The sequence below is a fragment of the Photorhabdus khanii NC19 genome (assembly GCF_000517265.1).
Classification (GTDB): Bacteria; Pseudomonadota; Gammaproteobacteria; order Enterobacterales; family Enterobacteriaceae; genus Photorhabdus; species Photorhabdus khanii.
The window spans coordinates 309,642-366,519 of the sequence record NZ_AYSJ01000002.1; the positions used below are offsets into that span (position 1 = coordinate 309,642).

The window sequence follows — 56,878 nt, forward strand, 5'->3', positions numbered from 1 at the left end:
AAAGGGATAAAACAGTTAGCTTGGCAGGATTTAATCCCTGAAAAATGAGGGATGATTAACGTTGATTAAAGGTAAAACGCGATATCCGATGATGATTAAACTTAATAAAAATCAGGCGGTAAAATCAATGAAAACAACGATGAAATTTTATACCGATTAAAACCATAAGTTAAGACAGTGAATTTTAATAACAGTTTAAAATGCCAAGGTAGAATCCCACTTTGTTTACCCTGCTATATTTAATTCATTTATCGGCGACTTTATACTCCGCTTATTTTACGTTTACCTAAATTGCCATCATCATTTAAAAGCGTAAATACAGCAGCATTAAAACTCTTATATCAAGGAGGGACTAACTCACAGAATGAACTTTTAAAAAAGAGAGTTAATGACCTTTAATAGAAAAACATAACCAAAAATAACAATTAAAAAACACAATAAAATAATATTATCCGAACATTAACAACGAAACAATGAAAAACGGATCCAAATACGATTAAGGTTAAAAAAATTAATTGGACTTGGAANAATAAACTNNCACCTGAGTTTCGTTATGATAAACAATAGCGGAAAATAATAAAAAACCATCACTAAAATGAAAGGGNAATGAAGGATACAACTTCGTTATCTGCCATCTATTGATGAAATAAGCGAAAGTGAAAACGAATTAGAATCGGCATTTAAGAGTTTTTCTTCAATATTAAGCGGAGATATTCGCCGTGAATTGGTAAAATTTGTTGAAGCGCCAATTGACTCGGAAGATGATCTTCCTGTTACAGAATATATTCAACTTCGCCATGTAGAAGTACCGGCAGAAAATTATAAACAATACCGTCAATGGCGTGAAGAGACAATCTTTAATGTAGTGCGGGAAAATAAAGAAAAAATTACCAGTTTTGAAGCCTACCTCTCTCTGATTAGTGGTCAACCTGGTGTTATGTTTATTTCGGCATTTAATGTAGATAAAGAAAGCTATTTAGAAGTGTTTACCAATGAACGTTATCTGAACATTATCCAGCAAGCTGGGGATAACTACATTACAGGTGGAAATGGTGGTCTTTATACACGTATTTATCGTTCTATTTCTTGATGTTTTAAAATCTGGTAGCGAAAATGAAAAATACAGCAGAGTGTAAAAAAATAGTCGTTGTAGGGGACAAATTTAATGCATTTGCCAATGGTAAAGATGTCGTTACCATTAGCCAATTGGATCTTATTACACAAATCCCTGCTCATATTATTGATATAAATAAGCAGTTTATTGTTGGTCAGGGAATAAGATATGATTTTGCAGAAAAAATATGAGATAATCAGAAGAGAAACCAGTGCCATAATAACGAAATAGACCTAACTACTTTGCAACAGTTAACCGTTTCGAGGAAAAATGAATACTCCCATAAAAAAATAACACATAATACGGTGATAGGTGTTGCAGAGAAAGTGAATAAAAATTTATTTTCTTTACCACTATTAATTGATGAACGTTGTGAGTTAATGGCTGACCACCAAACTGGACAACATATTCAAGGGATGATTTTAATTGAGGCTTGCCGTCAGACTTTTATAGCTGTGACAGAAGAATTTTATATGTCAGATAAAGTAGGACAGTCTTATTATGTCATCATGGCTAACGAAATCACTAAGGCTATTTTGCAGACTCAATACATAAGCACACAAGCTGTTGAGGAAAATGTGTATGCCTGAAAAATACGGCCAAACTGAGATCGGAAGTGGCAGAAGTCATAGGTTGTTTAACCAAAGATTGATATCGACGGTTGAGCTGGGCGTTGAGCCCGGCGATGGAAAAGTTGAATGCATACTGAATATCAGTACCATTTTTGGCGAAATTTGTGTAGATACCTATGCTTTAGGAAAGGGAGGATATCAAGCAAGGCTAGAATCTCAGGGATAGTTTTTATTGATTCAACTAAATCTCGGTTTGGCATAACTTGAGTATTCTCTGTCATTGTCAGGTAATCAGGGAGATAACGATTCATCAAACCGTGTTTGAAAAGCAACGGTAACTAATTAAATTTCAGCGAATTACCATTTTAATTACAGCAGTTACCCATCAGGTTTTGAGAAAACGGGGGGCAGTATATCTCCATTTTCCCAAGCCCCCTAGAAAACAAACAACTAATTATTGTAGATTATTATTTTGCCGGCAATCCTTTAGATATAAACCACGAAGTAACCACCCCCTGTCCTAAAAGCTCCCCTGCAATGGTGATAATTATTCCAATAACTTGCGCTAAACTTGGAATATCCCCCATCGTTACTTGTATACCAAGAGCAAAAATTGGAACGAAATTGGAAAATATCGCTGTTTTTCCTGGTCCTCTAGTAGCAATACCTATATTCCAAAAAAGATAGGCAAAAACGGAACCGGCGATCCCCATGTAGACACTCGCCAGATGACTCTCAAGTTTTCCTGAGAATAATGAAGGAACCGGTGATTCCACAAAAATGGCAATAATAACCAATATCATTGTCTGACTTATCTAACTTGCGATAGCACAGGCCTTTGCGCATTGATACACACATTGACTGTGGCATCAGTGCCATTCCTTTCCCTCTGGCTATATTAGCCAACATGATCAATGAGTCATCAGGTTTTGGTATTCGCTTCAAGGGAAATGGTAACTTTTGAAAATAGGCTTCGCATTTACCGTAGAAGCCAGGATTCGCTTTACGTGAAAACCAATATAAAGGTAAATCAGCTACATCCTTTAGTGAGACTCTATCGTTAAGGCTTGCAGGATGGAAGGAGGGAAGAGCTAGCATTAACGGTTCACGATAAAGCCAGTAAAAACTAAATTCTTGTAAATGGCTAAGAGGTTTTTCACCTACTAAGGCAATATCCAGCTTCCCACTTCCTAGCATTTGCAGTAATTGTTTTGAGATCAATTGATGAGAGGATATTACATTTGTATCGTCTAGTAATTTAAAGGCAGGATAAATGGAAGGAATGAGGCTGGAATCTAGCGTACGTGTGATTCCAATTTTTACTGTACAACTTTCTCTATTTATTTCTCTGACCAAATGACCCAATTGGTTTATAAGTTCTCTAGCTTGTTTTTCAAATTGAACGCCCACCTCAGTCAAATAAACTTGATGAGTATTTCGGGTAAATAAAGAACAATCGAGCATTTCTTCTAAGCACTGGATTTGCCGAGTCAATGGGGGTTGAGTCATGAGCATCCGTTCAGCAGCCCGACGAAAGTTTAATTCATGAGCAACAGCGAGGAAGCATTGTAATTGTTTAATTGTAGGAAGTTTTCTATTTAAATAATTCATTTTTATATTTCAGCACCGTTTCCAAGATATAATAAGATCGAAGCGATTATAGTGATTGGTATCAGCTTAATCTTATCTATGTATTATATTAAGAGAAGTAATTACTCTTTGTTATTAATTGGAATTAATTAACTATTAAATTAATTCAATGGGCGAATTTACTTAACATGGCAGTAGTAGTGGAACAATTAAGTTTAGTCACTTAAAGACGCTGTAACATTGTCGCTATGATGGGATATATTGATATTAATCTTTTTATCTAATAATTTTGTATAATTAAATTTTTTATGCTGCATTTTTACATTTAATTTTTTATTTGGAATTTTTCATCATTAAAGCGATATGACTATCATCTTTCATAAAAAAGTGATTTTGGTGATGACTATTTTTAACTATATCAGTAAAATACCTAATATTAGTTATATGTGGATTGAAGGTAAGATGTTTCTGCAATATTCCATCATTCGATTCGCCATTTCATATTTTGTGCATAGTATCAATACATAGATTAGAGTTTTTCTACTCTAGTTTCGATGGTACAGCTTTAGATATGGTTAATAATTTATAAAGATTATTCAGGGAGATATTGCTTTTCTGCCGTAATTTTTTGACTTTTATATTAATGTTGATACAAGATTTTTTCAGTCTTGTTTGTTATTGGATTGAAACCATTGGGATGTATCTGAATATACATTGAGATTATTAGCATTTGAACAAAGGATGAAGTTAATAGCTGCCAAGGTAAAATAAAGCACCTAATGACTATATTTTTATATGGCTAATTTTATAAAAAAGAATTATATGGTATAACTCTTACTAAGGTGTTTATATATAATTTGAATTGTGTGTTATTGTCTAATGATATTATTAGGCGTTTTTGTGATTATATAATAACTGACCTTGTGGCGATTATGGGATTGGTTGTTTCAGGGTTGAGAAATATCTTTTTGGTATTAATTAATAGCTGGAAAGAGAAAGTAATAGCATTTAATGACCATGATTTTATATTGTTAATTTGAAAAAAAAGAAGTATATAATAGAACTTATACCAAGGATTTCCTATATACACTTTAAATGATAAATTATTATCTAAGGATACTATGAGTAGTTATTATGATTATGTGAAAATTGCCGGCATGTTGACTATGGTCTTAATGATGCCTGGACCGACAAATACCCTTTTAGTATTATCTGGATATTCACATGGTTTTATTAGCACTCTCAGGCTGGTATTGGCTGAGATGTTGGGTTATCTAATAGCAATTAGTTTATGGGGATTATTGTTATCCATAATTCCTCAGACTTTCATATGGTTGATATTAGTTTTAAAGCTTTGTGCTTCAACATACATTGCTTATCTGGCTTTTAAAGTTTGGCATTTTTCATTAAGCAAAAATGGGGTGAAAGTCTGTTTCAACGTTGTGTTATTTACCACTTTACTTAATCCCAAAGCTTTTGTATTTGCTACATATGTATTACCTTTTACTGCGTTCACTCAGTGGGTAGATTATATCTTTTCCATGACGACTTTTGTTTGTGCGTTGTTACCCGTTTCCCTGATTTGGACGGGGGTGGGAAAAATACTATATCGGGAAGGACAGGAAGCGGGTCGTTTAAAACCTAATCTGTTTTATCGTTTTGCTTCTTTAGTACTATCCGTTTTCTCATTCTCCATGTTTTATTCCTCAATCAAGGGTATTTTATATCTCTGATATAATATTGAGATTTGATATTGTTTTCCTATTTTTTTTAAAAAAAAGAAGAGTTATCCAAAAAGATACTGGAGACTGTCGAATTCGTGTTTGATTTTCTCTGTTCTAAAATTGAGTAAAATGGGTCATGGGATATCTCATATGATAAAAGTCATGACCCAGCTCGGTTATGGATAGGAAATTATTCCATTATCAGCGGCATTTCCTCAAAGCGATGGCGAAGAGGGCGATACAGAGGGAGGTTCAACTGGATAACCTTGTTCACCATTTACCAGCACATTTGCCATTGTTTTGGCAATTTCGTGTTCGCCAATAATGACATGGCTAGCTCCACGCTCCGTAATATAGGTAACTTCGTCATCATAGTCAGCACGGACAATAATATTAATATCCGGGCGGATTTCTCTTGCGCTGGCGACAATCTCACCTGCTTCATAACCATTAGGGATTGTTAGTAATAGGGAACAAGCACAGTCCAGGCGTGCCAGCGACATTATATCTTTGCTGGCGGCGTTACCCATGACTGCACTGATACCTTGTTCTCCCAGTTCCTCAAATTTGGCTCTGGTATTTTCAATCACAACCAGAGGGAACCCGTTTTCCTGCAAGCGTTGGCATAGTAAGCTACCCGTGCGTCCGTAGCCGACAACAATAGTGTGATCACAGATATTGACAGGAATTTGCGTCTCTTCTTCCAGAGTTTCTTCCAGTAGTTGTTCTTCAATTGTTTCTGTTTTTTCCAGATAACGATCCAGCAGGCTAAACAGAACTGGGTTTAGCATGATAGAAACAATCGCACCAGCCAGAACAAGGTTACGGGCATTTCCGTCAAGCAAGCCAAGTGCAACGCCAAGACCCGCCAGAATAAAGGCAAATTCACCGATTTGTGCCAGACTGACCGAAATCGTCAGCGCAGTACGGCGTGAATGACCGAACATCTTTACCAGCAACATTGCAGCGGCAGATTTACCGATAATAATAATTGCCAGCGTTGCCAGTATCTCGAGAGGTTGCTGAATCAGTACCATCGGATCAAACAGCATACCAACGGATACGAAGAACAGAACAGCGAAAGCATCTCGGAGTGGCAATGTATCTTGAGCAGCCCGGTGGCTGAGTTCTGATTCGTTCAGTACCATACCGGCGAAGAATGCACCTAGAGCGAATGAGGCATCAAATAGCGTAACGGCACCGTAAGCGATACCCAGCGCGATAACCAGTACGGCAAGGGTAAATAGTTCTCTGGAGCCGGTACTGGCGGTTTTTGCCAGTACCCACGGAATTAGACGGCGGCCAACAACAATCATCAGCAGAATAAACGCGATAACTTTTCCGACGGTAATGGCGAGTTCCATAAATAACTGCCCAGCATTGGCTTCGTGATTACCCAGAATACCGGCAGCCGCAGGCAGTAATACCAGTGTCAGGACCATCGCCAGATCTTCAACAATCAGCCAGCCGATAGCTATTTGACCTCGTTGGCTATCGATCAGTTGACGCTCTTCCAGCGCTCGTAACAGAACGACAGTACTGGCAGTTGACAGGCAGAGACCAAAGACGATACCGCTAAATAATTCCCAACCCAGTATTGCTGATAGCCCTACACCAAGTAGTGTTGCTACCAATATTTGCGCAATAGCACCGGGGATAGCGATGGATTTTACTGCCAGCAGATCTTTGAGTGAAAAATGCAGCCCGACACCAAACATTAATAAGATAACACCAATTTCTGCCAGTTCCGGTGCCAGTGATGCGTCAGCGACAAAACCGGGGGTGAAAGGACCAGCGAGTACACCGGCGGTAAGATAACCAACCAGTGGTGAGATTTTCAGACGTTGTGCCAGCATACCAAGCAGATAAGCGAGGACGAACCCGCCAACGAGAGTGGTGATAAGTGGTGTCGAATGCTCCATTAAGACTCCTTCTTGCTGAGGCTATTAAATAGAATAGTGAAGAGGTAGGTGTAACCGTATCTTATAGGTAATTCGAGGTAAATTCGCTAAAAAAATGAATAAAACATCAAAAAATATGGATTGAAAGGATTAAACTACCCGTAACATCGATTTGTATTGATCTGTTTGAACATTTATGAGGTATATAAAGGTTACTCCCACATAAAAAATAACTTTTATGTGGGGCTGTTTGGCGATTTTTTTAGTTCTTATCTTCTATATTAGGTAATAGTGCGGTAAATATTCCAAGTAACGGCAGAAAAGCACAAATCTGATAAACTAGTTCAATACTTGTTCTGTCCGCAATGTAACCTAGTACCGCGGCGCCGATACCTCCCATACCAAAAGCTAGTCCGAAAAACAGGCTGGATACCATCCCGGTTTTACCCGGAATAAGCTCCTGAGCATATACCAGGATTGCAGAAAACGCAGATGCCAGAATCACACCAATAATCACTGACAGTATGCTTGTCCAGTACAGAGAAGCATAAGGCAGAATCAATGTAAAAGGTGCAACGCCAAGGATTGATATCCAGATAACGTACTTTCTGCCAATTTTATCACCAATAGGTCCGCCAATGATGGTCCCTGCCGCGACTGCGAATAAAAAGATGAACAGATGAAGCTGGGCATTTTGTACAGAAATGCTAAATTTGTGCATTAAGTAAAAAGTGTAATAGCTGCTGATACTGGTGAGATAAAAATATTTGGAAAATACTAAGATCAACAGAATAGACAGAGAACTGATCACTGTTTTTCTTGATAAAACTTTAACAACAGGGGCAGTTTTGGCTTGATTTTTTTTGGTATGATTTTGGGTCTTATACCATTTACTGACCTGCAACAGCACGACAATTCCCAGTAATGCAGCCAGAGAGAACCAGCCGACATTGCCTTTACCATAAGGCGCGATAAACGCAGCCGCTAGCAAAGGCCCGAGGGAAGTGCCAAAATTACCGCCGACTTGAAAAAGAGATTGAGCCAGCCCGTGGCGCCCACCGGATGCCATGCGTGCTACGCGTGACGATTCAGGGTGAAATACCGAAGAGCCGGTGCCAACTAATGCAGACGCTAATAAGATTATCGGGAAACTTTCAGCATAGGCCAGCAGTAACAGACCTGATAAGGTAAAGCTCATCCCAATGGGCAGTGAATAGGGTTGTGGATGTTTATCGGTATAAAGACCTATCAGTGGTTGTAATAAAGATGCAGTAATCTGGTAGGTTAGTGTGATCATACCAATTTGCACAAAACTCAGGTTGAATTCTGATTGCAGTAAAGGATAAATCGCCAGAATCAACGATTGGATCATATCGTTCAACAAGTGTGAAATACTGATCGCACCAAGAATAGTAAAAACGGTATTCCTGGTTTTTCTTGCATGAGGTGGAACTATGGTGGTGTTGCTCTGTTCGCTCATATTAACTGCCAACCTATCTTATTTGGAAGTGAGTTCATTGGTTATTTGTTGCACTTAAATATATATTAGGCTGATAGTTGATTTTTTACTATCTCAGAGAATAGTTTGATAAGATGTTCGAAAAGATGAAACTAAGCATGTTCTAATAGTCGCATAAGTGACCTATCCCATAGAATTATCAATAAATCCCGCCTTGTTAGCTTCTTAAGCTGTTTTTGCATGGCAATTCACTAAAAAAACATGGAGATATACCATGAGATTTTCGTTTAAGACCTCAGCTTGCGCTTTGGTTGTTTCTATGACACTACTTCCAGCAATCGCAAATGCATGGGAAAAAGACAAAACCTATGACATTACTATCTTGCACACGAATGACCATCATGGTCATTTTTGGCATAACGACTACGGCGAATATGGTTTAGCCGCTCAGAAAACGGTCGTTGATGAAATCCGTCAGGAAATCGCCAAAAAAGGCGGTAGTGTGTTACTGCTCTCCGGCGGAGATATTAATACCGGTGTACCAGAGTCCGATTTGCAAGATGCAGAGCCTGATTTTAAAGGTATGAACCTGGTGGGCTATGATGCGATGGCATTGGGCAACCATGAGTTTGATAATCCTTTGCAAGTGTTGCTTCAACAGGAAAAATGGGCAAATTTTCCCTTCCTTGCGGCTAATATTTACAAGACAAGCACTGGTAAGCGTTTGTTCAAGCCTTATACCATTTTTGATAAGCAGGGTGTAAAGATTGCGGTTATCGGACTGACCACCGATGATACGGCTAAAATCGGCAACCCTACTAATTTCCCAGATGTTGAATTTCGTGTTCCCGCGACAGAAGCCAAAATAGTGGTTGAGGAACTGAAGAAAAATGAAAAACCAGATGTCATTATTGCGGCAACGCATATGGGACACTATGACAATGGTAATTATGGCTCCAATGCACCGGGTGATGTTGAAATGGCGCGTAGTTTGCCTGCCGGTTATCTGGATATGATTGTCGGTGGTCACTCACAAGATCCGGTCTGTATGTCTGCGGAAAATAAAAACTACAAACAGATCGATTATGTACCAGGAACGCCATGTTCGCCTGATCGTCAGAATGGTACTTGGATTGTTCAGGCGCACGAATGGGGCAAATATGTTGGTCGTGCTGACTTCCAGTTCCGTAATGGTGAATTAAAGCTGACTCACTATCAGTTAATCCCCATTAATCTCAAGAAGAAAGTAAAAAAGGAAGATGGTTCTTCTGAACGTGTTTATTACACTCATGAAATTGCGCAAAACCCGGAAATGATGAAGTTGTTGATGCCTTACCAGGATAAAGGTGATAAACAACTTGGCTTAAAAGTGGGTTCTGTTGAGGGTAAATTAGAAGGTGATCGCAGCAAAGTTCGTTTTGTTCAGACTAATATGGCCCATGTCGTACTTTCTGCTATGATGGAACGCGCTGATGCTGATTTTGCGATTATGAGTGGTGGTGGTATTCGTGATTCAATTGAATCAGGCGACATCACTTATAAAGATGTGTTGAAAGTGCATCCATTTGCTAACACATTGGTTTACGTTGAGATGAAAGGCAGCGAAGTTGAACAGTATCTGGCGACGATTGCGAATATGAAAGTTGATTCTGGCGCTTATGCTCAGTTCGTGAATGTCAGTCTGGTTGCTGATGGTAAACATGTTAAAGAGGTAATAATTGGTGGTAAGCCATTGGAGCCAAATAAAATTTACCGCATAGCAATGCTTGATTTTAACGCTATCGGTGGTGATGGTTACCCACGTATTGATAATTACCCAACTTATGTCAACACCGGTTTTGTTGATGCAGAAGTTCTGAAAGGCTATATCGAAAAGCACTCACCACTGAACGCGGCTGATTATGAGCCAAAAGGTGAAATTGTTTATCAATAATCCCTGACAAGGTGATGAATTGAAAGGGCTGCCAATCTGGCAGCCCTTTTTTGCAGAGATTAACCTTTTGCTATATCGGCAAAAGTACCATTCAGCAAACGACACAGATCAGCAGGTGCCAGCTCAATATCTAATCCTCGTTTACCGCCAGTGATAAACATAGCCGAGAACTGTTGCGCCTGGTTATCAATAACCGTTGGCAAGTGTTTTTTCTGTCCTAACGGGCTGATCCCACCGAGCAGATAACCCGTGATTTTTTGAGCTATGTATGGATCAGCCATATCTGCCTTTTTGGCTTTAAAGACTTTGGCGACCTTCTTTAAATCCAGTTGACCTGAAACGGGGGTGACGGCGACGACCAAATTTTTAGCATCACCATTAAGTGCGACCAGCAACGTTTTAAACACTTGTCTGGCATTCAATCCTAACTTCTTAGCTGCTTCATCACCAAAGTTATGCTCATTGGTATCATGTTCATAGGGATGAAGAGTAAAGTTAACTTTTTGTTTTTCTAATAAAATGATCGCTGGTGTCATAATTTCATTACAGAAGATAATTTTGTAATCTAGGGTAACGGATGAAATAGAATTGTGAAATTGATATTCTGACTTTCGGCTCTGTTGCCTGTATACAAATGGGTAATACTCCGAATAATAAGAATAATGAAAATAACAGGTTATTCCTCTTTTGACTGGCCAATAGAAATATTGGCCTTTTTTTAGCTCTGTCCTTCCATTAACATCTGAGGCAAATTACCCTCACCATATAAGTGCAAAGCTCCGACAGCGATCAAATACCGTCCGGCAGGTAATTCCCGTAAGCGCTGATTCCATTGCTTATTACGTTCAGTCATCAGCAGTTGATATATTTCTTCACTGAAAGTTGTTGGTAAAGCATGTTTTTGTTGCTCAGGCGGATAATCCATCCACCAACTTATCATCGTTTGTAAAGCGCAGGCATTGGTGTACCAATGGGCTAATGTATCTTCCAATAGTGGCAGGCCGTTATTCGGTATTTGATTGAGCAAACTAATCTGTGAATCAGCACCTTCCAGTTCAATAATGGCTTTCCCTTGTGCTTTAGCTGCATTCAGCAACTGATAATCGATACCATAGTGAGGGGATAATCCAAGATTTTGCGCTTGTTCAGCCTGTAAAATTAAAGCAATTTGCCATGAGGGTAATAAATTAAGCCATTCTTCCTGTTGCCGGATTTCATGGCAGCAGCGCTGAAAATCTTGATACATTTCAGAAGATAGACGTTGTTCAATACGGGAATACGATTGAAACTCGTCATCATGAAATGGGAAACTTGCCTGAGTAATATCTGCTTCTACAATTAATGTATCGGATTGATTAAGCCGCTCCATTAATATTTCTGGAAGCGGAAACATATTTTCCGTGCCCATATGAATACTGCCTACCAGATGCAGATATCGGCCTCCAGTCAGTGTAATATCACAAGCTGGATAAGGATAACGGCGTGATGAGTTCAGCCCCAGCATATTGGTAAGGTATTTAATCAGTCGTCCCATTTGAACTCCAGTTCAGCATTTATTTTTTAGGCTAACTCTATTTCAGGCTAATACTATAGCTGTACTTCTGCTGTATCTTCATTGAATATTCCTTTACTGTTATCAACATACAAGGAAATTTTCTCTCCCTCCTTCATTTACCTTGCCAGCCGCAGGGGCTGAGCACGAAGACCCTGTTATTGGGGCATTCCTTGACTAACATCATCAAAGCAGACTCATTTCTCTGGTGATTCAGAATTTAGGCTTAAACCTCAGTAATCGGTTAGCGTTACTTACCACCGTAATTGAAGAAAGCGCCATCGCTGCACCTGCTACCACCGGATCTAACAATGTTCCGGTAAAGGGATAGAGCACACCGGCGGCAATTGGAATCCCTAATGTGTTGTAAATAAATGCGCCCAACAGGTTCTGTTTCATATTACGCAGCGTTCCTTTAGACAGTTCAACCGCATCAGCCACACCATGCAGACTGTGACGCATCAGTGTTATTGCTGCGGTTTCAATAGCGATATCACTACCACCGCCCATCGCTATCCCAACATCAGCTTGTGCCAGTGCGGGCGCATCGTTAATACCATCTCCCACCATAGCAACCTTGTGGCCTGCCGCCTGAAGCTTCTGAATAGCTTCGGCCTTGCCATCTGGTAGTACACCTGCGATCACCTGATCAATACCCGCTTCTTTGGCAATTGCATTGGCAGTAACTGGGTTATCTCCGGTCAGCATCACTAAACGGTAGCCTTGATGATGTAATCGTTTCAGTGCGCTAAAGGTGTCTTCACGCAATGGATCACGAATTGATAGCACTGCCGCCGCTTTGCCTCCTGCCGCCAGAATAACCGGCGTGATACCTTTCTCAGCCTGTTGAGCAATCAGCGGTTTTAATTCCTGTGTATCAATCTGATTTTGTTCCAGCAATGCCTGATTACCCAGCAACAGTGCTGTATCATTCACTTCACCACTGACACCCAATCCCGCCAGAGTACGGAATTGTTCAACTTGTGGTAATTCCAGTCCTTCGGCTTTGGCAAGAATGGCTTTGGCTAATGGATGGTTAGAACCACTTTCCAGTGCGCCTGCCCAAATTAATACATTTTGTTCACTGTATCCGTTAAAAGTATGGATATCAATAATTTGTGGCACACCTTCAGTCAATGTACCGGTCTTATCGAAAACAAGGGTGTCCAGTGTGCTGGCTTGTTGCAGGGCATCAGCATCCCGTACCAGAACACCAAATTCCGCTGCCCGGCCAACTCCGGAGATAATTGACATCGGTGTAGCCAGCCCAAGAGCACAGGGACAGGCAATGATCAGCACCGTGGTAATAATGACCAATGAATACATAATTTGTGGTGCCGGACCAACAAAATACCAAATGGCACCTGCCATCACGGCAATTGCCACGACAACGGGAACAAATACTGAGGAAATTTTATCTGCTAACTGACCCATCTCGGGTTTACTGCTTTGTGCCTGACGTACCAATTTGATAATCCGCGCTAATGTCGTCTGGCTGCCGACAGCGGCGGCAGTAAACAGTACAGAGCCATCCTGCACAGTTGTACCTGCGTGAACGTTATCGCTTTTAGATTTTTGCTGTGGGATTGACTCACCGGTCAGCATTGCCTCATTTATCCAGACTTCACCTTGAATGATTTCACCATCAACCGGAACACGATCACCCGTCGTCAAACGCAATGTCATTCCCAGTTTAACATCAGCCAAAGGTATCTCTTTTTCACCATTTTCTGTCACCACACGGGCGGTGGGTGGTGTCAGATCCAGCAGGCGTTCCAGTGCTTTTGAGGAGCGCTGGCGGGCACGCTGTTCCAGAGCATGTCCCAGGTTTATCAAACCGATAATCATGGCACTGGCTTCGTAATAAAGGTGACGGGCTTGTGGGGGAAAAACATCCGGCCATAGATTGACACTGATAGAGTAAAACCAAGCGGCACCTGTTCCTAATGCCACTAGGGTGTCCATTGTGGCACTACCGTTTTTCAGGCTTTGCCACGCGTTGCGATAGAAATGACCACCAGCAAAAATCATTACGGCAAGCGTGATAATCCCGATAGTTAGCCAGATGTTATGGTTTGCCGGGGTGAGCATCATATTGTCGCCCATCATGCCCCATACCATGGCTGGAATACCGACAACCAAGGCTAATGCCGATTGCCAGCGGAAACGGCGCATATTGGCTTCAGAAGCTTGTTGCTGGCGCTCACGACGTTCAGTTTCGTCCTGGATCAGCTCTGCACCATATCCGGCTTTTTCCACGGCTTGAATCAGTGTGTCGGGTAATGCGCTGCCAGTAATCAAAGCACTGCGTTCAGCAAGGTTCACTCTGGCATTTTCCACGCCATCGACACTTTGCAATGCTTTTTGAACTTTGTTCACACAGCTGGCACAGGTCATACCATCCAGCAGTAACTGGATACTGTCATCTCTGTCACTGACCAGAAATACATCAGTTTTTTCGACCGGAATAGAAGAGGTTGCCGCTGCCAAAGGTTCCGGTCTGTTTGAAGCAGGTATTGTCAGCGGCTTAGATTTTGGGAGGTTTTGACCGGCAGCCAGTTTTGCGTGATAACCCGCCTGCTCAATGGCGGCAATCAACGTATCGGTATCGGTTTTACCATAAACTTTAGCGGTTTCAGTATTCACATTTGCGGCGATAACGCCATCTACGGCTTCCAGTGCTTTACGTGCAGTACCTGCACAATGCATACAACTCAGGCCAGAAAGTTCCAGTTCGACATCAGGCTGGCTGGCAATGGCGGCTTGGTAACCCGCTTCTTTAATCGTTTCTATTAAAGATTCAGGAGAGGTTTCGCCGGTTACTTTGGCATAATCAATAGTAATATCGGCTTGCTCTACATCGGCACGATTTTCCAGTGCTTTTTTCACACGGTTAACACAGTGCATACAGGAGAGTCCCTGTAATGTTAAAATAGTGGTATGTGACATAAAAAAATCTCCTAACACATAGTGATATAATTATTCTTCACATCGGTATGATAATTGATGATGATATCTACACAGTTCAAGTGAATTTCTGACTTGTTGCGAAGGTTAAACCTTCCCTCAAGGGTAAGGTCAAGGGGAAAAAATGAACATCAGTGAAATTGCCCAAAGAACCGGCCTGACCAGTAAAGCTATTCGGTTTTATGAAGAAAAGGATCTGATCACACCGCCGGAAAGAGGTGATAATGGCTACCGTTATTATCAGCAGAAACATATTGATGAGTTAACGCTGTTGCGTCAGGCGAAGCAGGTCGGTTTTACGCTTGAGGAGTGTCGTGAGTTTTTAGTGTTATTTCGAAATCCCAACCGTCACAGTGCCGATGTAAAAGCGGCAACGTTGCATAAAGTGGCTCAGATAGAAAAGACGATTAAAGAGTTACAGGAAATCAGAAGTAAGTTGTTAGCTTTGGCGGAAGAGTGCCCAGGAGATGATGGGGCGGCGTGCCCCATCATAGATCATTTGTCTGGTTGCTGTTCTCATTGAGAATCGACGGGTTTTACTTTCAGTGTAATGCCATCAACAGCGATGACTTCTACTTCGGTATTGGCGGGTAGTTCACTGTTACAATGAACTCGCCAGCTTCCATCAGCAAGCCTGATCCGGCTGTAACCATTTTCGGTATTCGCAATCAGTTTAGCCCGGGTACCGATGAGCTGGTGGTCTTTCTGGTTCAGCGTATCGCTGCCTTTTGACGGGCGGCTACGTAACCAGTAGCGCCATAGCACCGCAGAGAGCAGCGTCAGAGTTGCAAACAGAATACCTTGTAATTCCCAGTCTATTCCAGGTAGTAACCAGGTGATAAACGCAACAACGATAGCGGCTATACCGGTCCATAACAGATAGCCGCCGGTTCCCAGAAGCTCTGCGATTAACAGTAAACCGCCGAAAGAGAACCAAAGCCAGGTTGTTTGAGCCGCAATCTGTGCAATCATGGTTATTTACCTTTTTTGCTCTCGCCAATCAGTTCAGCAATACCACCAATAGCCCCCATAAGATTGCTGGCTTCCAGCGGCATCATAATCACCTTGCTGTTACCGGAGGCGCCAATACTGGTCAGTGCATCGGTATATTTCTGGGCAACAAAGTAGTTAATGGCTTGCATATTACCGTCAGAGATCGCGTCAGAAACCATTTTGGTTGCGCGAGCTTCTGCTTCAGCGGCACGCTCACGCGCTTCTGCCTGAAGGAACGCGGACTGACGTTCCCCTTCGGCTTTCAGAATCTGAGACTGTTTTTCACCTTCGGCTTTCAAAATCGCCGCCTGACGGATACCTTCCGCTTCCAGAATATCAGCACGTTTGGTACGTTCTGCTTTCATCTGGGCGTTCATAGCGGAAATTAATTCCTTCGGTGGGCGCACATCACGGATTTCAATACGGGTAATTTTCACGCCCCACGGGTTAGTGGCTTCATCAACAATATGCAATAGACGGCTGTTGATGGAATCACGCTGCGACAGCATTTCGTCCAGTTCCATTGAACCCAAAACGGTACGGAAGTTCGTCATAGTCAGGTTAATGATGGAGAGCTCAAGATTGCTGACTTCATAGGCGGCCCGAACAGGATCGACAACTTGAATAAAGCAGACTGCATCAATAGTCACATTGGCGTTATCGCGGGAAATAACTTCCTGTGAAGGAATATCCAGCACTTGTTCCATCATGTTAATCTTACGGCCAATGCGATCGATAAAAGGGATAATAATATGCAGGCCCGGTAATAAAGTCCGGGTATAACGGCCGAAGCGTTCTACCGTCCATTGATAACCCTGTGGCACTGTTTTTACGCAAGTAAATACAACCACCACTGCAATGAATATCAGAATAGGGACGGCACCAAAAGCAAATAAGTCCATAGCAATTCCTTAATCAAATAAATTAGTAAAGCAGCGAATAAACTTGGCGACGGTATTTCGACGCCAGAGCGTTACCGGTTCCCATTGCAGACATAATATCCATCATTGTTTTCCGTACTGCACCATTAGCGGCAGAAAGATCCTTTTTCAGGAAGCCCAATAATAGTTCCAGAGCTTCTTCATTACGGCTTACTTCATGCAATTTCAGAGCCAGCTTAACAGCCAGATCTGCATTTTCCGGTTGAGTGGAGAATTCCTGTTGCAATTGCTGGATCTCTGGTGTATCTGCTGCTTGCTTTTGTAACTCAATTTGAGCCAGTAAACTATGATAATGCGTGTCTTGATCCTGTAATGGGATAAGATTCAGAATTTCCTGAGCTTCTTCTATATTATTGAGCATAATTTGCACTTTGGTCAACATTAATGCGATTTCACTGTTTTTAGGGGCTAATTGCCAGGCTTCTTTTAACAGTGGCAGTGCTTCTTGGAGTTTTTCTTCTGCGATAAGTTCTTCGGCTTGGGCGGCTTTCAACTCTTCCGGCTTGGGCAATACGCGGGAAAGCATCTCTCTGATCGCATTTTCAGGTTGTGGCCCCTGAAAACCATCTACTGGTCGGCCTTGTTGCAGCATATAGACAGTAGGAATGGCCCGTAAGCCAAACTGTGAAGCGACCATTTGTTCTTTATCGCAATCTACTTTTGCCAATATAAATTGATCTGCATATTCTGCTGCCAGTTTATCCAGAATTACGCCCAATTCTTGACAGTGGGGGCTATGTTCAGACCAAAAATAAAATAAAACAGGTACAGTCATAGACTGTTCAACAGTTTGTTGCAGATTACTTTCGTTAACGTTAATTCCAGTTGTGGTTGATAGCATATAATTAGTCTCTTAAATTCGGTTGTCGTAGGGTCTTATTAAACAGATGAGGTTATTTTCCTGACTTTCAAGTTGTACCACTCTGTTTACTCAGTATTTTATCCATTAATCTTCCCGGCAAAATTCGGCGCATAATGGTTACAGCATGGGTTATCCAAGTAACCGGATAACGTAATCTAGGATTCGGACTTTCTAAAGCATGAATCAGTTTGCGCACAACGGCTTCGGGAGTCAGGGTGAAATGGCGGGCAATTCTAGAATTTACCACGGGTTTATCGCGTTGAGTCTGATTCACATTTTCTGCAAAACGTGTTTTTATCGGGCCAGGTACAATCAAGCAGGATTTAATTCCTGTTCCCGCCAATTCCATTCTTAATGCGTCTGACCATGCTTCTAAAGCATATTTACTGGCAGAATAAGCACCGCGGCCTGGGGTTGAAATCAGCCCCATGACTGAACTGGTTTGGATAATACGGCCTTCACCATGCAGTTGCATTGCTGGAAGTAATAAACAGGTAAGTTGATGTGTACCAAACAAATTGGTAGAGAATTGGCGTTCCAGTTGTTCACGGCTGATAGTATTTAGCGGACCATAAATACCAAAGCCGCCATTATTAAACAGTCCGTAAAGGCGACCATTGGTTAATCGGATCACTTCGGCAGCGGCACGTTCGACACTGATTTTATCATCAAGATCCAATGCGATAGGTTCCAGCCCTAATTCGCGCATATGTTGTAAATCCTCGGGTTTCCGGCAGGCGGCTAATACTCGATAGCCCCGTTGATGGAGTGTCTTGGCCGCCTCCAGACCAATTCCACTGGAACAGCCGGTGATAAGAACTGACTTTTGCATAACTTTACCTGCTTATATACATCAATTTGTAAAAACTGATGGTTTACTACTTAAGAATGATTAAGGTGTACTAATAATATGTCAGATATCCAGTCGGCGATAAACGGTTGAGCAGCCAGATTGGGATGTAATCCATCCTGTTGTACCCATTCTGGTTTAATAGCGACTTGTTCCATGTAAAACGGGAGCAGGGGAATTTGATTGTGTTCTGCCAGTTTGGGGTAAATCCCGGCAAAAGATTCGGTATAACGTCGCCCATAGTTTGGTGGCAGACGGATCTGCATCAATAAAGGCTGAATATTGGCTTGTTTCACTAAGGTGATGATTTGTTGCAGATCCTGTTCTGTTTGTTGTGGAGGAAAACCGCGTAATCCATCATTGGCGCCAAGTTCTATCAGGACCCAACGGGGTTTATGCTGTTTAAGTAATTCGGGCAGCCTTTCAAGGCCCTGAGCCGCGGTATTACCGCTGATGCTGCCGTTGATAACAGTGATTTTATTGCCGGATTTTTGCCACTTTTTGTCCATCAAAACAGGCCATGACTGTTCAACTGGCAGATGGTAACCGGCGCTAAGGCTATCACCTAGAATCAAAAGAGTATCAGCGGCAGTCGCTCTGGCGCTGAATAGCACCACCAGTAAAAGGAAGAGTAAATGGTAACGGGGAATATTCTTGAAGTTCAGCATCTCAGTAAGCACGTTGGTCAGGGGGAACATAGGATCACTATATTGCAGGGAGTCGGGTTGGTTGTCGAGCCTGCACAGACGATTGCTCTGGTGGGCGAATCGGGTTCCGGTAAATCCACGTTGCTTGGCATTATTGCCGGGTTGGATGATGGTAGTGACGGAGAGGTTCGGCTGCTGGGGCATAATTTAAGCCGGATGAATGAAGAACAAAGGGCACAACTGCGGGCTGAAAATGTCGGTTTTGTTTTTCAGTCATTTATGTTAATTCCGACGTTAAACGCATTGGAGAATGCCCAGCTTCCGGCTCTATTACGTGGCGAGTCTGAAAATAACAGCAAGAAACGGGCGGTTGAATTACTAGAGCAACTCGGATTGGGGAAGCGCTTAAAACATATGCCGGCACAACTTTCTGGTGGTGAACAACAGCGGGTGGCGTTGGCACGGGCATTCAGTAGCCAACCTAAGATTTTGTTTGCTGACGAACCAACAGGGAATCTGGATCGGCAAACGGGAGATCGTATTGCTGATTTACTGTTTTCTCTCAATCGTGATTACGCCACAACATTAATTCTGGTCACTCATGATAGCCAGCTTGCGGCACGTTGCCAGCGTTGTTTGCGGTTGGTTGATGGCAAATTGAGGGAAGAAAAATGATTTGGCGCTGGTTTTGGCGTGAGTGGCGCACGCCTTCTTTATTGATTGTCTGGTTATCTCTGACGCTGGCAGTGGCTTGTGTGCTGGCATTGGGAAGGATCAGTGATCGCATTGATCAAAGTGTTCATTACCAGAGCCGGGATTTTCTGGCGGGTGATTTAGTTCTGCGTGCCTCTTATCCAGTAGATGAAGGGTGGTTACAGCAGGCGAAAAACCTTGGGCTAAAGTTGAGCCGCCAGCTCTCTTTCTCCACAATGACTTATGCTGGGGACATTCCTCAACTTGCCAGTGTCAAAGCCGCGGACAGTCGTTATCCGTTATATGGTGAGCTGGTAACCCATCCTCCGGGTTTGAAAGCAGAAAAAGGCACGGTGCTGGTAGCACCTCGTTTGCTTGAACTATTGAAAATTAAAGTTGGCGATAATCTGGATGTGGGGGATACCACGCTCAGGGTGAGTGGAGAATTAATTCAGGAGCCAGACAGTGGTTTTAATCCATTCCAGATTGCGCCACGGATTTTGATCAATCTTGATGATGCGCAATCTACCGGCGCTATTCAGCCTGGCAGCCGTCTGACTTACCGTTATATGTTTTCTGGTGATAAAGAAGCGGTTTATCAATATCAACAGCTAATTGATCCCCAACTTAAGGCTGATCAGCGCTGGAATACCTTGAAGCAGGATAGTGGCGCGCTGGCAAAATCTATTGATAGGGCGCAGCAATTCTTGTTGTTATCGGCTTTGCTCACATTATTACTTGCTGTCGCGGCGGTAGCCGTATCAATGACTCACTATTGCCGTAGCCGCTATGACTTGATTGCGGTGCTTAAAACACTGGGTGCGGGACGTTGGGCGTTACGTAAATGGGTGATTGGTCAATGGCTGGTGATATTGAGTGCGGCAGCACTGGTGGGGGCGCTTCTTGGATTGATGTTTGAATATCTGCTGGTGCAGATTCTGGCGGCTATGCTACCGAAGACGTTACCACAAGCGGGATTCTGGCCGTGGATATGGGCATTAGGGGCATTATCGGTTATCGCTTTGCTGGTGGGGATACGTCCGTACAAACAGTTAATGGCAACCCAACCATCAAGGGTACTGCGTGATGATATTATCGCGCCCATCTGGCCGTTGCGCTATTACCTACCGTTGGTGGCGCTGGTGGTGATTAGCGGGCTGAGTCTGCTGGCTGAAACTAAGCCTATGTTATGGGCGTTACTTGCCGGCATGATGATTGTTGCGGTATCACTGGCCGTGCTCGGTTGGGGGGGATTGTGGCTATTACGTCATCTGAAATTCCGCCAGCTCAGTTTTCGTCTGGCGGTTAACCGATTACTGCGGCAGCCATTGCAGACGGTAACGCAATTGGCGGCTTTCTCTTTATCATTTATGTTATTTGCTTTGTTGTTGGTAGTTAGGGGAGATTTGCTTGATCGCTGGCAACAACAACTGCCAGCGGACAGTCCAAACTATTTTCTGATTAATATGACTGGACAGCAAATTCCACAAGTGGAAAATTTGCTGGCTCAGTATCAGGTTAAACCGGCGGAATTCTATCCGGTGGTATTGGCCCGTTTGACGGAGATTAATGGTCAGTCAGCAATAACGTGGGCAGATGCCAGAGAACCGGACAGCAACACTGTACGACGGGAATTGAACCTGACATGGAAAGAGGAATTGCCACCATTTAATGCTCTGGTAGAGGGCAATTGGCCACCCAAAGAGGATGAAGTTTCTATTGAGAAGGGGGTTGCTGAACGTTTGGCAATCAAAATCGGCGATAAACTGACATTCAGTGGCGATACGCAGCAATTTAGCGCCACAGTAAGCAGCATCCGGCAGGTGGACTGGGAAAGTTTTCGGCCAAATTTCTTCTTTATTTTCCCAAAACGGGCATTGGAAAATCAGCAACAAACCTGGTTGACCAGTTTCCATTATCAAGGGGATGGCCGATTGCTAACCAGTCTTAATCGCCAGTTTCCAACGTTGAGCTTGCTTGATACCGGTGCGATGATTAAGCAAATTCAGGGTATTTTGCAGCAGGTAGGCAGGGCGTTGGAGGTCATGGTTGGGCTGGTTATGGTATGTGGCGCATTACTCCTGTTGGCTCAGGTTCAGGTAGGGATGCATCAACGACAACTTGAGTTGGTGGTTTACCGTACCTTGGGTACCAGTAAGCCATTACTGCGCCGTACTCTCTGGAGTGAATTCGCTTTGCTTGGGCTAATGGCGGGTTTTACCGCGGCATTAGGTGCTGAAGTGGCGCTTTGGTTGTTGCAAACAAAAGTGTTTGATTTTCCATGGCAACCAGAGTGGCAAATGTGGCTCTTACTGCCAATCAGCGGCAGCCTGTTACTTTCGTCGTGTGGTAGTTGGCTGGGGATAAGATTGTTACGGGGAACGGGATTACACCGGCGGGTTCAGGGGTAAAAAGGCGATATTTGTAACATCCGGGGAATGGGTAAGATCGCCGATACGGGTGAACCCATTCCCAGGGAGATACGCCATATTATTTGCTGATCTGTTTATCGTTGTTTAAGCAAATTCGGCTCTAAGTTGTGGCAGGATTTTTGCGCCGAAAGTCGTGAGACCTTCGACATAATCAGGGAAGATTAACATAACGCCATCCAGCTCGCATTCACGCAGTAAATCTGACAATTGTCTGCGACAAGTTTCCGGGTTGCCGATAGCCGTGTGGGTCATAAAGGCATTTTGGGATCGTTCAACCATAGCATTGCTTTTTTCACCAACATCGACGCCGAAAATATGCATCATGTTCTTAACTGCGCCGATATCCAGGCCATCTCGATAGAACTGAGCCAGAGTTTCAGCTTCTTCATCTGTTTCGGCGCAGATAATCGTACACATACAAAAGGTCTTGGTGGTTGTACCGTATTCTGCCGCAATACGTTTGGCCATTAGGCTTATTTGCTGTGTCTCTTCTTCATCCTTACCGCCAATGAAACACACATCAGTATTACGTACACTAAAGCGCAGCCCACATTCTGATTGACCGGCACAGACCAAATAAGGACGTGGAACGGAAACAGGTTTAGGTTCAGAAACACAATTCTTCAAATTAAAGAACTCTCCTTGGTGATTAACCTGCTTCTCGCACCAAAGCCGTTTGATCAATTGGGTCCATTCTTCAGTCATTGCATAACGCTGATCGTGATCTAAATCACTATCCCATTCTCCCATTTGTTCAAATTCATCTTTGAATGAACCGGAGACAATATTCAACCCGGCGCGTCCATGACTAATCTGATCCAATGTGGCGATCATCTTAGCTGCCACGGCAGGATTATGCAGCCCAGCATGCATGGTCGCGATAAGTTTGGCATGATGAGTCACTTCAGCGATACCAGCCATCATCGTGACGGATTCCAGCGAACAACCCCAATGTTCCGTTTCACCGCTGAAGCCACGCCATTTGCTCATGGACATAATGAAGTCCAGGCCAATTTGATCAGCCAGAATAGCGGCTTCACGGTTTTGCTGATAAGAAGCATCTAGTGGTGGTGTATTTTTAGAAATAATCCACCCACCTTTAGCTATGGGCAGAAATACACCGAATTCTTTTTTTGCCATTATTAATTCCTTGTTTTTATGTTGTAAGGAATACCTTTTCAGGTCCATTTTATTTTTAAATTCAGTTAAGCAAGGTACTGTTATCAGAGTGTTTTTTCACTATTTGTGAAGGTGGTTGCATCGTGAATGTGATAATCAGAATGGTAAGCACGGGTATGGCAATAATGAAGAATGCGGGTGTAAAACTACCTGAATAATCTTTAATCGCTCCTACTAAGAAAGGGGCGAAACACGCGATAGTGGAGATCAGGTTCACCACCGAGAACAATTCTAGGTAAGGCTTACGCCCAAAGTAATTGAACAGTAATAGGCTGGATGCCAGAAAGGTCATGCCATAACCGATGCCAATACATAAAGTAAACAGGATTAAAAATGTCCATGAAGAGGCAGCACTTAGTGCGATAAGACCACAGATAATTATTGACAGACTGCCGATAAGAAGCTTTTTGGGATCGAGCCATTCACCAACAGCTCCTCCGGCAAATCTTGAAAACGCATTGATAAAAGCCAAAATACTGAGCGAGGAAGCGGCAACAGACTCACTGAATCCATTTTCGGTGATGTGGGCTACAGCAAAACTGTTAACGGTTATTCCGCACAGTAAGAAAGAGGTATAAGCTGCCGCAATGGCATAGAATTGCCACGTTTGCAGTGCTTGCCGGGCATTCCAGATTTCCTTGGTGCGATAGATGCTGGAAGGGGTTTGATCTTGTTGATTTTTACTGACTTGTTCCGCATGGGCATTTTCTTTTTTGCCTTCGCGCATCACTAAAATAGTCAACAGGCTGAACAGGGTCAGTAATACCCCGGAGATTGCCCAGTGCATGCGCCAGCTTCCCCAGAATACTGTTGCCAGGAAATAGATCCATGGGCCAAGCACACCACCTAATCCACCAATGGTGAAATAGATACCAAAGGCCAGAGACTGTTTTTCAAAAAGCCGGCTAATGACATAAGTTCCGGGAACGGTAGCCATAAGGCTAAAACCGATCCCCAGCAGCGTTGTGCCGGTGAAATAGGCGGTGATACTGTGGGTGTTGTAGAGAATGTAAAAACCGGTGATGAAAATTAGCGTACCGATCAGCAAAGTGGCCCGGACACTCGTATGGCGAATAAGCATCGCCGGAAGGTAACTGGACAGCCCACATGACAGGCCAAGTAAAGTGAATCCCAAACCTGCGTCAGTCCAACTCCAGTGTAATTCCTTGATCATGCTGGGTAACACAACGCCCAATGAGGTAAATGTCGTTGCGGTGACCAAAAAATAAACCAGACCCAAAAGTATCAGCAGGAGCCACTGATAAGTACGTCCGAACCTGTCATGTTGAATGGGCATCTTGACTCCATAATGGATAAAGGTCATCAAAAATTTCTGATATTTTATTTCGGTATCAGAAAAAACTATATCGAATAAAGATCCCGTAGCTAAATTGATCCGTTCGATAATAAGGGGTATCTTTTATTTTGTATTTATTTTTTATTGGATTCAGGACGATGCCAGTCCATAAGTGGCCTGGTTGATTGCCTAGGAATTTTCCTAAATCATAGTGCAACTCGGGTTTGAAATCGATAGTTTTGGGTTGTCCATGTAAGCCTAATGTATAATCGAAAGTCCCGACAACCCGAAAATCACCTAAACGATTATTGAAGGGAATTCCATAATCAATATGAATTCGCTGATCGTTCCAGTTCCCTTTGGCGTTATTCTCAAAATAAAAAATTGTACGTAACCAGCTAATCCAGTCTGCTTGCCAGTCAATGCTGATACCTGGGAAGTAGTCGTAATCTATACCTTTGGTTTTAGCAACCCATTGAGCGAACAGAATATCTTTTAACGGCCCAAAAGAAATGTCATTACCAGTCACTTTACTAAAGCTCACTCTTGGTACAAGTTTATAATAGTAGGTGCTTTTATCACCGGTATAATCGCTTTGCAGTGAATTTTGCCAAATACTATAGACGTACATATCTCCGACACTGTAGTCACCGAAAGCCTCTAAAATGGGTGAGATCGTTTTTCTGGGATCGACCCGGTTTTCAAATTGCATATAAAGGCTGGTATCAACAGATTGAAAATTAACAAAATCACTTGCCTGAGCTTGATTGATTACCGGTAGCAGTAACAATATTGCAGATAATTCTCTCTGTTTTAATCTGGTGCTGATCCAATACCAAGCCATTGCCAGATAAGAAGCGGCACAAGAAAATGGAGAAGAGAGCCCTAAAGTGAAAAAAAACTGTGGGCAGCTTTTAGGATCGTGGGCTTTCCCGGCAAATAACACGAGGGTTCCCCTTTTTATACGTTATCGGACTAATAATGGCGATAGCATTGATCTAATGAGACGGTTTTGTCAAAGGGAGATTTGATTTTAAGTGTAGAAAGATAAGATTATTCTAACTTTAGTTATTTTTTAGTATCGCTAATATATTGATTATTTAATTAGCGATGGTTTTTTTATTTAACTTTTTGTTCCAGAACGGAAAGAATATTGTTAATTTATTGTTGTATGAAAATATTTATGCAATTGTGACTTAGATCACTGAATTTTATGATTTTATTTATAATGAGAAATAGTTATAGAAATGACAACAATGAATTATTATTTTCTCTATCATAGTGGAATTAAGGTTAATAGTGAATTACAATTTAAATATTGTAAATTGCTATGTAAAATATTTTATAAGATATGATCTTTTATTATTTGTAAAGTATATAAATATAGTTTTTTGAATTATCATTTTTATTGATTTTAATTATAAATCTTATTTGATATTTAATTGTTTATTTGACAGTAAAATCTCATAAATTTAACACAATAATTTGATAAAATAAGTCGTAAAAATACCATTAATAACTCTTTACCAGGAATATATTTCAAGATAATATAAAAGTTATTGTTTAATGTTTTTTTACTTAATATAATGGGGTAATTATGTATACTGGAATTGTACAAGGAAAAGAGACAGTATTATCTCTTGATAAGAGAAATGGATTTAGCACATTGACTATAAGTAATATTAACCATTTCTTTGATGATGTTGCTGTGGGGGCGAGTGTTGCTATTAATGGCACATGCTTGACTGTGACACAATTTAAAAATGATATTGTTTCTTTTGATATTTCTGATTTTACTGCTGACGTGACCACATTAAAATTTTTAGATGTGGGAGATAAAGTTAATATTGAAAGATCACATCAAATGCATAAAGAAAATGGTGGGCATAGTCTATATGGACATATTGAGGGCGTAGCAAAAGTCGTTGATTTTATCGAAACTGGAGAAACCTATCGATTAATTATTAGTATTCCTGAAGATAATATCAAATATTTTTTCCATAAAGGTTTTATTGGTCTTCATGGTTGTAGTTTAACAATAAATGGCATAAATGAAGAAAATAAAACTATAGAATTGAATTTAATTCCGGAAACATTAAGAGCCACTAATCTTAGTGATATTAAAATTGGCGATTTACTGAATTATGAAATAGATCAAACAACGAGAACTATTGTAGATACTGTATCCAGGGCTATTAATGCTAATAAATTAACATAATAATTAAAGGAATATAAAATAATTATAAAAAAGTGGAAGTGTGGAGCGGTAAATTATTTTACTTCCGCTTCCACATTTAACTCCGGGCTATTAGCTGATAAACAGCTAATTTAATTTTTCCTGCACCCATTCCAGACCACTCTGATATTCAGGTGGCAGCATTGGGATTAGTTTTTGCAACGTATTTTTTAATTTGTTTTTATCTGAATGAGAAAGATTAAGGTGACCGACCTTACGTGCCGGACGAACTTCTTTCTCATACCAATGCAAGTGTACTAATGGCAAACTGAGCCATTGATTATTTACCTCTGTGCCAATCAAATTGACCATGACTGATGGCGCAGTAACTTCTGGTTGAGGCATGGGTAAATCCAGAATAGCGCGGAGATGTAATTCGAACTGGCTGATGGAAGCACCGTTCTGAGTCCAGTGACCACTATTGTGAACCCGTGGCGCCAGTTCATTAATCAGTAAATGATCATCGACGATAAAACACTCCATTGCCATTACGCCGACATATTTCAGCTCATGCATAATGGCTGACAACATGTTCTGGGCCTGCTGTTGTAAATGGCAGTTTTCCTGAGGAAAGGCAATACTGGCCCGCAGAATGCCATCTTGATGCAGATTGTGAGTCAATGGATAGAACACACAATCACCACTTTCATTGCGTGCACCTACCAATGACACTTCACCAGAGAAAGGAATCGCTTGTTCGGCAATACATTCACCATAAATATCGGTCGGTAACGCTGTTTCATCTCCGGGGTGGATGCGCCATTGTCCACGGCCATCGTAACCGCCGATACGGCGTTTAACGATGACGAAATGGCCGAGTTCTGCAAATAGTTGTGGCCATTGGCGGATATCAGACAGTAAGTGCCACGGAGCAGTTGCAAGCCCAAGGCTATCTATTAATTGCTTTTGTGGCAGACGATCTGCCAGGCGGGGGAAAATATCCCGATTAGCAAAAGCCTTATGGCGGGCGAGTTCTTGGGTGAGGGCGGTTTCCGGCCAGCGCTCAATTTCGGCGGTGATAACACTATTTTGGTAAGGAACAGCTTCGGGTTCTGCATCCAAGCCAACCGGATAAACCGTGATACCTAAAGGCTCACCCGCCTGACGTAACATCCGGCCGAGCTGACCGTTACCTAATACACAAACTGGCTTCATGCTTCCTCCCGTGGATCGGGATTATCGAGTACATCCTGAGTTTGTGTTTCACGCCAATAGGTAAGACGCTTCAGCAAATCTTTATCATGACGAGCCAGAATCTGCGTTGCTAGCAAGGCTGCGTTTGCTGCACCTGCTTTCCCAATCGCCAGAGTGCCGACGGGAATACCTTTTGGCATCTGTACGATTGAATAAAGGCTGTCTACACCATTAAGTGCCGCACTTTGTACGGGTACGCCCAGAACCGGTACCAGCGTTTTAGCTGCCAGCATTCCGGGTAAATGGGCAGCACCACCTGCGCCAGCGATAATGACATCAAAACCATTTTGTTCAGCTTGTTCGGCAAACCTGAATAGTTTATCTGGTGTACGGTGGGCAGAAACAATTTCAACATGAAAGGGGATATCAAGGGCAGTGAGAATATCCGCCGCGTGCTGCATAGTCGCCCAGTCGCTTTTGGACCCCATGACGATGGCAATTTTGGCGTTGTGTTGAGTTGTTCCTGCTGAATCAGGCCGGGCAATCATAAATCAAATGCTCCTGTGTTTTAACGTCCACCAGAACGAAAATAGCGCTTTAAGGCCGCGGATCATATCATGGTCGCAAGCTAAGGAAAACGATTGCGTTGCTTTATACTTTGATTGTATTACCTGGATGTGAGTGCTCCCCCATCAATCAGAATGGGAAAAAGATAAGATCGATTGATTTGTCTGTGACTTTGAACATTGAGCCTTGATGGTGCCATGCACCAAGCACACCACGGTAGATGATTTTGTTATGCAGAAGAGTTTTATGTACAGCAGGGCGGTGAGTATGTCCATGAATCACCCAGTCAGCTTGATATTGCTCAAAAACATCAATAACGGCTTGTTGGTTGACATCCATAATTGCTGCGGATTTTCTGCTGTTGACAGATTGGCTGTTTGCCCGCATTTTTTTGGCGATTTTTTGACGGATAAACAGAGGTAATAATAAAAATAGGCGCTGGATCCACGGGGTATGAACCCGTTTACGATATTGTTGATAACCTTCGTCATCAGTACACAAAGTATCTCCGTGCAGGATAAGCACTCGCTTACCATACAATTCCACAATTTTTTCCTGTGGTAACAGTATCATTCCGCTTTCTTCAGCAAAGCGGGAACCGATCAGAAAATCACGGTTACCATGAATAAAATAACAGGTAACACCTTGTTTTTTAAGTATTTTTAATGCAGCAGCAATTTCATGGTGGAGAGGGTTGTGATCATCATCGCCAATCCAGTAATCGAACAGATCACCGAGAATATAGAGACTATCCGCCTGAATAGCATCCTCATGCAGAAAGCGCAGAAAACCGGCAGTGATTGCCGGTTCGTGTTCGCTGAGATGTAAATCTGCGATAAAAAGTGTGCACATACTTAGTGAATTACTCGCTGACAGTCACTTTTTCGATGATAACGTCTTCGCGTGGTACGTCTTGGTGCATACCGCTGCGGCCGGTAGATACGCCTTTGATTTTATCAACAACATCCATACCTTCGACCACTTCTGCAAATACGCAGTAACCCCAGCCATCAGGACGCTCAGAACGGAAGTTCAGGAAATCATTATCAACAACATTGACGAAGAACTGTGCAGTCGCGGAGTGTGGATCATTGGTACGTGCCATAGCCAGAGTGCCACGATTGTTTTTCAGACCATTATTGGCTTCGTTTTTGATAGCCGCGTCAGTCGATTTTTGTTTCATACCAGGTTCAAACCCACCACCTTGAATCATGAAACCGTTAATAACACGGTGGAAGATAGTGTTATCGTAGAAGTTATTGCGGCAGTAGTTCAAGAAATTTTCAACAGTTACAGGAGCTTTGTCAGCGAAAGTATTAATTACGATATCGCCAAAATTGGTATGGAAAGTCACCATAATTGAAATCCTAATAATAGTTTTGATTAACCCGGTTTAGGGCATTTGGACCAGGCGGCTTTTATATCACATCTACCATAATGAGTCAGTACCTATTAATTTCAGTAAGCTATCTTGCTCGTCAACCTTGCAAAGCGCTTAATATCAGGTTTCAATATCTTATTGGACTATGCCATATCGAGAACTTATTTATGAGATAAGGACATAAATCCAGAATTATCAATTCGTTATTTTTAATCACGCGTACAGTGAATTTACGGAAAATCCCGATGCTAAAAATTTTCAATACCCTCAGTCGCCAGAAAGAAGAATTTAAGCCAATCCATCCAGGAAAAGTAGGGATGTACGTGTGTGGTATCACGATTTATGACCTGTGCCATATTGGCCACGGTAGAACATTTGTTTCCTTTGATGTGGTTGCCCGTTACCTGCGCTATCTGGGATACGATTTGACCTATGTGCGCAACGTGACCGATGTTGATGATAAAATCATCAAGCGTGCGGCGGAAAACTGTGAAAGTTGCGATGATCTGACCAGCCGTATGCTGGCAGAAATGCATAAAGATTTTGATGTGCTGAATATTTTACGTCCTGACTTGGAGCCACGTGCGACCTGTCATATTCCAGAGATTATTGAACTGACAGAATCGTTGATAAAACGTGATCATGCTTATGTGGCGGATAATGGTGATGTCATGTTTTCCGTCGAGAGTGATCCGGATTACGGATCACTTTCCCGTCAGGATCTCAGCCAGTTACAGGCAGGTGCACGAGTAGAAGTAGCTGATGTCAAGCGTAACCCAATGGATTTCGTATTGTGGAAAATGTCTAAGCCGGGTGAACCAAGCTGGGAATCGCCGTGGGGAGCTGGTCGTCCTGGTTGGCATATTGAATGTTCTGCCATGAACAACAAACAGTTAGGCAACCATTTTGATATTCATGGTGGCGGTGCTGATCTCATGTTTCCGCATCATGAAAATGAAATTGCTCAGTCTACCTGTGCCCATGATGGCCCGTATGTGAATTATTGGATGCATTCTGGCATGGTGATGGTGGATAAAGAGAAGATGTCCAAATCGCTGAACAACTTCTTTACTATCCGTGACATACTGGAATATTACGATGCGGAGACGGTACGTTACTTCCTGCTGTCAGGCCATTATCGTAGTCAGCTTAACTACACTGAAGAAAACCTGAAACAGGCGCGTACTGCGCTTGAGCGTCTATATACTTCTTTGCGTGGCACGGATGCTTCTGTACAACCGGCAGGGGGTGAAGTGTTTGAGGCGCGTTTCAAGGAAGCGATGGATGATGATTTCAATACGCCAGAGGCTTATTCAGTACTGTTTGATATAGCACGTGAAATCAACCGGTTGAAATCAGAAAATATGGTTGCGGCGAATGGCCTGGCGGCTGAGTTACGTAAACTGGCAGGCATTTTAGGCTTGTTGGAACAAGAGCCGGAACAATTTCTGCATAGTGGCGTTCAGGCTGATGATGAAGAAATTACCAAAATTGAAGCTCTGATTAAGCAGCGTAATGATGCCCGTCAAAACAAAGATTGGGCGCTGGCAGATTCTGCCCGTAATCAGTTGAATGAAATGGGAATTGAGCTGGAAGACGGCCCACAGGGAACGAGTTGGCGTCGTAAGTAAGTTAAATATATTTTGAGTCACTGAACTGACTTTCATGATTAAGGCTCCCTTTTTGGGAGCCTATTTTAGTTATTCTTTGATGCAAACAGAGTCACCGTTGAAGGTAACAACCTGCCCAGCAATAATTTTGCAGCGTTTGCGCGTTTCTGTTTGACCATTAACTTCAATCAGACCTTCAGCAATAACTGCTTTGGCGGTAGCACCGCTTTCACTCCATCCTTGAAACTTCAGCAGAGCACATAGCTCCACATGAGGATGGCCTTCTAAATGAAAAATTTCCATTAACAACCTTCAGTTTTTTCCACGTTGTGGTATTCCTCGCAGGCTTGCAAGGTATTCTGGATAAGCGTGGCTACTGTCATTGGACCAACACCCCCTGGAACAGGCGAAATCCAGCTTGCCCGCTCTGATGCAGTTTCAAAATCAACATCTCCAATGACCTTTCCGTCTTCCAGACGGTTAATACCTACATCAATAACGATAGCACCTGGTTTAATCCATTCGCCGGGGATAAAGTTCGGTTTACCGACAGCCACAATGAGCAGATCCGCATGTTCCACATGGTGACGTAAATCTTTGGTAAAGCGGTGAGTAACTGTGGTGGTACAGCCAGCCAGTAGCAGTTCCAGACTCATTGGACGACCAACAATATTTGAAGCACTGATAATGACGGCATTCAGACCATAAGTATTGATTTCGCAGCGTTCAAGCAACGTTGCGATCCCGCGAGGAGTACAGGGGCGCAGCTTGGGAGCACGTTGACACAGACGACCAATATTATAGGGGTGGAAGCCATCAACATCCTTATCGGGTTGGATATGCTCCAGAACTTTGACGTTATCGATACCGGCAGGTAAAGGGAGCTGCACCAGAATTCCATCAATTTCTGAATCGTTATTAAGCTGATCGATAAGGTTCAGTAACTCTGCTTCACTGGTAGTATCTGGCAGATCATAAGAACGGGAGATAAACCCGACTTCTTCACAGGCACGGCGTTTGCTTGCGACATAAATCTGAGAAGCGGGGTTTTCCCCTACTAAAACAACGGCAAGACCGGGAGCACGTTTTCCCGCTGCGACACGTTGTTGAACACGTTCTGCGACTTCTCTTCTGATTGTCTGCGCAATCGTTTTCCCGTCAATAATTTTTGCTGGCATGTACTAATAAATCCATAAATCAAACATTGGGATACGCCTATTTTGTCAGAACATGAGCGTGCTGTCAGTTTTATTGATAATCAGAAAATAGCCAGATGGAGATTTATAAGCAGAAAAGCCATTGACTCAAGGGCTTGTCCCCGTATAATCTCACCCCGCATCAGAGCATTACTGATGCAGCTCATCTCCCAAGATGCGCCCTTAGCTCAGCTGGATAGAGCAACGGCCTTCTAAGCCGTAGGTCACAGGTTCGAATCCTGTAGGGCGTACCAGAAAAATCAAAGAGTTACGTTGATAAAAACAAACCCCGTAAACAGCAGCGGGTCAAGTTAGTTATTCTGTGTTTTATCTTTTCTAACCCACTCCTCATGCACTGTTTCCGTCCATCCTAAGAAAATTCCGCTTGGAATTCTTTCTGGTTTAGGAAATTCATTCCGCTTTGCATACATCTGTCAGAGTGTAGGTTTGCTTTTTTTCAGTTCCGCATAACCGATATTACCTTGTTGCCATTCATTTACCCCTTTTGCATCCAATAATTAGTGCAGATTTATTCATATCCGTCAGAGAGTGGTCATTGTTATTAACACTCGATTTCATGGTTTATTCTCCTTCCGTTGGTGGTGGTACTTCCATCCAGTGGGTTACATTAGTGCAGTTTTATTCGAAATCCTAAACCAGTCACAGGTAATAAATCCCTGAGCATCAGTTATTAGGAGGATATTGCTCCCAATCCTTTCACTTGGTCGTTCATCCTCAACCGATATCCACTCTGGGGTAACTCTATCACCCACTGAAATAATTACCGGCCTGCTGCCGAGAATATTGGTATTGAAGGAAACGGTTGGTTCTTTACTATACTATCCGCATACTTAACAACAAATGTCATTTTTCCCACTTGTGAACACCTTCTATTTTTTCCTTTGGCGGGAAAGATGTTTGCTATAGCAACTGACCACCTTCTGAAAAATTGCACTCTATTAGTCGAATATGCCAGTTTTATTATTTAAGCTAAATGAGTTAGCGTGTATTGGGTTAACAACATTACCATCCTGAAGGTAAGTGTGGTCAGCGGTGTAGTAAGGTCTAGTAGATCAAGAAAACCAGTCAGTATGTTGTTAATATGACCAATCATCCTCTATTTTTCTGCATTGGAACGGACATGACTTTGAGATCGTGTGCGACGCTGAATTCTGCTTCGGTTTTTTCCTGTAGAGTTTCTAGTGTGATACCTGGTGTATGTTCTTTCAGGATTAACTGCCCTTGTTCAAAGTAGAAGACGGCCAGTTCAGTGACGATCATCTTGACTTTGTTGACGGCGGTTAGCGGTAGGGTACATTGCTTGAGGATCTTTGCGGATCCGTCTTTGGTACAGTGTTCCATTGCAATAATTACTTTGCGGGCACCTGTGACGAGATCCATAGCGCCCCCCATACCGAGCACCATTTTTCCCGGTATCATCCAACTGGCTAAGTTGGCATGTTGGTCAACTTGCAGAGCACCTAGCACACAAGCATCTATGTGACCACCACGTATTAAGGCAAAAGAGAATGCACTGTCAAACATGGCGGCACCGGGCAGGATGCCACAGGGTTTTCCACCGGCATTGACCAGATTCGGATGGGGTTCTGTAACGGGGCCAAGACCCAGAAAGCCATTTTCTGACTGGAGGGTAATATGAATGTTATCGGGCAGATAGTTCGCGACTAGCGTGGGAATACCGATGCCGAGGTTAACAACATCGCCGTCTTGTAGCTCAAGTGCAATACGGTGGGCAATAAGTTGTTTGGCGTTCATTATGAATTTCCTCTCGGATAAACGATATAGTCGATCAGTGCGCCAGGTGTCATAACGCAGTCCGGTGCAATCTCACCCACTTCAACCAATGCATCCGGCTCGGCAATCGTGATATCCGCAGCCAGAGCGATCACTGGGTTAAAATTACGCGCGCTTAACTGATAAGTCAGGTTGCCCTGATGGTCGGAAAGATGAGCCTGAATCAACGCTAGATCAGCACGCAGTGGGAGTTCCAGCAGGTAGTCTGTTTCGTTGAGGGTTATTTTTTGTTTTCCAGCCTCTACAAAAGTACCTACACCGATAGGAGTCAGGAATCCGCCCAAACCGGCTCCGCCGCAACGGATGCGTTCAATCAACGTGCCTAGAGGAACCAGTTCCACCTCTATTTCTCCTGCAATCATTTGACGTCCAGTTTCTGGATTAGTACCAATATGTGAGGTGATAACTTTTTTCACTCTATGATTAACAATAAGAGGGCCGATACCGAAGTCGACACGGCTAGTATCGTTAGCAATCAGAGTCAGATCTTTTACACCGGAATTTAGTAATGCGGTGATTAAACCAGGAGGCGTACCTACGCCCATAAAACCGCCTACCATGATGGTCATTCCATCATAAAAATGTGTAGCGGTTTGCTGTATGCCAATGAGCTTATTTTTCATTAGCCAGCCTCCAGGAAATCCTGTTTTTCAGGGAAGGGAGGTGGCGATTCTCCAGCTAAAACAATTAATTTTTTCATTTTTATATTTTCCTATTAGGGTATCCCTTTCTTCGATCTTCATCAAATAGGCAATGATAAGTATAGCTAAAGAGATCATCAGTACAGCTGGCATGATCATCTTTATGTACAGAGTATGTGGTGAGAGCTTGTTAATGTATTGTGCAAAATCGGTGAAGACTGAGGGCATAGAAACCAGAATATTCGGGATATAACAGGTACTATGTAACAGAAATACCGTTATTCGGAGTATAAATTGTTGCAGAGTTGGGGCAAAGGGTAAAATGGCTTAATGTGAAGAATTTCTAATGATTTTGGTTCGCTTTAGTCTTATGGGTGTATGGAGCAGGACTGATTTATTAATGCCGAGAGGTACGGCATCGTATTTAACGTCGTACCTTATAATCTATTTACTAAGATAATTGCAGATTAAGATTCCTGAGAGAGATAGTTATATACCCGTGATCATTGAAGATGCTTGATTTTATACGAAATGGAGATCATTATTCTCGCCATGAAAATATTTATCACATCAGAACAAAAAATCAAACTTGAACGTCTTCACGACACAACTCGTGATGGCCAAGTACGTGATAGAATAAAAGCCATCCTTCTTGCTTCTGAAGGGTGGCGTTCTGTGATGATAGCCCAGGCATTGCGACTCCATCAGACCACCGTTGATCGCCATATCAGTGATTACCTTAATCAAGGTAAACTTAAATCTGATAATGGGGGATCTGATAGTTTACTTTCTCGACAGCAAACTGATTTTTTAATCAACCACTTATCTCAACATCTTTTCCATCACACACATGAAATAGTGGCCTATGTTGCTCAGCTCTGGAATATTACTTTTAGCATTCCAGGCATGAATAAATGGCTACGCCGTCAGGGGTTTTCTTATAAAAAACCGTGTGGTGTCCCTCATAAATTCGATGCAGAAAAACAGATACAATTTATTGAATATTATGAAAATCTTAAAGTCACAGCAAAAGACGAACCCATCCTTTTTCTTGACGCGGTTCACCCGACTCAAGGCACTAAACTCGGTTATGGTTGGATACAAAAAGGCGAGAAAAAACAGTCAAAACAACCGGAAGCCGAACTCGCCTGAATATATTGGGTGCACTCAACCTGAATGCCATTGGTCGTACGGTGTTCCAGGAATATCAAACCATCAATGATCACAACATTTGCCGTTTTTTCAATGAAATAAGAAAGTCTTATCCTAACTATCATCAAAAAATTCATCTTATTGTGGATGGGGCGGGTTACAACAAAACTCATCTTGTGAAGGATTGGGCTTATGTTAGCAATATTGAGTGACATTACCTTCCGCCATACAGCCCAAATTTAAACCCGATAGAGCGATTATGGAAGGTCATGAATGAACCTGTTCGAAATAACCGTTATTTCGCTAATAAACATGAATTTCGAGACAAAGTATTCAAATTTTTCACCACAACGCTACCTGATATAGCGGACTCGCTGATATCTAGAATTAACGACCATTTTCAGGTGCTAAAAGCTGCATCTTGAAGTTTCTTGGGTATATATCGTTATATCGTTCAGGCGGGTATTGTCTGGCGTAGAGCGGCACCCACAGTGAAACAACTTGATCCTGAATATAGTGAGAAAATGGCAAAAATCACGGAAGCCAAAGCGAATATTTCAGAAAAACATCCCGTCTTTTATGAAGATGAGGCCGACATTGATTTAAACCCGAAAATCGGCGCAGATTGGTGTTTCAAAGGCCAGCAAAAACGGGTAATCACACCGGGAAAAAATGAAAAGCATGACCTTACAGGTTGCCTCAATGCGCAAACAAAAGAGGTCACTTATGTTAAAGGAGAAAAAAAGAATTCTGATTTGTTTATCAGGCTGTTAGAAAGACTGAAATACACTTATCGTCAAGCGAAAAAACTGACGTTAATCTTGGATAATTATGTGATCCACAAAAGTTGTAAAGTGCAAAATTGGTTGAAAAAGAACCCTAAATTTCATCTTCTGTTTTTACCTGTCTATTCACCCTGGCTTAATAAAATAGAACGACTTTGGCAGTCTTTACACGAGACTGTCACACGAAATCATACTTGCCAATATATGTGGCAATTACTGGGAAAAGTAAATCGATTTATGGCCGCCGCTTCACCCTTTCCGGGCAGTCGAGCAGGAACAGTAAAAGTGTAGCGGTATTATGGAAAGTTATCTAGTGGTTATATTAGGCTGTTGAATTTAAAAATAAATTTCATTCGAAATATTATCACGATTTTTATTTAAATTATTAATAATATAGGTGAATAAAATGTTAGAGAGAATTATTGATACATTTGAGATTACATTTATTAAAATGGTTAAGAATAATTTATTAAATGATTTAAGCGTAAGTGTTGGAAACATACCTCAACTACCAGAAATTGTACCAGAGAATTCTGCACGGGCTACAGGTACACTAATTCGGCTGGCAGGTCCTGGTACGGATCCTAAAAATATACTTAAATTTGTCATTGTGACAGATCTCCCAAAGAATAATCAGAAGATTTGGGTGTTTCAAGATTCAAGAAGTTTTCTAAACGTCATTAAGTAGTATAATTGGTCATAACTTTGATTACTACGCAGCAAAAACTTTGAGTAATGGTGGAGGAGCGAAGCATTTTATGTTTAGTCTTGTAAACGATGAAAGTTTTATTATTCTGCGAATGTACTAACATAGGACAGACCAATTTTTAAATTGGACTTTTTACAAATTAATTATGTTCTTAGAGTAGTGGAATCTGATCGTAAATTCAGATAATTTGCTACGAAATCATAAGCAAAGCAACATGTGATTGCTTGGCTGGTTCGACAGTTTTTAATTCTTGGCTCAAGGCTACACTTTGATGTGGCCTTTTTCGTATCTCAATACCATAGCTAAGTTTTTACGGGATTTGCAAGATAAAGCCATGTTTCTGCGGATATTCAATTGAATTTCTGAGGTGAGTCCTGATGCAAAATAGTAGAATACATTGGCATTATAGTGAATTCAGTCAATGTTATTGAGCGTAATGGGTGCGTTAATGCTGCTATATGGTGTTAGATGGTTGTAAAAGCATGTGGGCAGTGTGTGTTTTAATTTCAGTAACTTGTGAAGTAGGTCACCCAATCTCAGGCATTCCAAATATGGTTTTAGATAAGAAATTTTTATAAATTAGTCAGTTATCGTGTTGGTGGTGCTATCAGTACGCATAAATCAGCAATTTGGGAAAAGGGAAACATCAAAAAAATAAATGAAATTAAAATTTGCTAAATTTCAGTATATGTGATTTAATAGCCTCAATGGTTTGGAAGTACAGACCTACTTTATGAAAAGCAAGTTAAAGCAGTTCACCATTTAGCGCTATCCACGATACCACTTCATTGCGAATTCCTTCTAATTAGTACCCATAAGTAAAACTGAAAAACAGACCTAATATGCCTTATGGCGACTTAAATAAAATTAAAGGAAAATTCTATGTCTAATGCAATGACTGGTTCAGTAAAATGGTTTAATAACGATAAAGGTTTTGGCTTTATTTCTCCGAAAGATGGCAGCAAAGACGTTTTTGTTCATTATTCTGCAATTCAGAGCAATAATTTCAAAACGCTGGAAGAAGGACAAGAAGTTTCATTCTCTATTGAGAATGGTGCTAAAGGTCCATCAGCGGTAAATGTTATCGTATTATCTTGATTTGACTTAACTGCTTAAATCCATTAGCGGCTTTACGATAGCGATGAAGGTGAGAACCTGAGCAGTTAAAGTTGTTAATAGTAAAAACCCGCTTAATTGCGGGTTTTTCGCATGTGTACCCGCCAAAATGTTACATGCTATTCCCAGACTATTATAGAAAAAATCCGGCACAAGAAATGTATACCGGATTATCCTATGGGCATAGGATCGTTCAATATCTCTCTCAAACGATCAGTACGACTTTTTTGGGCACCAAATCTTGAGGCCTCCATTGAGCTTATAGCTCGATAGTCGTCCCTTTTCAGACCCGCATCAGGGAAGGAGGGGGCAGATCTTTCGGCTGGTGGGTGTCAGGTGTAAGGCGTTGTTCAATGTCGTCAATGAAACGCTCTAACCAAGCCTGTAGTTCAACCATATCCACCTCGGGCAAAGGGCGTTGTGACCACAGGATTGCTTGTCCATCCAGATCACCCTGGACATGGGCAGGCCAATGTTGTCCAAAAAGGTTGTTAGAGCGGCTAACTTCGGAGCCTAGTTCGCAGAACAACTGTAGCCAGTCATCGTGATAAAGGCCTATCAGTACCTGAAAACGTCCGTTGACCTCCAAAGTGTAGATGTCATCGTCGGTAGGGGACGCTGGGAGGCCAAGTTTGGAGAACAGGGTTTCTATTAGTTGGTGGTAGTCATGTGTCATTGTGTTTTAGGCTCGTAGTTAAGAACTTGGAAATGTTGTCCCAGACCGATTTCCTTGTTATACATGGACTTGGACCAGAAATCCTGAGTAAACCAGTTGGAGAATGAGGTTTTATCAGGGAAGTTGAACTCGCCGAAGTTAGGATCGAAGAAGGTGATCCCTTTTTGGTCATCTACATAGGCTGCTACTGTGTGTCCAGCCATCTTTCCGTCAAAACTGATCTTCTTATAGCCCGATCCTTTGTCACCTGTATCCAGGATGGCGTTTAGTAGATCTTTTGTGCCTTTGTTGCCAGTTTCGCCGCTTACTTCAAGTGGACTTCGTGGTTGGATGCCATTCTCACTGAGCCAGGATTCGGTTATTTTGGCTTGATCGGCATACGGATCTAGGCCATCCATCTGCAATTGTTTGATGGAAACCAGAGAATCGATATGGAACTGACCTTTCTGACCTCCAGCATAGAGTTGATCAAAGACGCTCTCACCTTTGGCATGGGCGCTTATCCAGTGGGCGGATATGGATTCACAGACGCCGCCGGCGGTGTCTTTGTGTTTCATGATTTGGTCCAGAAAGGCACCTTTGGTCTGGGCAAATTTGAAGGTGACTTCGCCGCCATGCTTACCCGCAGAATCCCGGACGCTCCCCAGCTTAGTGCTGACTGCAAAGTGAATGATTCTGTCCATTATCATGCTGAAGGTGAAGCGGCTCTCCTGGTTTTTCTTGCCATCAGTCGTTAGTTGGCGATCGAGCATGGAGTGGCCTGGCAGATTGCGTTGAATCGTAGCTGAGAGGCGTTCCAGCAATCCAGGTCTGGGGGAAGAGACTTTCAGGGATCGACCAGAGAGTTCGCCCTGTGGCTGATTAACGGCTGTGGTGTTGAGTTGTTGGGTAGGAAATATTCTTTGGTGATTAATAACTGAGATGGGAGACAATGGCCACTCCTTGAATAGTTTTTTGCAGGATTATTCCAGGGAATATGAACCTGGATATCAGATAGAGTGAATCATAATGTTTTGTCGAAATAGAGAATATTAATAACGGCAGAAGAAATTTTCACTTTCCGTCGAAAACCAGTTGTATATCTGGAATGTTGTAAGACTCTCATTCCAGAAAGGTTCCAACTCTCTTTTTTATGGATGTTGCAGAAATAAAGAATTCCTTGGTTATTACGCCAAGAATGTCTGTTTTTTATCCAGTTGGGTGGCGAAATAGTCAACTTTGCCATTGATTATTAATAGCGGACATGAGTGCGTCGAGTTGGCTATCTAAGCTGGCATCAATGATCCCGACTTCTGTTTCCAGAATGCAGCCGCCCTGATCGAGGCGATCATCCGCCGTAACTTCTAAGTAGCCGATCTCAGGAAAGTCTTTATGTACCCGGGATATCTGTTCGCGTACTGTTGCGGCCTGTTCAGGATTAACCCGCAGGATGACCTGTTTTTGGTTGCTGACTAATGAAAGGGCCTCACGAACCACCTGTAAGGTAAGGGAAACCTGGTCATAATTCTTCAGGATTTTACGAACAGCTTGCAATACCACATTGCTCATTTGTTGCTCGACTTGTCGGTAATATTGTTGACATTGGAGCTGGGTTTGGTGAATCAAGTTGGCTTGTTCTGCGCGGGCGGCATCAATACCGGCCTGCCAGCCTAACTCTTTTTGTTGCTCATAAACAGTTTGGGCTTCACGTTCAATTTCCTGAGCCTGGATCTGGGCGGCATCAAGCAGAGATTGAGCATTGAGGCAGGTTTGATAGTCTGCTTTACGCAATATCAGAAGTTCAGGAGAAAATTGAAGATGTTCTTTTGTTATTTTAATAAAAGGTAACATTCTGTATTCACTTGTTTAGCCAATTTGAGACACAATGCCTGTGCCAGTGGTCGTTCTGCCTGGCTGACAGGCCAGGCAGGGAGATTGTTATGAGGGGGAAGCCGCAAGCTCAGGCGTTTGGCGAAATCGGCGGGAAAGGGCTCCATAGCCATTAGCCAGAACTGTAAGGCACTGGTACGAAAATAATTCTCATTGATTGTGGTTGGCAATGAACGTTGCCAACCCGCCGGCCAGTTGCCAATGATGATGTCGAGATACTTTAAGCAGAAATGATGCCCCTCTTTCCCAAGTGAATCATGTAAATGGCGAAGTTCTGCCGCCAACAGGCAATGGCGAATAGCTTGCCCGTGAAGTAAGGCTCCCAGCCAGGTAAGAAGTTGTTCTAAGTATGATTGCTCCAGCAAGGCAATATTTCCCAATCCGGCTGGTAACTCATAATCCACATTCAGGTCAAATTGAGTCAACAATAGGCCATTGATTCTGGGGGAGCTACGCCACTCAGGCAGGGAAGATAAGACTGTAAGCCAATCTGGTGCTAGATGGTTTGCATGAATATAACTGGCAGGGCAAAACCGAAATTGGTAGGGCGTTAATGCTGTTGCCATTATTGCATCCTGCTTCGGTGCCACAGGAACTGAGCTAGATTGCTGATGAATAACAAGGCTAACAATAAAACCAGAATTCCGATCAGGCGGCCTTGTGATTCTTCAGTAACCTGGATAGAGAATAACGTGGAATAGCGTGGTGCTAATGGTACCTGACGTACGCCTGCCGCCGGGACTAATACGACGCTGATGCGGTCATAACTCAGTCCTTCGATGCTGTTATTGACCAGTTGCTTTATCTGGGGAATATAAGTATCGAGTTGAACGTCAGCCGCGTGTTTGATAAACACAGAAGAAGAGGCCGGCGATAACTTTTTACCCAGTCTGTCTTGTTCCTCCGGCAAGACCACATGTACCCGTGCTACGAGTACGCCATCGATCTCAGAAAGTGTTCGGGCAATCTCCTGCGCTTTGGCGAAGTTGAGCCGCGCTCGCTCTTCCACCGGTGAGGAGATAAGGCCGTCTTTAGGGAAGACATCCTGTAAAGAGGAGAAGTTCTCCCGTGGATACCCTTTGCGTTTTAGCACCTCAACAGCTTGTGCGACATCGGATTCTTCGACTAATAGTTTGATATTGTCATCTTTGTCTGGTTGTTTATCCGAGGAAATTCCTGCTTCCCTGAGCAAGGCCAGCATTTCGTTGCCTTCTTTTTGGCTAACTCCAGTATAGAGTTCGATTTTACATCCTGTCAGCATGAAGACGGCTAACAGGATGCAGATTATAGGGTGTTTCTTCACGGCTCCTCACTGGGCTTTCATTAGGGTTTCAACGTTTTGATTCAATCGTCCTACTGTTTTGGCAATCAGCTCTTCTTGCAGGGTGATCCGCATTAGAGACCACTGCATTTGCATCAGGCTATTGGGGTCACTGCCGGGGACGGCCAGCTGTGCTTCCAGCTCTTGTTTAGCCTGAGTAAATTGTTGTCTTAGTTGGCCCAATTCGCTGATCAGGTTGTTTCCAAGTCCCTGATCTTGATTGGACATAGCCAGTTCAAAATGTGCAACATTTTCGGCACTGGCCTGAGGTGTGTTGAGTTCATCCAGGTTGGTTATCAGTGTCTCGCTTAGTTGTGGCAGGTCCATTATTCCTCCAAATCGAGTTTGTGTGAGTTTCGTATCAGGTTATCCACCATCCCGTTACGGGGGATAAGTGTCTGCAACTCACGTCGGATTAGGTCACTCAGGTACTCATTACCGTCTAGAGATTTAATCTCGCCGAGTACCTTGAGAAGGACAGTTTCTTGTTGTCGACCTGTGGGCGCGAATTCACGAACAATCGTTCTGAGTTCTGGCAAATCCAGTTGTGGCTTAACGGGCAGGGTCAGGCCACCAAACTGCGACCACAGATGTTCCTGTATTGGGGCAATAAGCTTGCCCTCTAGCTGAGCGCGTTGGGAGGACTGGTTATCAGATGGTAAGGTCTGATGCCATTGCCAGACGATTTTTCGTCGTGTCGCCAGATTGAAGTCACTTAAGACTTCTTCCAGAGACGCTCCTTGCATCCAGCGTTGTTGCCGCTCTTTCAGCGTTTGCTGATCAGGCATGAGTTCCAGTGCCTGATCAAAGTCCTGCTTGTGCTTGGCAGTGACCGAAGGCTGTGCTGTTGGTTGTGACAGCACGTTATAGGATGGTCTTTCGATCCTATCCATGAGCCAGTTGTTCCCTCATGCCGTCAACAAAGGAGAGCAATTGTGGATTGTCACCATCAGCCATTCGCGTCAGTCTTTGCTCTAGGGCTGATGCCAGCCCCAGACGCCATTCACACAAAGCCAGCCAGGGTTCCAGACTGGGCCAGGGAAGATCCCGACCAAAATCAAGAGCTTGTTGATATTTTCCTTGGTTCGTCAGAGAAGAAAGCCGAATCAGATTTGCGGCTTCTTGCCCTTCTTCGTTTAACATTAGCCAGTCGGCAATAGCATTGGCTTCGTCATGGCAGTGGTGGCCGCTCCCAACCAGAGCAATATCTGCCAGTAGCCCTTTGAGTGAACGTGTCATGATTAGATCTTCTGTAATATGCCCTGCATCAGGTCCTTCATGGACCGAGTGACAGTAGAGTTAATGTTGTAGATTACCGACCACTTGTTGATTTTGTGTTGTAAATCAGCTAGCAAAGCGGGGTTATCAGGGCCTTTGCTGAGTTCGGTAATGGCTGCACTGACATCTTCATTTGCCTTATTGGCTTGCACCTTTAGCTGATCAGAAACCTTATCAAGTGTATTGACTGTCTTTGCAGAACTAAAAATCTGAGCCATGATGGCCTCCTTCTGTTGTGTTAAGTATTGTGATTGCAGCTTGGATGGCGTTAGCCTCCTGCTGCCATTGTTGGTATTCTTGTACCGAACCTCCACGTCTCAGGCGTTGTTTGATATCGTTCAGCGCCTGAGAGAGGCGGTGTTGAATTTCGTTGACATAAGCGGGATCAGCACCGAACAGTCGTGCTTCCAGGGATGTCATCATAAAGCTGGGCTCCTGTTAAGTTTGACGATAAATTGCTGCTCACCTTTGATAATCACAATGGCATCTCGACGGATAGCTTCGATCCTCAAACCATTTTCTGTTGTTGCTCCGACGGGATAACGCAGGTTATTTTTTAGTACCACGTAAGGTACACGTCCTAGAGAAACCGCCCGGACGTCGAAATTGAGTTCATCATTGCGGGAGAGCCGGTTGTTATTCAGCAATATCAGGGTTGGCCGGTTGCCGAATTCTTGCTTAAATACCTGCTGTAAGCGGTAGAAATTATGAGTCTGGAGTTCATCCAATTGACCTGTGAACTCGATACGATCGTTTTTATCCTGATAGGTCAGCGTGTTGGGTAAATCATGTTTAGCCAATAGCATATCCAGTCGTTTGAGATGGCCGCCAGTTAGTCGTGTCTGGTTTTCTATACCAAGTAAGCCCGGAACATCACGTTTGAGCAGTGACTCAATGTCATTCCATTGCTGATCAGGATCAGTTAATTCTCCCGTGAGGCGGATCCAGCCGGGTTGTTTGCCATTGCTGCTCTGGATCTGGATATAACCTAATTTTTGTAAAATGAAATCCACTCCCTGACGTAATTCTTCCATGGTCCGTAACTCCAGGTGGTAACTTACAGGATGAGTATCAAGATACTGTTGCAGTGTCAGCCGTTGGTGGTTGAGGTCCACATAACCCTTGAGCAGCAATGGCTCATTATTGGGCATCATTTGTACACTAACCTGACGGTAGGCTGAATCGTCATTAAGGAAACGGCGTAGTTCCTGTTCGGCCATACCATGGGATGGGTTGTGCCTTTGCCACCCTTCATGTCCAAGCAGAGCCAGAAAGCCGAGTGCCAGTACCAGACAGAGTATCAGCATCCCGCCGGCAGCCCGGTTGCGATTTTGCCGGGCAGGGCGCTGATGTGGTGTTACCGCCGGTTCAGCGAGTTGGCTTGGGAATATCTGTTGTTGGTCACAGAAAGCCCACAATAATGGCCCCGCCTCTTGGCGAGACAGCGCTTGCAGTGAAGCTCCCGGTGACAGGGGTTCGCCATTCTGACTGGGTGCTGTTTCACTGGCCCATTCCAACAGGCGGACTGAGTCTGCTTCTACTTCTAAGATGAGGTGCACAGGGGCAACATCTTCATCCACCAGAACGATATCTGCTTGTAAGGGGTCCGAGCCGATAGCTAAACGTCCTTCAGCTAAATTGACCTCAATACTTTTATTCAGTCCGCGGTAGAAGCGAATTTTCCAACTCATCTGCTCGCCTTATTTTGCGCACGAACACACCAAGTTTCCTTAAGTGAACATTGTTGTTCAATGACTCGCCATCCATAAGTCTTGCCCATTCGGCATGAGGCCAAAAATGAGCTTTTACCTGCTTGCCGTAGCGTTTCTTGTGCTTGGCGGGCCGGGGATAAAGGTTGGCATTGTGCACCGCTCAGTACCTTACTCAGAGAAACGCTCTGATTAGAGATATCTTGTGTTGCCAGTAACCGATGGCGCAGATCTTGCCCGTTACCCAGAGCCAGATGATGAGCTATCCCACTATCAATGATCCGTGGTTCAATAATGAACAACCGTACTGAACGCCGAACCTGCTCAGTGGTGCTACGAAATAAGACACCCAGGTAGGGGATATCGCCTAAAAATGGTACTTTACGTAGGTTTTCATACATTTCGTCGCGGTAAATGCCGCCGATCAGCAGGCTTTGCCCATGCCCAACTCTGGCAACGGTATCGACAATGGTTCGGCTGATGGTAGGAATGTCATCTGGGTTTGTACTATTGGGTTTCTGGTTACCATCTTCAATATGCAGACTTAAACTGATTTCAGGAGAATCCCCGATTTGGATGACTCTGGGCGTCATGCGTAGCATGGTGCCATAAGTGAGGCTTTTAAGTTCGGCGACCCGCTCACCATTAATTTTTACGTAATAGGTTTCATTATGGTCAATAACCGCTTGGGTATTTTCCTGAGTCAGAAGCGTTGGACGGGAAACCACCTGAGCGCTGCCTTTGCTCTCTAATAGGGTTATTTTGGCTAGTAGATAATCCAGGCCTCGGCGATCAACTAAGCTACCCAATGCCGCTGAACCGATGCTCTCCCCTTTTTCCTTTTTCTCCTTGGTAGTGGTGATATCGATAAGATGGCGAGGTCCGGTATTGATGCCTACCTGCCAGTCGACACCCAGTTCAGAAAGGTTGTCGGCGTTGATGTCGACGATGGAAAGTGCGACTTCAATACGGGCCGAGGGTTTGTCCAGTGCATTGATCAAATGTGCGTACATGGACATCCTTTCCGGGGTGTCCCGTACAATGATTGCGTTTAGGGAAGGTTCCGCCTGTACAACAGCCCGGCTTGAATGGCTTCCTCCCATAGGTGATGACGTTTCACCAGTAACAGCCGTCACATTGGCATCACTAAGCAAACGGGAGAGAATAGTGGCAATGCCCGGTGCCTCAATATTACTATCACGATACTGGATCTGACGGTCTGTGACGGAGGCGTATTTAAGAGGGAAAATTTCCACTGTTAACGCCCCAGTTTTTTCGCTACGCAGTAGTGATTGCTGTTCCAGTGCGGACGCAGTCTGATCGACCAGTTCAAGATAACGGGGAGGGCCTGATACATAAACCAGTTGGTTACCTGGATCAGGACGCCAGCCAAAACGGGGTTCCCAAATACCGGAACGTTTCAGGGTTTGCTGTAGCTCTGTTGCGTTGGTTTGTTCAAGTTTAAGGAGACGCGATTGTATTTCGCTGTTTTTGAATACATAAAGCACACTCCCATCGTAATACCAGACCAGGTTATAGAGAGAGGATAAATGTTGCAGGAATTCCTGAGGGCCATCCTGTTCAAAATGACCGTTAACCTGATCGGTCACCTTATCGCTGACAACCACTGATGCGTCATAGTTAGCACCGAAATTAACCAGCACATCCCGCAAGCTTTCTCCTTTTGCCAGATAGTCATAAGGTATGGGCAGCCAATCTAGATCCTGGCTAAAAGCCGAGGGGAGCATCACACCGCTGATACTCAACGCCAACAGTAAGGAACGGCACAGCCGTTGGAACTGTTTCATGGCTGCCATATTACTTGTTTCCATTGAGGGGAAGATTGCGTTTCCGATAATAAGTCCATAATTTGTTCCAGTAAATCGACATGCATAGTTAGCATCTGTTCCAGGATTTGAACATCCAGGCTGTCAGGATCAAGGCGAGCTTCCAGAATAAGATTCTCTGATTCATCCAAGGTCAGTGCGTGGGGCGCATGGCGCCCCCAGCGAGTGACCTGTTGCAGCAGTGTCTTCAGTTGTTCAGTGCCTGATGGATCTTTTGGGTTATGGCGCCAGTTTAGAGGGCTGGATAATACAAGTTCAGTTCCTTGTTGGCGAAGAAACAGGTTGTAGTTATCAATGTGCAAATGGTAATGCCCTCGTCTGTCGGAAACAAAAGGTTTCTGGCCCAGGCGACAGGCCAAATGATTGAGTAGAGTTTGCATATTTCCTCTAATGATTAGGTCGTCGTCGATTGCCAATAAAAACTGTCCTGTGGCAGGCACAGAACTTGAGTGCAGAGCCATTGTTGCAAGTGGATAGCCGACGCACTGTCATACTCTAAGGTAGTCAACCATGACCAGCAGGGGGACAGTGCTTCAGGAACCGGTGTGAAAGCGGTCAGATCACCGCTGGTCTGGAGTGCATCCAGCCCGGTAAACCAGTTGGGCCATGCTTCGTGGGCCCGGGTTTCCGCTGTCAACAGCCATTTTTCTAATAGTTGCTTGCGTTGGTTGAGCACTGTTTGCAAGGATATAACCTCTTGATGGTGTTGTTCCCGGCATTGATATGATACGTTTTCAGCCTGTTGCCAAAAATGGGCTTTAGCGAGCAGTTGCCGCTCTTGGATCTGCAATTGATCAAGTTCAGTGAACCAGAATTCTATCTCTGGTTCTAATAGGCGGAGCCACCAGTCAAATAGTGGCTGTAGTACCCAATATTGTAAAAGATGCTTGTCGGCCAGGTTAATGTGGTCACCCAGTACCGTGTCCCAGTTACATTCTGATTTTGCCGCCGCTCTGATTAGCTGTTGCAGGTCACTACGTTTTAAAGTTTGCCCACAATTCAGCCGTCTGCGAAACCAAACAGATTTCATTAAGCTTTCCAGGAGATGTCTGGGCAAAAGGCGTTGTAACAGAACAAACTGTTGGTTATTGATAATGTCTCTATTCTGGTACTGAATAGCCGGTGATTTTCCGAGTAACTGCTCTCGGCACGGAATCCCAGACTGCATGACAGAGATCTTGCGGCCGAGAAACATGCTGGTTCGAGTCTGATTGTGGTCTTGCTGGCTCATGCTATGCTCATCTTGCTGCTAGTCACTCTTGTCGATTAGATTAGGAATGGCCTTATTTTATCTGTCAGGCCAATGGTTAACTTGTAAAAAACGTCAGATTATTTTAGCCAATCGTTACTCTTTGCCATACCTGGCCCGACTGGGTGTGCAATCAAAGCGTCTTCGATAGCTTTGAGTAAAGTAGGATTGGCTGGAGAATCCGGCTTCCATTGAGATATCAACAATACTCATCTCGCTATTGAGTAGTAGCTGATGTGCATAAAGAATACGGCGCTCACTGATCCAGGCTCGTGGTGATATGCCGTATACGGAGCGGAATAGCTCCTTGAAAGTGGTTAATCCCATGCCGAATTCTTTAGCGAATTCGCTGAGTTTCCATTCTTTGAGGTAGTGATTTTCCATAAAGCTTTGTAAACGTTCTACCTGGCGATTGCTCAGCTGTCGTAATACTGACATGAGCAAAATCCCTTGCTCCCCAAAAGACAGCAACAATAGCAACTCTTCTGTTCTTAATTGACCCAAGGCTGCGGGGTAATCATGAGCCAATAGATCGACCAGCCCGCTAACACTTTGGGATAGTAGCGGAGATGAGGTAAATGCAATCAACTCAGGTGTTGGCACATTATGTCGCTCGACTTCACTGAGCAGAGTACCAAAACGTTGTAGAAAACCATGCAGAAAAGTTGTACTCAAGGGTAACCAGAGTAGCTTGCAGGTATCACTACGAGTTTTTGCTGCGTAACTGCCACGACGAACAAAAAGTAGTTCATTATGAGAGAGATCATAGGTATTGGTACTGTCCTGCCATGTCATCTCACCTTCGAGCAGGATATATATCCCTTCCTGATGATGTTCTATAACGTTGAAGGCAGGCATGCTACGCTGGAATAGAGTGATATCTATTCCCTTCCCTGATGTTGTGATGCCGTTCATTTTATTGTCCTGGATCTATTGGTGTTGTCTTAAAAAAAATATAAATCACGTTATTCTTATTGATATTAAATATATGTTTTCTTTGGTTTTACTACCTGCAATAGACAGGAAGAATAGTTTTGTATGTTTAACTGTATAGTGAGTTGTAAGGTCTTTTAATTAAAACGGTTTTTCTTCTGGTGGCATATTAATGTTCTCGATCTGAATAATAGTATTATTCTCACATTTTATAAACGACAGATGAAAAGCGATCAGTTTTTTTCACATAGTAAAGATTGCCTGTAGATTCCTCATTCTGAATCATAAATTGGGCTTTTTATCTTGTTTCAATTATTAATTTTCTCCTTTTTATTCAGGTAATGTATAGATGATTCAAAATACGTCAATTATTGTCATGGTTAGCTGAGTATTCATTGATTAAAAGGCGCAGAAGTCAGTGTGCAGCAAGATCTAATAGCTCAAATAACCCTTGCATAATAGTAGATCACTTGATAAGAAATTCAAATCTGGTTTGAACGATTTTATCAATTGATAAAAATAAAGAATCAACCTAACCGAATTGGATTGTTTATTATAATATCGTTTAAGGGACACTTAGCTATCAGTAGCCATCTTTATTTATCTTAAATTTGTTGCAATTATGTGGTTTGATCGCAATGAATTAAGAAAAGAACTTGAGTCGAGTTTTTATCAAGTTGCTTCGTAAAGGTGGTTTAATACGCTATAAACTGAATAAATCTTAAATACTGAGCCGCCGGGAATGATCGAAATATAGCGAACATTGACTTATAGCGCGGTCAGCATAGCGCATCTTACACCTCAAGTAACGCTATTTGACGGCAGGTTACGGCTCAGGAGAGCGATCTTGCCACTGTTCTAACCAGCGTAAAACTTCTGCGGTGGCTTGGATCAGATCAGCGGGAATATAGTGGTCGATGAGGCCATCCTGATAAAGTGCTCGAGCGAGAGGAATTCGCTGTAACACCGGAATACCTTCCTCTTCGGCAATACGCCGGACTTGCAGGGCCTGCGCATCAGTGAACTTGAGCGTAATAAGAGGTAAAGGTGTCTCTCCTTTCTTATAGCGGATACCGACGGCAATATGAGTTGGGTTGGCAACGATCACCGATGAATTTTTGACGCTAGCGCGCATATTGCTTGATTGTAATTCCTGGTGAAATTGGCGTCGCTTGCTTTTGATCTCCGGGCTGCCTTCACTCTCTTTATATTCACGTTTGATCTCATCTTTGCTCATTCTGAGCTGCTTGATATGTTGGTAGTGTTCGAAGGCATAATCGGCAATAGAAATCACGATAAACCCGATACCACATATGGTCATTAGCTGGGTTAACATCATACCGAGTACAGGGATAATACATCTTGTCCCACACTCCGGCAGGTACAGCAGCGCCTGTAGATTACCTTCCAGGGTAATCCAGACTAGGATACAGAGCAGCGTCACTTTGAGTATTGATTTGACGAATTCCATCAGGCTCTTGATAGAGAAGATTCTTTTGGCCCCTTCAACAGGATTGATTTTTTTGATGTCAGGCTTGATGGAATGCCCACTCAACAGGAAGCCGTATTGGGCAAGGTGTGATGCTAACGATAGCAAAGCGGAAACGCTCAGAATTGGCAGGCAGAGATAGACCAACTCCTGCATTAGGTTTTCAACGACATGATTTAAGGCTTGGGGAAAGGGTTTCTCCAGCAAACTAGACGGGATTAGCATCAGTTTACTCAGATGTTCCAAATAGTATTCGGACATGACCATTATCATGCCGATCAGCCCCAAGATTAAGGAGGTTGATACCACTTCGTTGCTTTTGGTTACTTGGCCCTTCTTGCGGGCATCTCTGAGTTTCTTGGGCGTAGGCTGTTCCGTTTTTTCTCCGCTCATTGTGCCTCCAGGACAGGTATTAACATGCGCACAGGAGAAAGCGTTAACAACACTTTGTCATAAGCATGATGCATCAGTAATTGGATATAGATAACCAGTAACAGGCTGGCAATTGCGCTCTTGATAGGCATCGCCAATACGAAAACATTGAGAGATGGAGCGAAACGGCTAATTAGTGCCAGCCCGAACTCTGCAAGAAACATGGCAATTAATAAAGGGGCAGCCATCAGGGCGCAAAGTTGTAACAGATAGCTGAATTGGCCGTAGAAAAAACTGATCCATTGGCTGGTAATGTGGGGGAAAAACTGAGCCACTGGCCAACTGTTGTAACTTTGAAATAAGGCACCAAGTAGACTAAGAAAAGCGCCGCCGGAGAAAAAAAGTGTGATCAGAGTTTGAGTCAATAGCAAACCAGTGGGTGAAGTTTGGCTTCCCAGAGATGGGTTAAGTACCGAAGCCATTGTTGCTCCCCGTTGGTTATCTATAATAAAGCCGGTAGCTTCCATGGCCCAAAATGGGATAGAAGCGATAAAGCCGATTAGCAGACCAAGCAAAACTTCCTTACCGAGTAACAGCGTCAACTCCAGGCTACCAAATGCTGGCAGGGGGGTACCTGCTACTGTTGGGTAAGCATAGAGGGCCAGTGAACAAGCCACACTGTTACGAATCAGTCCACCGCCCAGCATCTGTTTGCTGAGTACAGGAAATATCACAAAACAGCTCATGATGCGGGGCAACAGCAGGGTATAAGAAAGGATTTGTTGCTGGAGCTCTTGTATCATTTGATAAATGGTACCTTGAGAAAGGCCATGTTGGCGAAGCTGTAGAGCTCGTTACCAAGCCAGGTCGCTGTGGCGAACAGGGTAATAATAACCGCAATTAATTTGATGACAAAACCCAGCGTTTGTTCTTGTATTTGGGTGAGTGCTTGGATCAATGAGACTAATGTTCCCACCGCGGCAGCCATCAGTACCGGTGGCAGGGAAAGAATTAACACCAGCCAGAGTGATTGGCTGGTGAAATGCAGAATATCGGCATTACTCATATTCAGGCTCCATAACTGATGACAAGGCCGTGTGTCAGGCGTGTCCAGCCATCAAGCAGGACAAATAGTAGTAACTTGAAAGGAAGAGAGATGGTCATGGGAGAAACCATCATCATTCCCATCGCGAGCAGAATATTAGAAATAATGAGATCGATTGCAATGAACGGTAGATAAAGAAGAAATCCAATTTCAAATGCGCGGGTTAATTCACTGACTGTAAAGGCTGGCAGCAGGATCAGTAGGCTATCTGATTCCAACCGGTCAGCATACTGGCTTGGCCAAATCTGTCGGGTGCTATCAATAAAGAAAGTGCGCTCACTGGGCTTAATATGTTGTTTGAGAAAGTTCCGGTAAGGGGCTATTCCTTCTTCCATAAATTTTTCTACCGATTCAGCATTGCTGAATGAAACTTCATTCTGGCGCAGATAATCTTGAGTCGCGAAACCCACTGGGGCCATGACATAGATGGTGAGGATAATTGCCAATCCATACATAGCCATGTTGGGTGGGATTTGTTGTACTCCCAGGGCGTTACGCAGCAAAGAAAATACCACTGCCAGTTTGAGAAAAGAGGTGGCCATGACTGCAATAAAGGGGAGCAGAGCCAATAAGGCCAGCCCGATGATAAGATCCAACTCGTTTGGTAGTTGGATCATGATTGTTTCTCCGTAAAGAGATGTTCAACCCTTACACCCAAACGTCCCTGAATGTCCACTAACCGCCCTGAACCGAGGCATTTCTGATTGACGAGGATACGTACCTCACCGTCTGGCGGAACACCAAGATCGAGTAATGAACCGGGTTGCAGACTGGTAAGCGTATGTAAATCCAAGGTCTGACGACCAACTTCGAAACTGACATGAACCTCCAGGCTGTTTAAGTCCGTTACCGGCAGAGTACTGTCAGGAGAGAGAGAGTGCATAGTGATTAACTCCAGTTTATGTTCATGGTATTTAAAGTAGGCCCAAGGTTGCCCTGCCAGATGTGCTAACAGAGGGGCATCTGGTTGTTGCTGTGGGGGCAGTAGCAGCACATCCCCTGGTTCTAGGGTATGAAACTCGTCTAAAGTCAGGCTTATTGCCCCCCATTGCAGAGAAAGTTGTAATGGAATGGGCAGGTACTCGCCAGGTTGACGTTTTGGCAATATGGCAAGAAAGGGAAATGATTCTGGTAACCAGAGTGGCAATGTGGCACCTGGCCGCTCAAGGCGTAGTAATAAGCAGGCTGATAAAGAGAATTCTGATGTGGTTCGTAGCGCGGACCATGATAGATCTGGTAGTGCTTTGCTTTGGTATTCTATCAGTGCCAGCAGTAGATCCTGAGGGAGTGAGGTCAGATCCGCTTGTTGTAAATCGGGGGCGAGCCACAGAGTCAGTTCGGCTGAATGGCAGAAAAAAGAGAAAGTATGCCCCTTCCAGTGGGCGATTAGCACTTTATCCAGTGTTTGGGGAGGAGAAACAACATCCAGAGTGAGATGACCATTAGCCCAGTTAAATTGTTGCTGATGACGACTCAGGGTCTGACGCAGAGTCAATTCTTCCAATGAGACTCTGGGTAGGGTCAGGCTATTCATGCATTGTTTTTCCATTCTTCATATATGCTGCGACTCTGGCGTGATCCGTGCTCGCTATCCGTTTGAGACGGGAGGGAGAGTTCGACCGTTTGTGTTGGATAAAGGAGCTGTAGACGTTCAAGTAGCTCAAAGCGTGCCTGCTTCAGCTGTTGTTGGGCTGCCGGGCTTGCCAAAATCGCTATTTGAAGTTTGCCATTCTCATTGGTTAGTTGAATCTCAAGAGCACCCAGGTTAGGGAGTGTCAGATGTAATGTTGGCGGACGTTGCTGCCGTGTTAGTTCGATACTGATCTCCACACCCAATTTATCGATCAGCGCCTCCAAAAGTGGGGAAATAGTTGAGGTTGCTTGCATTGTAGCGAGTATGCGTTCACCTGGGAGGAGCTGTGTTTGTGGAAAGAAGGGCGTTTTCCCGTCTGATTCACCAGGATAGGAGGGCTGAATGTCAGACTCTTTTGGCTTTGATGCCAATAAATGGTATGTCTCGATTTCAGTAAGAATCTTTTTTTCCGTGATGCTGATTTCATTAGCATGGGGAACAGGAAAAGCCAGACCTGCCTGTTGGCGGGGAAGTATGTCTTGCTCTTGGGTATCTTGCTCAGATCTGGATATGCCGGGCGTTGTTTGCGCCACTGCATAATATACCAGTTCATCGTTTGCATCTTTCTGTGCAGGAATAGCTGTTGTGTCAGGGTAGGCTGCAACAGAGGACATAATATCAACCGGCTTTAGGTCAGCAGATAGCGTGTTCAGAGCGGGTTGGCTCGTCAGGATACCGGGTGTTGACAGAGACTCTTTTATCTCGATAGCGATCTCATTGAGACGATCAACAGAGGCCAATAAGCTTTTCTTCTGATTTTGCGGTTGTGCGGGTACATATTGGCCTGGTAATGGATGAGGAATGACCTGTTGTGTGTCTGTTTGGTGTACTGGGAGGTCAGATATCGCCAGAGAGTTTGCCCTTATATCAGGTACCTGGGACTCTTTTATCTCAGTGGTGGTCTCAATAGGGTTGTGGGCAAATTCTGCTAAGGCTTCTTTTTGCTCTAGGTTAGCTTGGTTCTCTTCTCTTTTATGTGAAAAGGAAGAGGTGCTACGGTATGGCAGTGGTAAGGTGTGTTTGTGCGGGTCATCAGTTGCCTGGTGCGTGGAGGCGAATGGAGGAAGCTCCTCATTTGCGTCATGCGTGAAATGTAGATCCGCTGTTTTGCTGTTTGTGGCCGAGTCGGTTAATGGTTGTTCCACCCGCCGTGCTGTTGACTGACGCGTATTGGTGGCGTGAGAGGCGATAGCCAGTTCGAAACGGCGCTGCAAATCTGTGTCCGCTGTTGTGGGGGACGTTGGGAGTGCGGGGACACCTTTGCCGATAGCTGTCAGTGGGTTCATGCTCTTCTGTTTTACACTCTTTCTTGGCGATGGAACTCTTCTTGTTCCAGCTCTTCTTGGTATTCACCTTGGGCACGGATCGCCTCTTGTTCCTGGCGACCCAATTCGTTAAATTTTTCCTGCTGCTGGCGTGCGTGGTGCAATACACGTTGACACTCTTGTAATTGACGGAGTTCCCGTTCCACTTTTTCGGCCATTTCAGCGGCTTCCTTTTCCAACTGCGCTTCATGTTCACGCAACAGGGCAATTTGTTGTTGCCAGCGCTCAAGGCCTTTGCGGTCAATAGGTTGGCCCTGACACTGTTCAAAAAGGCGTTGCTCTTCTGCTATTCGCCATTGACAGTAATCTTGCAAGGTTTGCAAGGCCTGTTGATGGTGTTGATGAGCCGTTTGAAGTTTCATTTGTTGCAGGGACAAATGTTGTTCAGCGCGCTCGACACGTAATGCTTTTATGCGTTGTAAACGGCCAATCATTGTTTCGTTATCTGCTGTAAGAGCGCTAAAGTTTGTGGTAAATCACTGGGCTCGTGAGTACCTTGGCGCAACCAGCTACGTATTGCTTCAATGCGTGCAATGGCATTATCGGCAACAGGATCTTGCCCCTTTTTGTATTCTCCAATCTGTAACAACAGCTCAACTTCCTCATACTTAGCCAGCCAATGACGCAACAGGCCAGCTTGAGCCTGGTGTTCCGCAGTGATAATTTGGTTCATCACCCTGCTGGCGGAACGTAACACATCAATGGCGGGATAGTGGTTAGCCGCAGCCAGCTTGCGTGACAAAATAATGTGACCATCAAGGATAGAACGGGTTTCATCTGCCACAGGTTCTGTCATATCATCCCCTTCCACCAATACAGTGTAGAGGGCGGTAATTGAACCCTTGTCAGATTGACCAGCACGTTCCATTAACCGTGGTAAAGCCGCGAAGACTGACGGCGGGTAACCGCGTCGTGTTGGCGGCTCGCCGGCAGCCAGACCTATTTCTCGTTGCGCACGGGCGAAACGGGTCACGGAATCCATCAGCAAGAGTACACGTTTACCTTGATCACGGAAGTATTCAGC

At 43.6% G+C, this 56,878-nt stretch carries 59 protein-coding genes, 1 tRNA gene and 2 pseudogenes (1 of these 62 running past the window's edge); 16 read left to right on the plus strand and 46 right to left on the minus strand.

Features of this window, described 5'->3' with window-relative positions; translation table 11 throughout:
• Positions 1-724 precede the first annotated feature (724 nt).
• From PTE_RS01410 to PTE_RS01420, 4 genes are read left to right on the plus strand one after another with little or no spacing between them, the layout of a single operon-like run.
• A complete protein-coding gene (locus PTE_RS01410) occupies positions 725-1,090 on the plus strand; it encodes a hypothetical protein (RefSeq protein ID WP_245218981.1) in 366 nt (121 codons plus the stop codon).
• 23 nt (positions 1,091-1,113) lie between these two features.
• A complete protein-coding gene (locus tag PTE_RS26130; RefSeq protein WP_239002363.1) occupies positions 1,114-1,305 on the plus strand; it encodes a hypothetical protein in 192 nt (63 codons plus the stop codon).
• A gap of 51 nt (positions 1,306-1,356) precedes the next feature.
• Complete coding sequence (locus PTE_RS26135; RefSeq protein ID WP_239002362.1) at positions 1,357-1,704, plus strand: AfsA-related hotdog domain-containing protein; 348 nt, start codon at positions 1,357-1,359, stop codon at positions 1,702-1,704.
• On the plus strand, positions 1,697-1,912 hold the full coding sequence (locus PTE_RS01420; RefSeq protein ID WP_036842500.1) for a hypothetical protein: 216 nt from the start codon (positions 1,697-1,699) through the stop codon (positions 1,910-1,912). Before PTE_RS26135 ends, PTE_RS01420 begins: the two co-directional genes overlap by 8 nt.
• A gap of 241 nt (positions 1,913-2,153) precedes the next feature.
• Here PTE_RS01420 and PTE_RS01425 read toward each other — a convergent pair whose 3' ends face one another.
• Entirely contained in the window at positions 2,154-2,489 is a 336-nt protein-coding gene (locus tag PTE_RS01425) for an EamA family transporter (RefSeq protein WP_241826112.1), read from the minus strand.
• The gene (locus tag PTE_RS01430; protein ID WP_239002360.1) at positions 2,422-3,297 is read right to left on the minus strand and encodes a LysR family transcriptional regulator; all 876 of its coding nucleotides are present in this window, start codon (positions 3,295-3,297) and stop codon (positions 2,422-2,424) included. The genes PTE_RS01425 and PTE_RS01430 overlap by 68 nt, the downstream gene beginning before the upstream one ends.
• Before the next feature lie 1,100 nt (positions 3,298-4,397).
• Here PTE_RS01430 and PTE_RS01435 point away from each other — a divergent pair.
• Positions 4,398-5,009, plus strand: coding sequence for a LysE family translocator (locus PTE_RS01435; protein WP_036842502.1), 612 nt, complete (start codon positions 4,398-4,400; stop codon positions 5,007-5,009).
• A gap of 206 nt (positions 5,010-5,215) precedes the next feature.
• Here PTE_RS01435 and ybaL read toward each other — a convergent pair whose 3' ends face one another.
• The gene (ybaL, locus tag PTE_RS01440) at positions 5,216-6,922 is read right to left on the minus strand and encodes a YbaL family putative K(+) efflux transporter (RefSeq protein WP_036842507.1); all 1,707 of its coding nucleotides are present in this window, start codon (positions 6,920-6,922) and stop codon (positions 5,216-5,218) included.
• Positions 6,923-7,163: 241 nt separating this feature from the next.
• Positions 7,164-8,381: an MFS transporter gene (locus tag PTE_RS01445; RefSeq protein ID WP_036842510.1), complete on the minus strand. Its 1,218-nt coding sequence runs from the start codon at positions 8,379-8,381 to the stop codon at positions 7,164-7,166.
• A gap of 253 nt (positions 8,382-8,634) precedes the next feature.
• Here PTE_RS01445 and ushA point away from each other — a divergent pair, with 253 nt between their 5' ends.
• Entirely contained in the window at positions 8,635-10,293 is a 1,659-nt protein-coding gene (gene ushA / locus PTE_RS01450) for a bifunctional UDP-sugar hydrolase/5'-nucleotidase UshA (RefSeq protein WP_036842512.1), read from the plus strand.
• 59 nt (positions 10,294-10,352) lie between these two features.
• On the opposite strand, the gene ybaK is transcribed toward ushA, so the two are convergent.
• The 3 genes from ybaK to copA form a co-directional block, all read right to left on the minus strand.
• Positions 10,353-10,829: a Cys-tRNA(Pro)/Cys-tRNA(Cys) deacylase YbaK gene (ybaK, locus tag PTE_RS01455; protein WP_036842514.1), complete on the minus strand. Its 477-nt coding sequence runs from the start codon at positions 10,827-10,829 to the stop codon at positions 10,353-10,355.
• A gap of 182 nt (positions 10,830-11,011) precedes the next feature.
• On the minus strand, positions 11,012-11,827 hold the full coding sequence (locus tag PTE_RS01460) for a TraB/GumN family protein (protein WP_036842516.1): 816 nt from the start codon (positions 11,825-11,827) through the stop codon (positions 11,012-11,014).
• Between the two features lie 231 nt (positions 11,828-12,058).
• Positions 12,059-14,794, minus strand: coding sequence for a copper-exporting P-type ATPase CopA (copA, locus tag PTE_RS01465; protein WP_036842519.1), 2,736 nt, complete (start codon positions 14,792-14,794; stop codon positions 12,059-12,061).
• A gap of 142 nt (positions 14,795-14,936) precedes the next feature.
• Here copA and cueR point away from each other — a divergent pair, with 142 nt between their 5' ends.
• Complete coding sequence (cueR, locus tag PTE_RS01470; protein WP_036842522.1) at positions 14,937-15,335, plus strand: Cu(I)-responsive transcriptional regulator; 399 nt, start codon at positions 14,937-14,939, stop codon at positions 15,333-15,335.
• On the opposite strand, the gene PTE_RS01475 is transcribed toward cueR, so the two are convergent.
• The 5 genes from PTE_RS01475 to tesA all read right to left on the minus strand — a co-directional run bounded on the left by PTE_RS01475 (position 15,329) and on the right by tesA (position 19,123).
• A complete protein-coding gene (locus PTE_RS01475; protein WP_036842524.1) occupies positions 15,329-15,784 on the minus strand; it encodes an NfeD family protein in 456 nt (151 codons plus the stop codon). The two genes, cueR and PTE_RS01475, sit on opposite strands and share 7 nt — an antisense overlap.
• Positions 15,785-15,786: 2 nt before the next feature.
• Positions 15,787-16,707, minus strand: a complete 921-nt coding sequence (locus tag PTE_RS01480) for an SPFH domain-containing protein (protein WP_036842526.1) — start codon at positions 16,705-16,707, stop codon at positions 15,787-15,789.
• Between the two features lie 22 nt (positions 16,708-16,729).
• Positions 16,730-17,587, minus strand: coding sequence for a co-chaperone YbbN (locus tag PTE_RS01485; protein ID WP_036842527.1), 858 nt, complete (start codon positions 17,585-17,587; stop codon positions 16,730-16,732).
• Positions 17,588-17,654: 67 nt separating this feature from the next.
• Entirely contained in the window at positions 17,655-18,440 is a 786-nt protein-coding gene (locus PTE_RS01490; protein WP_036842528.1) for an SDR family oxidoreductase, read from the minus strand.
• Positions 18,441-18,490: 50 nt separating this feature from the next.
• Positions 18,491-19,123: a multifunctional acyl-CoA thioesterase I/protease I/lysophospholipase L1 gene (tesA, locus tag PTE_RS01495; protein WP_192903230.1), complete on the minus strand. Its 633-nt coding sequence runs from the start codon at positions 19,121-19,123 to the stop codon at positions 18,491-18,493.
• Between tesA and ybbA the strand changes: the two genes are divergently transcribed.
• Both ybbA and ybbP read left to right on the plus strand, forming a co-directional pair.
• Positions 19,094-19,780 (plus strand): putative ABC transporter ATP-binding protein YbbA, encoded by a 687-nt coding sequence (gene ybbA, locus PTE_RS01500; protein ID WP_036842533.1) that lies wholly within the window; start codon positions 19,094-19,096, stop codon positions 19,778-19,780. The two genes, tesA and ybbA, sit on opposite strands and share 30 nt — an antisense overlap.
• Positions 19,777-22,209, plus strand: a complete 2,433-nt coding sequence (gene ybbP, locus PTE_RS01505) for a putative ABC transporter permease subunit YbbP (RefSeq protein ID WP_036842536.1) — start codon at positions 19,777-19,779, stop codon at positions 22,207-22,209. The genes ybbA and ybbP overlap by 4 nt, the downstream gene beginning before the upstream one ends.
• 105 nt (positions 22,210-22,314) lie before the next feature.
• Here the strand turns inward: ybbP and PTE_RS01510 are convergent, their stop codons facing one another.
• The 3 genes from PTE_RS01510 to PTE_RS01520 all read right to left on the minus strand — a co-directional run bounded on the left by PTE_RS01510 (position 22,315) and on the right by PTE_RS01520 (position 25,652).
• On the minus strand, positions 22,315-23,370 hold the full coding sequence (locus PTE_RS01510; protein WP_036842538.1) for an LLM class flavin-dependent oxidoreductase: 1,056 nt from the start codon (positions 23,368-23,370) through the stop codon (positions 22,315-22,317).
• 61 nt (positions 23,371-23,431) lie between these two features.
• Complete coding sequence (locus PTE_RS01515) at positions 23,432-24,706, minus strand: MFS transporter (protein WP_036842539.1); 1,275 nt, start codon at positions 24,704-24,706, stop codon at positions 23,432-23,434.
• A gap of 55 nt (positions 24,707-24,761) precedes the next feature.
• The gene (locus PTE_RS01520; protein WP_241826111.1) at positions 24,762-25,652 is read right to left on the minus strand and encodes an outer membrane protein OmpK; all 891 of its coding nucleotides are present in this window, start codon (positions 25,650-25,652) and stop codon (positions 24,762-24,764) included.
• A gap of 651 nt (positions 25,653-26,303) precedes the next feature.
• On the opposite strand from PTE_RS01520, the gene PTE_RS01525 reads away from it, so the two are divergent.
• Positions 26,304-26,924 carry a riboflavin synthase gene (locus tag PTE_RS01525; protein ID WP_036842545.1) on the plus strand — a complete coding sequence of 207 codons (621 nt, stop codon included), beginning with the start codon at positions 26,304-26,306 and terminating at the stop codon, positions 26,922-26,924.
• A 105-nt stretch (positions 26,925-27,029) separates the two neighbouring features.
• Here the strand turns inward: PTE_RS01525 and purK are convergent, their stop codons facing one another.
• The 4 genes from purK to ppiB all read right to left on the minus strand — a co-directional run bounded on the left by purK (position 27,030) and on the right by ppiB (position 30,000).
• On the minus strand, positions 27,030-28,097 hold the full coding sequence (gene purK, locus PTE_RS01530; RefSeq protein ID WP_036842547.1) for a 5-(carboxyamino)imidazole ribonucleotide synthase: 1,068 nt from the start codon (positions 28,095-28,097) through the stop codon (positions 27,030-27,032).
• Positions 28,094-28,624 (minus strand): 5-(carboxyamino)imidazole ribonucleotide mutase, encoded by a 531-nt coding sequence (gene purE / locus PTE_RS01535; protein WP_036842549.1) that lies wholly within the window; start codon positions 28,622-28,624, stop codon positions 28,094-28,096. Before purE ends, purK begins: the two co-directional genes overlap by 4 nt.
• A 148-nt stretch (positions 28,625-28,772) precedes the next feature.
• On the minus strand, positions 28,773-29,495 hold the full coding sequence (gene lpxH / locus PTE_RS01540; protein ID WP_036842551.1) for a UDP-2,3-diacylglucosamine diphosphatase: 723 nt from the start codon (positions 29,493-29,495) through the stop codon (positions 28,773-28,775).
• A gap of 10 nt (positions 29,496-29,505) precedes the next feature.
• The gene (gene ppiB / locus PTE_RS01545; RefSeq protein WP_036842553.1) at positions 29,506-30,000 is read right to left on the minus strand and encodes a peptidylprolyl isomerase B; all 495 of its coding nucleotides are present in this window, start codon (positions 29,998-30,000) and stop codon (positions 29,506-29,508) included.
• Between the two features lie 269 nt (positions 30,001-30,269).
• Between ppiB and cysS the strand changes: the two genes are divergently transcribed.
• Positions 30,270-31,655: a cysteine--tRNA ligase gene (gene cysS / locus PTE_RS01550; protein ID WP_036842556.1), complete on the plus strand. Its 1,386-nt coding sequence runs from the start codon at positions 30,270-30,272 to the stop codon at positions 31,653-31,655.
• Positions 31,656-31,724: 69 nt separating this feature from the next.
• Here cysS and ybcJ read toward each other — a convergent pair whose 3' ends face one another.
• A complete protein-coding gene (gene ybcJ, locus PTE_RS01555) occupies positions 31,725-31,937 on the minus strand; it encodes a ribosome-associated protein YbcJ (RefSeq protein WP_036842558.1) in 213 nt (70 codons plus the stop codon).
• Positions 31,937-32,812 (minus strand): bifunctional methylenetetrahydrofolate dehydrogenase/methenyltetrahydrofolate cyclohydrolase FolD, encoded by an 876-nt coding sequence (gene folD / locus PTE_RS01560; protein ID WP_036842559.1) that lies wholly within the window; start codon positions 32,810-32,812, stop codon positions 31,937-31,939. The genes ybcJ and folD overlap by 1 nt, the downstream gene beginning before the upstream one ends.
• 195 nt (positions 32,813-33,007) lie before the next feature.
• Here folD and PTE_RS01565 point away from each other — a divergent pair.
• Positions 33,008-33,084 (plus strand) — tRNA-Arg (locus PTE_RS01565).
• 856 nt (positions 33,085-33,940) lie between these two features.
• Here the strand turns inward: PTE_RS01565 and PTE_RS01570 are convergent.
• A complete protein-coding gene (locus tag PTE_RS01570; RefSeq protein WP_036842562.1) occupies positions 33,941-34,606 on the minus strand; it encodes a CoA transferase subunit B in 666 nt (221 codons plus the stop codon).
• Positions 34,606-35,268, minus strand: coding sequence for an acetate CoA-transferase subunit alpha (gene atoD, locus PTE_RS01575; RefSeq protein ID WP_036842565.1), 663 nt, complete (start codon positions 35,266-35,268; stop codon positions 34,606-34,608). Before atoD ends, PTE_RS01570 begins: the two co-directional genes overlap by 1 nt.
• A 570-nt stretch (positions 35,269-35,838) precedes the next feature.
• On the opposite strand from atoD, the pseudogene PTE_RS01585 reads away from it, so the two are divergent.
• The 4 genes and pseudogenes from PTE_RS01585 to cspE all read left to right on the plus strand — a co-directional run bounded on the left by PTE_RS01585 (position 35,839) and on the right by cspE (position 39,030).
• Positions 35,839-36,863: pseudogene (locus tag PTE_RS01585) on the plus strand (IS630 family transposase).
• A gap of 12 nt (positions 36,864-36,875) precedes the next feature.
• Positions 36,876-37,514: pseudogene (locus PTE_RS01595) on the plus strand (IS630 family transposase); the annotation flags it as partial.
• 115 nt (positions 37,515-37,629) lie between these two features.
• On the plus strand, positions 37,630-37,911 hold the full coding sequence (locus PTE_RS01600) for a hypothetical protein (protein ID WP_036842572.1): 282 nt from the start codon (positions 37,630-37,632) through the stop codon (positions 37,909-37,911).
• A 903-nt stretch (positions 37,912-38,814) separates the two neighbouring features.
• Positions 38,815-39,030, plus strand: coding sequence for a transcription antiterminator/RNA stability regulator CspE (cspE, locus tag PTE_RS01605; protein WP_021323801.1), 216 nt, complete (start codon positions 38,815-38,817; stop codon positions 39,028-39,030).
• A 301-nt stretch (positions 39,031-39,331) separates the two neighbouring features.
• Here the strand turns inward: cspE and PTE_RS01610 are convergent, their stop codons facing one another.
• The 23 genes from PTE_RS01610 to sctN all read right to left on the minus strand — a co-directional run.
• Positions 39,332-39,724 carry a CesT family type III secretion system chaperone gene (locus PTE_RS01610; RefSeq protein WP_036842575.1) on the minus strand — a complete coding sequence of 131 codons (393 nt, stop codon included), beginning with the start codon at positions 39,722-39,724 and terminating at the stop codon, positions 39,332-39,334.
• Positions 39,721-40,656 carry a YopT-type cysteine protease domain-containing protein gene (locus PTE_RS01615; RefSeq protein ID WP_051477065.1) on the minus strand — a complete coding sequence of 312 codons (936 nt, stop codon included), beginning with the start codon at positions 40,654-40,656 and terminating at the stop codon, positions 39,721-39,723. The genes PTE_RS01610 and PTE_RS01615 overlap by 4 nt, the downstream gene beginning before the upstream one ends.
• A gap of 280 nt (positions 40,657-40,936) precedes the next feature.
• On the minus strand, positions 40,937-41,554 hold the full coding sequence (locus PTE_RS01620) for an HrpE/YscL family type III secretion apparatus protein (protein ID WP_036842577.1): 618 nt from the start codon (positions 41,552-41,554) through the stop codon (positions 40,937-40,939).
• On the minus strand, positions 41,533-42,159 hold the full coding sequence (locus PTE_RS01625; protein WP_036842579.1) for a Yop proteins translocation protein K: 627 nt from the start codon (positions 42,157-42,159) through the stop codon (positions 41,533-41,535). The genes PTE_RS01620 and PTE_RS01625 overlap by 22 nt, the downstream gene beginning before the upstream one ends.
• Positions 42,159-42,896 carry a type III secretion system inner membrane ring lipoprotein SctJ gene (gene sctJ / locus PTE_RS01630; RefSeq protein ID WP_071880956.1) on the minus strand — a complete coding sequence of 246 codons (738 nt, stop codon included), beginning with the start codon at positions 42,894-42,896 and terminating at the stop codon, positions 42,159-42,161. Before sctJ ends, PTE_RS01625 begins: the two co-directional genes overlap by 1 nt.
• Positions 42,897-42,902: 6 nt before the next feature.
• A complete protein-coding gene (gene sctI, locus PTE_RS01635) occupies positions 42,903-43,241 on the minus strand; it encodes a type III secretion system inner rod subunit SctI (protein ID WP_036842583.1) in 339 nt (112 codons plus the stop codon).
• On the minus strand, positions 43,241-43,807 hold the full coding sequence (locus PTE_RS01640; RefSeq protein WP_051477067.1) for a YopR family T3SS polymerization control protein: 567 nt from the start codon (positions 43,805-43,807) through the stop codon (positions 43,241-43,243). Before PTE_RS01640 ends, sctI begins: the two co-directional genes overlap by 1 nt.
• Positions 43,800-44,153 (minus strand): YscG family type III secretion system chaperone, encoded by a 354-nt coding sequence (locus PTE_RS01645; protein WP_081738129.1) that lies wholly within the window; start codon positions 44,151-44,153, stop codon positions 43,800-43,802. Before PTE_RS01645 ends, PTE_RS01640 begins: the two co-directional genes overlap by 8 nt.
• A gap of 2 nt (positions 44,154-44,155) precedes the next feature.
• Positions 44,156-44,410: a type III secretion system needle filament subunit SctF gene (sctF, locus tag PTE_RS01650; RefSeq protein ID WP_036842587.1), complete on the minus strand. Its 255-nt coding sequence runs from the start codon at positions 44,408-44,410 to the stop codon at positions 44,156-44,158.
• Complete coding sequence (locus tag PTE_RS01655; RefSeq protein ID WP_036842589.1) at positions 44,394-44,615, minus strand: EscE/YscE/SsaE family type III secretion system needle protein co-chaperone; 222 nt, start codon at positions 44,613-44,615, stop codon at positions 44,394-44,396. The genes sctF and PTE_RS01655 overlap by 17 nt, the downstream gene beginning before the upstream one ends.
• Entirely contained in the window at positions 44,612-45,883 is a 1,272-nt protein-coding gene (sctD, locus tag PTE_RS01660) for a type III secretion system inner membrane ring subunit SctD (RefSeq protein ID WP_036842592.1), read from the minus strand. The genes PTE_RS01655 and sctD overlap by 4 nt, the downstream gene beginning before the upstream one ends.
• The gene (gene sctC, locus PTE_RS01665) at positions 45,880-47,718 is read right to left on the minus strand and encodes a type III secretion system outer membrane ring subunit SctC (RefSeq protein WP_036842594.1); all 1,839 of its coding nucleotides are present in this window, start codon (positions 47,716-47,718) and stop codon (positions 45,880-45,882) included. Before sctC ends, sctD begins: the two co-directional genes overlap by 4 nt.
• The gene (locus PTE_RS01670) at positions 47,706-48,128 is read right to left on the minus strand and encodes a YscB family type III secretion system chaperone (RefSeq protein WP_036842597.1); all 423 of its coding nucleotides are present in this window, start codon (positions 48,126-48,128) and stop codon (positions 47,706-47,708) included. Before PTE_RS01670 ends, sctC begins: the two co-directional genes overlap by 13 nt.
• 14 nt (positions 48,129-48,142) lie before the next feature.
• A complete protein-coding gene (locus PTE_RS01675) occupies positions 48,143-48,979 on the minus strand; it encodes a T3SS regulon anti-activator ExsD domain-containing protein (RefSeq protein ID WP_036842599.1) in 837 nt (278 codons plus the stop codon).
• A gap of 114 nt (positions 48,980-49,093) precedes the next feature.
• Positions 49,094-49,912 carry a helix-turn-helix transcriptional regulator gene (locus PTE_RS01680; protein WP_036842601.1) on the minus strand — a complete coding sequence of 273 codons (819 nt, stop codon included), beginning with the start codon at positions 49,910-49,912 and terminating at the stop codon, positions 49,094-49,096.
• An 844-nt stretch (positions 49,913-50,756) separates the two neighbouring features.
• On the minus strand, positions 50,757-51,812 hold the full coding sequence (gene sctU / locus PTE_RS01685; RefSeq protein ID WP_036842603.1) for a type III secretion system export apparatus subunit SctU: 1,056 nt from the start codon (positions 51,810-51,812) through the stop codon (positions 50,757-50,759).
• Positions 51,809-52,594: a type III secretion system export apparatus subunit SctT gene (sctT, locus tag PTE_RS01690; RefSeq protein WP_036842604.1), complete on the minus strand. Its 786-nt coding sequence runs from the start codon at positions 52,592-52,594 to the stop codon at positions 51,809-51,811. Before sctT ends, sctU begins: the two co-directional genes overlap by 4 nt.
• The gene (gene sctS, locus PTE_RS01695; protein WP_036842608.1) at positions 52,591-52,857 is read right to left on the minus strand and encodes a type III secretion system export apparatus subunit SctS; all 267 of its coding nucleotides are present in this window, start codon (positions 52,855-52,857) and stop codon (positions 52,591-52,593) included. The genes sctT and sctS overlap by 4 nt, the downstream gene beginning before the upstream one ends.
• A 2-nt stretch (positions 52,858-52,859) precedes the next feature.
• The gene (gene sctR, locus PTE_RS01700; RefSeq protein ID WP_036842611.1) at positions 52,860-53,513 is read right to left on the minus strand and encodes a type III secretion system export apparatus subunit SctR; all 654 of its coding nucleotides are present in this window, start codon (positions 53,511-53,513) and stop codon (positions 52,860-52,862) included.
• Entirely contained in the window at positions 53,510-54,430 is a 921-nt protein-coding gene (gene sctQ / locus PTE_RS01705) for a type III secretion system cytoplasmic ring protein SctQ (RefSeq protein WP_036842613.1), read from the minus strand. Before sctQ ends, sctR begins: the two co-directional genes overlap by 4 nt.
• Positions 54,427-55,815, minus strand: a complete 1,389-nt coding sequence (locus PTE_RS24270; protein ID WP_051477070.1) for a type III secretion system needle length determinant — start codon at positions 55,813-55,815, stop codon at positions 54,427-54,429. Before PTE_RS24270 ends, sctQ begins: the two co-directional genes overlap by 4 nt.
• A gap of 11 nt (positions 55,816-55,826) precedes the next feature.
• The gene (locus tag PTE_RS01715) at positions 55,827-56,288 is read right to left on the minus strand and encodes a type III secretion protein (protein ID WP_036842616.1); all 462 of its coding nucleotides are present in this window, start codon (positions 56,286-56,288) and stop codon (positions 55,827-55,829) included.
• A protein-coding gene (sctN, locus tag PTE_RS01720; RefSeq protein ID WP_036842619.1) for a type III secretion system ATPase SctN crosses the window boundary here: on the minus strand, positions 56,285-56,878 show its end. It continues 732 nt past the right edge of the window; the window shows 594 of its 1,326 coding nt (coding positions 733-1,326); its start codon lies beyond the right edge, outside the window — the gene reads right to left on this strand; the stop codon is at positions 56,285-56,287. Before sctN ends, PTE_RS01715 begins: the two co-directional genes overlap by 4 nt.

What these genes read in the sequence shown, in the direction of transcription:
- PTE_RS01525 (WP_036842545.1), top strand. Translation starts at nt 26,304, where the DNA reads ATGTATACTGGAATTGTACAAGGAAAAGAGACAGTATTATCTCTTGAT.
- PTE_RS01445 (WP_036842510.1), bottom strand. Translation starts at nt 8,381, where the DNA reads ATGAGCGAACAGAGCAACACCACCATAGTTCCACCTCATGCAAGAAAA.
- sctD (WP_036842592.1), bottom strand. Translation starts at nt 45,883, where the DNA reads ATGAGTTGGAAAATTCGCTTCTACCGCGGACTGAATAAAAGTATTGAG.
- cspE (WP_021323801.1), top strand. Translation starts at nt 38,815, where the DNA reads ATGTCTAATGCAATGACTGGTTCAGTAAAATGGTTTAATAACGATAAA.
- ushA (WP_036842512.1), top strand. Translation starts at nt 8,635, where the DNA reads ATGAGATTTTCGTTTAAGACCTCAGCTTGCGCTTTGGTTGTTTCTATG.
- PTE_RS01515 (WP_036842539.1), bottom strand. Translation starts at nt 24,706, where the DNA reads ATGCCCATTCAACATGACAGGTTCGGACGTACTTATCAGTGGCTCCTG.
- PTE_RS26130 (WP_239002363.1), top strand. Translation starts at nt 1,114, where the DNA reads ATGAAAAATACAGCAGAGTGTAAAAAAATAGTCGTTGTAGGGGACAAA.
- ybbP (WP_036842536.1), top strand. Translation starts at nt 19,777, where the DNA reads ATGATTTGGCGCTGGTTTTGGCGTGAGTGGCGCACGCCTTCTTTATTG.
- PTE_RS01460 (WP_036842516.1), bottom strand. Translation starts at nt 11,827, where the DNA reads ATGGGACGACTGATTAAATACCTTACCAATATGCTGGGGCTGAACTCA.
- ybbA (WP_036842533.1), top strand. Translation starts at nt 19,094, where the DNA reads ATGGTAACGGGGAATATTCTTGAAGTTCAGCATCTCAGTAAGCACGTT.
- ppiB (WP_036842553.1), bottom strand. Translation starts at nt 30,000, where the DNA reads ATGGTGACTTTCCATACCAATTTTGGCGATATCGTAATTAATACTTTC.
- PTE_RS01645 (WP_081738129.1), bottom strand. Translation starts at nt 44,153, where the DNA reads ATGACACGTTCACTCAAAGGGCTACTGGCAGATATTGCTCTGGTTGGG.
- PTE_RS01670 (WP_036842597.1), bottom strand. Translation starts at nt 48,128, where the DNA reads ATGCAAACTCTACTCAATCATTTGGCCTGTCGCCTGGGCCAGAAACCT.
- sctR (WP_036842611.1), bottom strand. Translation starts at nt 53,513, where the DNA reads ATGATCCAACTACCAAACGAGTTGGATCTTATCATCGGGCTGGCCTTA.
- PTE_RS01435 (WP_036842502.1), top strand. Translation starts at nt 4,398, where the DNA reads ATGAGTAGTTATTATGATTATGTGAAAATTGCCGGCATGTTGACTATG.
- PTE_RS01490 (WP_036842528.1), bottom strand. Translation starts at nt 18,440, where the DNA reads ATGCAAAAGTCAGTTCTTATCACCGGCTGTTCCAGTGGAATTGGTCTG.
- ybcJ (WP_036842558.1), bottom strand. Translation starts at nt 31,937, where the DNA reads ATGGAAATTTTTCATTTAGAAGGCCATCCTCATGTGGAGCTATGTGCT.
- PTE_RS01485 (WP_036842527.1), bottom strand. Translation starts at nt 17,587, where the DNA reads ATGCTATCAACCACAACTGGAATTAACGTTAACGAAAGTAATCTGCAA.
- sctQ (WP_036842613.1), bottom strand. Translation starts at nt 54,430, where the DNA reads ATGAATAGCCTGACCCTACCCAGAGTCTCATTGGAAGAATTGACTCTG.
- PTE_RS01715 (WP_036842616.1), bottom strand. Translation starts at nt 56,288, where the DNA reads ATGATTGGCCGTTTACAACGCATAAAAGCATTACGTGTCGAGCGCGCT.
- sctT (WP_036842604.1), bottom strand. Translation starts at nt 52,594, where the DNA reads ATGATACAAGAGCTCCAGCAACAAATCCTTTCTTATACCCTGCTGTTG.
- sctS (WP_036842608.1), bottom strand. Translation starts at nt 52,857, where the DNA reads ATGAGTAATGCCGATATTCTGCATTTCACCAGCCAATCACTCTGGCTG.
- PTE_RS01510 (WP_036842538.1), bottom strand. Translation starts at nt 23,370, where the DNA reads ATGGCAAAAAAAGAATTCGGTGTATTTCTGCCCATAGCTAAAGGTGGG.
- PTE_RS01570 (WP_036842562.1), bottom strand. Translation starts at nt 34,606, where the DNA reads ATGAACGCCAAACAACTTATTGCCCACCGTATTGCACTTGAGCTACAA.
- PTE_RS01640 (WP_051477067.1), bottom strand. Translation starts at nt 43,807, where the DNA reads ATGGATAGGATCGAAAGACCATCCTATAACGTGCTGTCACAACCAACA.
- ybaL (WP_036842507.1), bottom strand. Translation starts at nt 6,922, where the DNA reads ATGGAGCATTCGACACCACTTATCACCACTCTCGTTGGCGGGTTCGTC.
- copA (WP_036842519.1), bottom strand. Translation starts at nt 14,794, where the DNA reads ATGTCACATACCACTATTTTAACATTACAGGGACTCTCCTGTATGCAC.
- PTE_RS01480 (WP_036842526.1), bottom strand. Translation starts at nt 16,707, where the DNA reads ATGGACTTATTTGCTTTTGGTGCCGTCCCTATTCTGATATTCATTGCA.
- purK (WP_036842547.1), bottom strand. Translation starts at nt 28,097, where the DNA reads ATGAAGCCAGTTTGTGTATTAGGTAACGGTCAGCTCGGCCGGATGTTA.
- sctI (WP_036842583.1), bottom strand. Translation starts at nt 43,241, where the DNA reads ATGGACCTGCCACAACTAAGCGAGACACTGATAACCAACCTGGATGAA.
- PTE_RS01610 (WP_036842575.1), bottom strand. Translation starts at nt 39,724, where the DNA reads ATGACACATGACTACCACCAACTAATAGAAACCCTGTTCTCCAAACTT.
- atoD (WP_036842565.1), bottom strand. Translation starts at nt 35,268, where the DNA reads ATGAAAAATAAGCTCATTGGCATACAGCAAACCGCTACACATTTTTAT.
- cueR (WP_036842522.1), top strand. Translation starts at nt 14,937, where the DNA reads ATGAACATCAGTGAAATTGCCCAAAGAACCGGCCTGACCAGTAAAGCT.
- PTE_RS01420 (WP_036842500.1), top strand. Translation starts at nt 1,697, where the DNA reads ATGCCTGAAAAATACGGCCAAACTGAGATCGGAAGTGGCAGAAGTCAT.
- PTE_RS01655 (WP_036842589.1), bottom strand. Translation starts at nt 44,615, where the DNA reads ATGATGACATCCCTGGAAGCACGACTGTTCGGTGCTGATCCCGCTTAT.
- PTE_RS24270 (WP_051477070.1), bottom strand. Translation starts at nt 55,815, where the DNA reads ATGAACCCACTGACAGCTATCGGCAAAGGTGTCCCCGCACTCCCAACG.
- sctF (WP_036842587.1), bottom strand. Translation starts at nt 44,410, where the DNA reads ATGGCTCAGATTTTTAGTTCTGCAAAGACAGTCAATACACTTGATAAG.
- PTE_RS01620 (WP_036842577.1), bottom strand. Translation starts at nt 41,554, where the DNA reads ATGTTACCTTTTATTAAAATAACAAAAGAACATCTTCAATTTTCTCCT.
- PTE_RS01430 (WP_239002360.1), bottom strand. Translation starts at nt 3,297, where the DNA reads ATGAATTATTTAAATAGAAAACTTCCTACAATTAAACAATTACAATGC.
- PTE_RS01600 (WP_036842572.1), top strand. Translation starts at nt 37,630, where the DNA reads ATGTTAGAGAGAATTATTGATACATTTGAGATTACATTTATTAAAATG.
- PTE_RS01680 (WP_036842601.1), bottom strand. Translation starts at nt 49,912, where the DNA reads ATGAACGGCATCACAACATCAGGGAAGGGAATAGATATCACTCTATTC.
- ybaK (WP_036842514.1), bottom strand. Translation starts at nt 10,829, where the DNA reads ATGACACCAGCGATCATTTTATTAGAAAAACAAAAAGTTAACTTTACT.
- purE (WP_036842549.1), bottom strand. Translation starts at nt 28,624, where the DNA reads ATGATTGCCCGGCCTGATTCAGCAGGAACAACTCAACACAACGCCAAA.
- PTE_RS01425 (WP_241826112.1), bottom strand. Translation starts at nt 2,489, where the DNA reads ATGATATTGGTTATTATTGCCATTTTTGTGGAATCACCGGTTCCTTCA.
- PTE_RS01675 (WP_036842599.1), bottom strand. Translation starts at nt 48,979, where the DNA reads ATGAGCCAGCAAGACCACAATCAGACTCGAACCAGCATGTTTCTCGGC.
- PTE_RS01625 (WP_036842579.1), bottom strand. Translation starts at nt 42,159, where the DNA reads ATGGCAACAGCATTAACGCCCTACCAATTTCGGTTTTGCCCTGCCAGT.
- PTE_RS01475 (WP_036842524.1), bottom strand. Translation starts at nt 15,784, where the DNA reads ATGATTGCACAGATTGCGGCTCAAACAACCTGGCTTTGGTTCTCTTTC.
- sctC (WP_036842594.1), bottom strand. Translation starts at nt 47,718, where the DNA reads ATGGCAGCCATGAAACAGTTCCAACGGCTGTGCCGTTCCTTACTGTTG.
- sctU (WP_036842603.1), bottom strand. Translation starts at nt 51,812, where the DNA reads ATGAGCGGAGAAAAAACGGAACAGCCTACGCCCAAGAAACTCAGAGAT.
- folD (WP_036842559.1), bottom strand. Translation starts at nt 32,812, where the DNA reads ATGCCAGCAAAAATTATTGACGGGAAAACGATTGCGCAGACAATCAGA.
- cysS (WP_036842556.1), top strand. Translation starts at nt 30,270, where the DNA reads ATGCTAAAAATTTTCAATACCCTCAGTCGCCAGAAAGAAGAATTTAAG.
- lpxH (WP_036842551.1), bottom strand. Translation starts at nt 29,495, where the DNA reads ATGTGCACACTTTTTATCGCAGATTTACATCTCAGCGAACACGAACCG.